The sequence below is a fragment of the Varibaculum cambriense genome, assembly GCF_022133705.1.
In the GTDB taxonomy this organism is placed as follows: domain Bacteria; phylum Actinomycetota; class Actinomycetes; order Actinomycetales; family Actinomycetaceae; genus Varibaculum; species Varibaculum cambriense_A.
Window position 1 is genome coordinate 1 of the sequence record NZ_JAKNHJ010000013.1, and the last position, 57,671, is coordinate 57,671.

52 protein-coding genes, 1 other RNA gene and 2 pseudogenes (1 of these 55 running past the window's edge) are annotated in these 57,671 nt (G+C 52.3%); 21 read left to right on the top strand and 34 right to left on the bottom strand.

The annotated features are described in order from the left end of the window. Positions 1–146: 146 nt before the first annotated feature. A complete protein-coding gene (locus L0M99_RS06900) occupies positions 147–1,346 on the bottom strand; it encodes an HRDC domain-containing protein (RefSeq protein WP_238128168.1) in 1,200 nt (399 codons plus the stop codon). Further along, positions 1,343–1,918, bottom strand: coding sequence for a DUF3000 family protein (locus L0M99_RS06905; protein ID WP_238128169.1), 576 nt, complete (start codon positions 1,916–1,918; stop codon positions 1,343–1,345). The genes L0M99_RS06900 and L0M99_RS06905 overlap by 4 nt, the downstream gene beginning before the upstream one ends. Positions 1,919–2,137: 219 nt before the next feature. On the opposite strand from L0M99_RS06905, the gene L0M99_RS06910 reads away from it, so the two are divergent. After that, positions 2,138–3,481, top strand: a complete 1,344-nt coding sequence (locus L0M99_RS06910) for a carboxylate--amine ligase (RefSeq protein WP_238128170.1) — start codon at positions 2,138–2,140, stop codon at positions 3,479–3,481. 72 nt (positions 3,482–3,553) lie between these two features. Here L0M99_RS06910 and treZ read toward each other — a convergent pair whose 3' ends face one another. The 3 genes from treZ to glgX are packed head-to-tail and all read right to left on the bottom strand — an operon-like array spanning position 3,554 to position 10,029. After that, positions 3,554–5,353 carry a malto-oligosyltrehalose trehalohydrolase gene (gene treZ, locus L0M99_RS06915; protein WP_238128171.1) on the bottom strand — a complete coding sequence of 600 codons (1,800 nt, stop codon included), beginning with the start codon at positions 5,351–5,353 and terminating at the stop codon, positions 3,554–3,556. Next, a complete protein-coding gene (treY, locus tag L0M99_RS06920; protein WP_238128172.1) occupies positions 5,354–7,873 on the bottom strand; it encodes a malto-oligosyltrehalose synthase in 2,520 nt (839 codons plus the stop codon). An 11-nt stretch (positions 7,874–7,884) separates the two neighbouring features. Then, positions 7,885–10,029: a glycogen debranching protein GlgX gene (gene glgX, locus L0M99_RS06925; RefSeq protein ID WP_238128173.1), complete on the bottom strand. Its 2,145-nt coding sequence runs from the start codon at positions 10,027–10,029 to the stop codon at positions 7,885–7,887. 266 nt (positions 10,030–10,295) lie between these two features. Between glgX and L0M99_RS06930 the strand changes: the two genes are divergently transcribed. From L0M99_RS06930 to L0M99_RS06945, 4 genes are all read left to right on the top strand, one after another. Beyond that, entirely contained in the window at positions 10,296–10,484 is a 189-nt protein-coding gene (locus tag L0M99_RS06930) for a hypothetical protein (protein ID WP_038108911.1), read from the top strand. Next, positions 10,477–10,872, top strand: coding sequence for a hypothetical protein (locus L0M99_RS06935; protein WP_238128174.1), 396 nt, complete (start codon positions 10,477–10,479; stop codon positions 10,870–10,872). Before L0M99_RS06930 ends, L0M99_RS06935 begins: the two co-directional genes overlap by 8 nt. Before the next feature lie 156 nt (positions 10,873–11,028). Beyond that, a complete protein-coding gene (locus L0M99_RS06940; RefSeq protein ID WP_238128175.1) occupies positions 11,029–12,183 on the top strand; it encodes a pyridoxal phosphate-dependent aminotransferase in 1,155 nt (384 codons plus the stop codon). Between the two features lie 328 nt (positions 12,184–12,511). Then, complete coding sequence (locus tag L0M99_RS06945; RefSeq protein ID WP_238128176.1) at positions 12,512–12,886, top strand: sigma factor-like helix-turn-helix DNA-binding protein; 375 nt, start codon at positions 12,512–12,514, stop codon at positions 12,884–12,886. Positions 12,887–12,997: 111 nt separating this feature from the next. Here L0M99_RS06945 and L0M99_RS06950 read toward each other — a convergent pair whose 3' ends face one another. Beyond that, positions 12,998–13,279 carry a hypothetical protein gene (locus L0M99_RS06950; RefSeq protein WP_238128177.1) on the bottom strand — a complete coding sequence of 94 codons (282 nt, stop codon included), beginning with the start codon at positions 13,277–13,279 and terminating at the stop codon, positions 12,998–13,000. Between the two features lie 354 nt (positions 13,280–13,633). Between L0M99_RS06950 and L0M99_RS06955 the strand changes: the two genes are divergently transcribed. From L0M99_RS06955 to L0M99_RS06965, 3 genes and pseudogenes are all read left to right on the top strand, one after another. Then, entirely contained in the window at positions 13,634–15,460 is a 1,827-nt protein-coding gene (locus tag L0M99_RS06955; protein WP_238128178.1) for an InlB B-repeat-containing protein, read from the top strand. A 177-nt stretch (positions 15,461–15,637) separates the two neighbouring features. Further along, a pseudogene (locus tag L0M99_RS06960) lies at positions 15,638–16,033 on the top strand (SAM-dependent methyltransferase); the annotation flags it as partial. Positions 16,034–16,066: 33 nt separating this feature from the next. Beyond that, a complete protein-coding gene (locus L0M99_RS06965) occupies positions 16,067–16,408 on the top strand; it encodes a cupin domain-containing protein (protein ID WP_238128180.1) in 342 nt (113 codons plus the stop codon). Positions 16,409–17,017: 609 nt separating this feature from the next. On the opposite strand, the gene L0M99_RS06970 is transcribed toward L0M99_RS06965, so the two are convergent. Both L0M99_RS06970 and L0M99_RS10000 read right to left on the bottom strand, forming a co-directional pair. Then, on the bottom strand, positions 17,018–17,440 hold the full coding sequence (locus L0M99_RS06970; protein ID WP_278619708.1) for a low molecular weight phosphatase family protein: 423 nt from the start codon (positions 17,438–17,440) through the stop codon (positions 17,018–17,020). Positions 17,441–17,488: 48 nt separating this feature from the next. After that, positions 17,489–17,764: pseudogene (locus tag L0M99_RS10000) on the bottom strand (ArsR/SmtB family transcription factor); the annotation flags it as partial. A gap of 91 nt (positions 17,765–17,855) precedes the next feature. On the opposite strand from L0M99_RS10000, the gene arsD reads away from it, so the two are divergent. Together arsD and arsA are read left to right on the top strand one after the other, a co-directional pair. Beyond that, entirely contained in the window at positions 17,856–18,224 is a 369-nt protein-coding gene (arsD, locus tag L0M99_RS06975) for an arsenite efflux transporter metallochaperone ArsD (protein WP_238128182.1), read from the top strand. Beyond that, on the top strand, positions 18,224–19,990 hold the full coding sequence (arsA, locus tag L0M99_RS06980; RefSeq protein ID WP_238128183.1) for an arsenical pump-driving ATPase: 1,767 nt from the start codon (positions 18,224–18,226) through the stop codon (positions 19,988–19,990). Before arsD ends, arsA begins: the two co-directional genes overlap by 1 nt. A 497-nt stretch (positions 19,991–20,487) precedes the next feature. On the opposite strand, the gene ssrA is transcribed toward arsA, so the two are convergent. From ssrA to L0M99_RS07010, 6 genes are all read right to left on the bottom strand, one after another. Then, positions 20,488–20,866, bottom strand: a transfer-messenger RNA (tmRNA) gene (gene ssrA, locus L0M99_RS06985). Positions 20,867–21,005: 139 nt separating this feature from the next. After that, positions 21,006–21,866, bottom strand: coding sequence for a sulfite exporter TauE/SafE family protein (locus tag L0M99_RS06990; RefSeq protein WP_238128184.1), 861 nt, complete (start codon positions 21,864–21,866; stop codon positions 21,006–21,008). 12 nt (positions 21,867–21,878) lie between these two features. After that, the gene (locus tag L0M99_RS06995; protein WP_238128185.1) at positions 21,879–23,228 is read right to left on the bottom strand and encodes an anaerobic sulfatase maturase; all 1,350 of its coding nucleotides are present in this window, start codon (positions 23,226–23,228) and stop codon (positions 21,879–21,881) included. After that, positions 23,221–24,351, bottom strand: a complete 1,131-nt coding sequence (locus L0M99_RS07000; RefSeq protein WP_238128186.1) for an ROK family transcriptional regulator — start codon at positions 24,349–24,351, stop codon at positions 23,221–23,223. The genes L0M99_RS06995 and L0M99_RS07000 overlap by 8 nt, the downstream gene beginning before the upstream one ends. A gap of 31 nt (positions 24,352–24,382) precedes the next feature. Continuing rightward, positions 24,383–25,921, bottom strand: coding sequence for a sulfatase-like hydrolase/transferase (locus L0M99_RS07005; RefSeq protein WP_238128187.1), 1,539 nt, complete (start codon positions 25,919–25,921; stop codon positions 24,383–24,385). Position 25,922: 1 nt separating this feature from the next. Further along, positions 25,923–27,380, bottom strand: a complete 1,458-nt coding sequence (locus L0M99_RS07010) for a sugar porter family MFS transporter (protein ID WP_238128188.1) — start codon at positions 27,378–27,380, stop codon at positions 25,923–25,925. Between the two features lie 631 nt (positions 27,381–28,011). Here L0M99_RS07010 and L0M99_RS07015 point away from each other — a divergent pair. Beyond that, entirely contained in the window at positions 28,012–28,317 is a 306-nt protein-coding gene (locus L0M99_RS07015) for a DUF3039 domain-containing protein (protein WP_024058671.1), read from the top strand. On the opposite strand, the gene L0M99_RS07020 is transcribed toward L0M99_RS07015, so the two are convergent. Then, positions 28,314–29,705: a nicotinate phosphoribosyltransferase gene (locus tag L0M99_RS07020; RefSeq protein ID WP_238128189.1), complete on the bottom strand. Its 1,392-nt coding sequence runs from the start codon at positions 29,703–29,705 to the stop codon at positions 28,314–28,316. The genes L0M99_RS07015 and L0M99_RS07020 overlap by 4 nt on opposite strands. A 142-nt stretch (positions 29,706–29,847) precedes the next feature. On the opposite strand from L0M99_RS07020, the gene L0M99_RS07025 reads away from it, so the two are divergent. The 4 genes from L0M99_RS07025 to L0M99_RS07040 are packed head-to-tail and all read left to right on the top strand — an operon-like array spanning position 29,848 to position 32,342. Beyond that, complete coding sequence (locus L0M99_RS07025; RefSeq protein ID WP_024058673.1) at positions 29,848–30,144, top strand: ATP-dependent Clp protease adaptor ClpS; 297 nt, start codon at positions 29,848–29,850, stop codon at positions 30,142–30,144. Then, positions 30,141–30,734 carry a DUF2017 family protein gene (locus L0M99_RS07030; protein ID WP_024058674.1) on the top strand — a complete coding sequence of 198 codons (594 nt, stop codon included), beginning with the start codon at positions 30,141–30,143 and terminating at the stop codon, positions 30,732–30,734. The genes L0M99_RS07025 and L0M99_RS07030 overlap by 4 nt, the downstream gene beginning before the upstream one ends. A 10-nt stretch (positions 30,735–30,744) precedes the next feature. After that, positions 30,745–31,560 carry a glutamate racemase gene (gene murI / locus L0M99_RS07035; protein WP_238128190.1) on the top strand — a complete coding sequence of 272 codons (816 nt, stop codon included), beginning with the start codon at positions 30,745–30,747 and terminating at the stop codon, positions 31,558–31,560. Beyond that, entirely contained in the window at positions 31,557–32,342 is a 786-nt protein-coding gene (locus L0M99_RS07040) for an MBL fold metallo-hydrolase (protein ID WP_238128191.1), read from the top strand. Before murI ends, L0M99_RS07040 begins: the two co-directional genes overlap by 4 nt. 23 nt (positions 32,343–32,365) lie before the next feature. Here L0M99_RS07040 and rdgB read toward each other — a convergent pair whose 3' ends face one another. Then, positions 32,366–33,025: an RdgB/HAM1 family non-canonical purine NTP pyrophosphatase gene (rdgB, locus tag L0M99_RS07045; protein WP_238128192.1), complete on the bottom strand. Its 660-nt coding sequence runs from the start codon at positions 33,023–33,025 to the stop codon at positions 32,366–32,368. After that, positions 33,022–33,756, bottom strand: coding sequence for a ribonuclease PH (gene rph, locus L0M99_RS07050; protein WP_278613111.1), 735 nt, complete (start codon positions 33,754–33,756; stop codon positions 33,022–33,024). Before rph ends, rdgB begins: the two co-directional genes overlap by 4 nt. A gap of 271 nt (positions 33,757–34,027) precedes the next feature. Here rph and nudC point away from each other — a divergent pair, with 271 nt between their 5' ends. Then, positions 34,028–35,047 carry an NAD(+) diphosphatase gene (gene nudC, locus L0M99_RS07055; RefSeq protein WP_238128193.1) on the top strand — a complete coding sequence of 340 codons (1,020 nt, stop codon included), beginning with the start codon at positions 34,028–34,030 and terminating at the stop codon, positions 35,045–35,047. After that, entirely contained in the window at positions 34,995–37,103 is a 2,109-nt protein-coding gene (locus L0M99_RS07060; protein ID WP_238128194.1) for a UvrD-helicase domain-containing protein, read from the top strand. The genes nudC and L0M99_RS07060 overlap by 53 nt, the downstream gene beginning before the upstream one ends. Here L0M99_RS07060 and L0M99_RS07065 read toward each other — a convergent pair. Beyond that, positions 37,100–38,041: a ThiF family adenylyltransferase gene (locus tag L0M99_RS07065; RefSeq protein ID WP_238128195.1), complete on the bottom strand. Its 942-nt coding sequence runs from the start codon at positions 38,039–38,041 to the stop codon at positions 37,100–37,102. The two genes, L0M99_RS07060 and L0M99_RS07065, sit on opposite strands and share 4 nt — an antisense overlap. 74 nt (positions 38,042–38,115) lie before the next feature. Next, positions 38,116–39,741: a zinc-dependent metalloprotease gene (locus tag L0M99_RS07070; RefSeq protein WP_238128196.1), complete on the bottom strand. Its 1,626-nt coding sequence runs from the start codon at positions 39,739–39,741 to the stop codon at positions 38,116–38,118. Between the two features lie 124 nt (positions 39,742–39,865). Here L0M99_RS07070 and L0M99_RS09935 point away from each other — a divergent pair, with 124 nt between their 5' ends. Then, entirely contained in the window at positions 39,866–40,957 is a 1,092-nt protein-coding gene (locus L0M99_RS09935) for a YlbL family protein (RefSeq protein ID WP_238128197.1), read from the top strand. Here L0M99_RS09935 and L0M99_RS07080 read toward each other — a convergent pair. Then, a complete protein-coding gene (locus tag L0M99_RS07080; protein WP_238128198.1) occupies positions 40,926–41,531 on the bottom strand; it encodes a PPA1309 family protein in 606 nt (201 codons plus the stop codon). The genes L0M99_RS09935 and L0M99_RS07080 overlap by 32 nt on opposite strands. A 118-nt stretch (positions 41,532–41,649) precedes the next feature. On the opposite strand from L0M99_RS07080, the gene L0M99_RS07085 reads away from it, so the two are divergent. Next, a complete protein-coding gene (locus tag L0M99_RS07085) occupies positions 41,650–44,760 on the top strand; it encodes a UPF0182 family protein (protein ID WP_278613106.1) in 3,111 nt (1,036 codons plus the stop codon). Between the two features lie 134 nt (positions 44,761–44,894). Here the strand turns inward: L0M99_RS07085 and ilvA are convergent, their stop codons facing one another. Beyond that, the gene (gene ilvA, locus L0M99_RS07090) at positions 44,895–46,142 is read right to left on the bottom strand and encodes a threonine ammonia-lyase IlvA (protein WP_238128199.1); all 1,248 of its coding nucleotides are present in this window, start codon (positions 46,140–46,142) and stop codon (positions 44,895–44,897) included. Positions 46,143–46,247: 105 nt separating this feature from the next. Between ilvA and orn the strand changes: the two genes are divergently transcribed. Together orn and L0M99_RS07100 are read left to right on the top strand one after the other, a co-directional pair. Then, complete coding sequence (orn, locus tag L0M99_RS07095; protein ID WP_238128200.1) at positions 46,248–46,874, top strand: oligoribonuclease; 627 nt, start codon at positions 46,248–46,250, stop codon at positions 46,872–46,874. A gap of 196 nt (positions 46,875–47,070) precedes the next feature. Next, positions 47,071–47,895, top strand: coding sequence for a tyrosine-type recombinase/integrase (locus L0M99_RS07100; protein WP_238128201.1), 825 nt, complete (start codon positions 47,071–47,073; stop codon positions 47,893–47,895). Here the strand turns inward: L0M99_RS07100 and L0M99_RS07105 are convergent. The 13 genes from L0M99_RS07105 to L0M99_RS07165 form a co-directional block, all read right to left on the bottom strand. Next, entirely contained in the window at positions 47,879–48,103 is a 225-nt protein-coding gene (locus L0M99_RS07105; protein WP_238128202.1) for a helix-turn-helix transcriptional regulator, read from the bottom strand. The genes L0M99_RS07100 and L0M99_RS07105 overlap by 17 nt on opposite strands. Positions 48,104–48,474: 371 nt before the next feature. After that, positions 48,475–48,822: a hypothetical protein gene (locus L0M99_RS07110; protein ID WP_238128203.1), complete on the bottom strand. Its 348-nt coding sequence runs from the start codon at positions 48,820–48,822 to the stop codon at positions 48,475–48,477. Next, positions 48,794–49,033 carry a phage holin gene (locus tag L0M99_RS07115; RefSeq protein ID WP_238128204.1) on the bottom strand — a complete coding sequence of 80 codons (240 nt, stop codon included), beginning with the start codon at positions 49,031–49,033 and terminating at the stop codon, positions 48,794–48,796. Before L0M99_RS07115 ends, L0M99_RS07110 begins: the two co-directional genes overlap by 29 nt. A gap of 3 nt (positions 49,034–49,036) precedes the next feature. After that, entirely contained in the window at positions 49,037–49,852 is an 816-nt protein-coding gene (locus tag L0M99_RS07120) for an N-acetylmuramoyl-L-alanine amidase (protein WP_238128205.1), read from the bottom strand. Positions 49,853–49,867: 15 nt separating this feature from the next. Beyond that, positions 49,868–50,320, bottom strand: a complete 453-nt coding sequence (locus L0M99_RS07125) for a hypothetical protein (RefSeq protein ID WP_238128206.1) — start codon at positions 50,318–50,320, stop codon at positions 49,868–49,870. Continuing rightward, positions 50,304–52,172 carry a hypothetical protein gene (locus L0M99_RS07130; RefSeq protein WP_238128207.1) on the bottom strand — a complete coding sequence of 623 codons (1,869 nt, stop codon included), beginning with the start codon at positions 52,170–52,172 and terminating at the stop codon, positions 50,304–50,306. Before L0M99_RS07130 ends, L0M99_RS07125 begins: the two co-directional genes overlap by 17 nt. Beyond that, entirely contained in the window at positions 52,169–54,379 is a 2,211-nt protein-coding gene (locus tag L0M99_RS07135) for a phage tail protein (RefSeq protein ID WP_238128208.1), read from the bottom strand. The genes L0M99_RS07130 and L0M99_RS07135 overlap by 4 nt, the downstream gene beginning before the upstream one ends. A gap of 88 nt (positions 54,380–54,467) precedes the next feature. Further along, positions 54,468–54,785 carry a hypothetical protein gene (locus L0M99_RS07140; protein ID WP_238128209.1) on the bottom strand — a complete coding sequence of 106 codons (318 nt, stop codon included), beginning with the start codon at positions 54,783–54,785 and terminating at the stop codon, positions 54,468–54,470. Beyond that, entirely contained in the window at positions 54,782–55,231 is a 450-nt protein-coding gene (locus L0M99_RS07145; protein ID WP_238128210.1) for a hypothetical protein, read from the bottom strand. The genes L0M99_RS07140 and L0M99_RS07145 overlap by 4 nt, the downstream gene beginning before the upstream one ends. Beyond that, positions 55,232–55,675, bottom strand: a complete 444-nt coding sequence (locus tag L0M99_RS07150; RefSeq protein ID WP_238128211.1) for a hypothetical protein — start codon at positions 55,673–55,675, stop codon at positions 55,232–55,234. It abuts the gene before it with no gap. 12 nt (positions 55,676–55,687) lie between these two features. Further along, positions 55,688–56,056: a hypothetical protein gene (locus L0M99_RS07155; RefSeq protein WP_238128212.1), complete on the bottom strand. Its 369-nt coding sequence runs from the start codon at positions 56,054–56,056 to the stop codon at positions 55,688–55,690. Further along, complete coding sequence (locus L0M99_RS07160; RefSeq protein ID WP_022865519.1) at positions 56,053–56,364, bottom strand: hypothetical protein; 312 nt, start codon at positions 56,362–56,364, stop codon at positions 56,053–56,055. The genes L0M99_RS07155 and L0M99_RS07160 overlap by 4 nt, the downstream gene beginning before the upstream one ends. 2 nt (positions 56,365–56,366) lie before the next feature. Continuing rightward, a protein-coding gene (locus L0M99_RS07165) for an HK97 family phage prohead protease (protein ID WP_238128213.1) crosses the window boundary here: on the bottom strand, positions 56,367–57,671 show its 3' portion. Its footprint extends 249 nt past the window's final position; the window shows 1,305 of its 1,554 coding nt (coding positions 250–1,554); the start codon falls outside the window, past its right edge; its stop codon occupies positions 56,367–56,369.

Genomic DNA, 57,671 nt, shown 5'->3' on the forward strand with positions numbered 1-57,671 from the left:
CTACGCCCCAACGAGCGCGGGAGAGTAAGAAACCACCACAACCATTTTAAAAAGGCAGGGTATAGAAACCAAGATTGGTTTTTGTACCCTGCCTTTCTATCTTTCATTAGCTAAGTTATTAACTTATATATTGCGAAAATCAAAGGCTAGCGTTTTGTCCAAGCAGAGCATAGCTGCTCGAAACGAGATTCGAAATGCGCTATTTGCCAGTCCCGGGCAGCTGCAGTTTCTAACAGATTTTGCAGATCTTTACCCGGTTCCCAATAGGCCGCTACCTGCCGGATAGCGCTAGGAGAAAGTGCCAATTCTGCCCAGATCTGATTTTCCTGTGCCCAGGTAGATACGTCCTCTTTAAGCAGGCGGTAAAGCTCAGCACGCGCCGGATCAATTTTTTCCCAAGTTGCTAGCGAAGATATTTCATGAAGTTTTCGCGGGGGTTCTCTCCCCGGTAATTGCTCTTTTCCCAGATCGCGTACCTTTTTTATAGCCTGCCGCCAGCGCCGGGCATGACGGCGTAGTTGCCGGCGCTTCATAAACGGACGTCGTGATAACTCTTGGTAGGAAGTAGGAGCTTGTAAGACTAAGTCCACCAGGTCGCGGTTAGGTAGCACCCGATGGGGTGCTAAATCAGCTTCACGTGCGATTTCATCGCGCTTATTGTAAAGCTCCCGCAGCAAGCCGAGCTGGCGAGGAGAACGGGCTTTACCAGCACCTTTCAAATGCCGCCAAGGTTCGCTACCACGCGGACGATGGTAGTTGGCTAATGTATAGGAAAACTCTTGTTCAGCCCAAGATAGACGCCCTGCGGCCTTCAAGTGCTCTTTTAACGCTAAGGCGAGCTCCACCAAGTACTCCACATCCAGGGCCGCGTAATCGAGCCATGATTGTTTGAGGGGACGCAATGACCAGTTTTCCCGAGTATGGTTCTTAGCTAGTTTTACCCCTAGCACTTCCTCGGTAACTGCCCCCAGTCCCACGTGTTCATACCCCAATAGTTTCGCTGCGATCTGAGTATCGAATAGACGCGGTGCTACTAAACCTGCCCACTCCATACATTCCAGGTCTTCTTTGGCGGCGTGCAGCACCCAGGTACTGTTTTTGCAGACAGCGCTAAAATCCGATAAATCTGGCAATGCCAGAGGATCAAGTAAAACCAGGGGAGCGGACTGACCTTTTGCCTGGATTAAATAGGCCTTGTCCAGGTAACGGATTCCGCTGGCGCGTTCAGTATCAAAAGCCACGTACTGCCCGGGGGCGCGGTATTCTCGCAAGCACTCCCGGTATTGCTGCTGGTTATCAGTTAGGGGAACCGATCCCAGCCGGGGACGGTAAAGAGTTTCGCTCATACCAGCTTTACCTGCCCTAGGCGAGATATTCCAGCGCTAACTTCCACCGAATAACCCGACATCATCGCTAATAACCGCGATATCGCGGCCGCGTGGGGCGCCAAGTTATTTTCTAGAGGTGTCCAGGAGGCACGCAATTCCATTTCTGCCGATTCAGAGCGTTTTTTTAACTCGCCAAAACTGGCGGAATGGGAGCGGCTAACTGACCCGGCAGCCTGGAAAAAACTGGCATCTGCCTGGGTTAAGAAATCGGTAAACCATGACCAACAAACCTGGTCAGCCAGCGGTTCAGTGACTAAATCTACATCTACATGCGCACCAAGCATCGTAACTAGCCGAAATCGTCCCTGCCACCCGGGTTGTTCCTGGGGGTCATAAAGAATCACTAGCCGCCCCGACCCGCCACTATGAGGAATGGTCTCCAAAGATTCACAATCCATACGGATAGCGGCAGCAAAAGGCGCAATTCCTTGCGGCGCCGAAATCTCACTGACCGTAACATGAGAATCATAGGGGGCTTCCCGCAAGGTGAGCAGAGCATCGGTAAACTCTGCAGGTGTCTTTTGATTCACCATTTCAGCGTAGGCAGGAAACCTCTCCTAAACTCACTGCCACGCCGATAATCAGCCGACCTAGCTGTAAACATACCAATTATCCGGTTGGGAAAATGATTTCTTGATCAGATATTGTGATGGGATAAGCAACGCTTCTTGGCAATAAGATTCGGGTGGCCTCCGGGGCAATGAGTAAGATTTGATAGCATTGAGTGGCTCAAATCTTAGGGAGGCACTGTGGCAGGAAAACAGGATATAGGGTTTCAACCGGTTATCCCAGGAACCGATATCGGAGCTTATGCTTTGGCGCGTTCATTTCACGAGAAATGGAAGGTGAAACCAACGTTGCTCACGCTGCAAGTTCTGGGGCCAATAATGGCATCTGGCATTATTGATACTCGCTTAGTCGAGCCCAATGCCCTGCCCAATCCAGACTCGGAAATGCCGCTTATAGAAGGTTTGATTGCTATCGGACCGCAGCTGCAAAAAGAGTATCCAGGAAAAAAGCTGCTGCTGATTGCCAATATGGACTCCAATGTGCGCGATATTATGCGCCGCGAGGAAGAGCTGCGGAAATATTACGCGTTTGCCTTCCCCTCCCTAAAGATTATTGAAGATACCTCCGATAAAGCAAAGTTTCCGCTGTTGGCTGCCGAGCATGGTTTGAATGTTCCGCAAACTTTAGAAATTGATTTTTCCGGTTCGCTAGAGGACGAACTAGCTAAACTTGAGCAGGTAAATCAGCCTTTCCCTTGGATTATTAAACCGGCTACCAGCGCCGGTTACGAGCGTCTTAAATGGCCGGGTAAAGCGAAAGTCTATACGGTTTCCAATAAAGAAGAAGCCCAAACCTTACTCGCTAATCTCTATCAACATACTCATAACAATCCGCATGCCCGCCGCTTCGTACTGCAGCCCCGGGTGGAGGGCAACGACAGCTTTAATCTCTCGGTGACTGCCTACGTTGATCAAAACTTACGGGTAACTATGTTGGGATCAGCCCAAGTGTTACTGGAGGATCATTCTCCTACTGCCCTCGGTAACCCAGTGGCGATGATTACCGAACCCTATCCCCGCCTCTATGAGCAGGTAAGTAGCTTCCTGAAGGGAGTGGGGTGGCACGGCTTCGCCAACTTTGACTTTAAGGTAGATTCGCGCACGGGGATTGCCTATTGCTTCGAAGTAAATCCCCGTATTGGACGGAACTCCTATTACAACACCTCTGCCGGAATGAATCCCATGAGGTTTTTTGTCGAGGACGTCGTGGAGGGGAAAGCGATAGCCCCGCAACGTTTAGGAAAGCGAGTCTACTATTCGATTCTGCCCAAACGGCTAGTGCTGCGGTATGTAGATAAACAGATGGGCAAGAAAATTAAGGCTCTTTACCGCCTAAAGAAAAATCATGATCCCTTGTTCTACCCGGCGGATTTCGGTTTTAGTCTGCGCGGTCTCAAACGATTCGCTTACGTGATGATTGCCCGGGAAAATCACTGGAGAAAGTATCACCGTAATTACCCGGTAGCTAAGTTCCGTCAGGGGGAAACTCGCTCCCTCGATACTGCTGCCTTAACCCAGCCCTAGCCACCTGGCTTGGTCGGCCAGACCGCTGAAGAATCCCTACGAGCCTCCCAAAGGCAAGGCCGTGACAAGGCGCTAACCAACGATTAGCAGGGTGTCTTCACCTAGGATTTCCGCGGGCGGATTCTCCAGTTTCCCGTTAGTGAACGATATATAGTCACCTTGCGGCAGCTGCGCGAGTAAATCGATGATATCAGCACAGCTGTGATGCAGGTTTACTATTACCTGAGCCTGCTTTGTCTTTAATACCAGTAGCTGCTGCTGACGCTGAAGGGAGATAAAATCAGCAAACACGCCCTCGCGACGCAGCGCGATCAAGTGTCGATACCAGGCGAGCATCTTTTTATGCTCGACCTCAGAAAGCTCCTGCCAGAGCAGCTTGGAGTTAAGGAAAGTAGAAAGAGCTTGAGGGGAAGGAACTTCCACTTCGCCATCATAAATTTTCTCCCAATCATGGGAGGCGAACTCGCGTTTTCTACCCTCATCTACGGCTTTGCCAATTCCCTCATCTGCATAGTCGGTGAAGAATTGGAAACGAGAACGGCTGCCCCATTCTTCCCCTTGGAAAAGCATCGGCGTAAACGGAGAGGCTAGAATCAAAGCTGCTTGACCAGCCAGTAACCCGGGGGAGAGCTTTTCGCTAGGGCGATCCCCTAAAGCGCGGTTACCTACCTGGTCGTGGTTGGAAGCAAATCCAAAGAAACGGTTTCGTTCCATATCTTCTGGAACTGGAGCCCCCCAGTTCTTGCCCCGGAAACTAGAGTAAGTACCGTTATGGTAAAACACCTGCGAATATATTTTGCTTAGCGCCGCAGGATCAGCAAAATCTTCGTAGTAGCCTTGGGTTTCTTTGGTGAAAGCTACGTGAATACCGTGGTGGATATCGTCATCCCATTGTCCATCCATTCCGTATCCGCCCTCATCAACTGCGGTGACCATGCGGGCATCGTTGAGATCAGATTCTGCCACTAGAGTTAGCGGTCTGTCCAACTCCTCCGAAAGGTTGTGAACTTCTTGGGAAAGTTCCGCTAAAAGATGCAGCTTGGAATCATCTTGGATTTCATGAACCGCATCTAGGCGTAGACCGTCAAACCCATAGTCAGCCAGCAAAGCCACAGCCGCCCCAATTAAGAAATCTCTAACTGGGCCGGAATCGGAACCATCTAGGTTATAGCCATCGCCCCAGGGTGTCTCGTGGCGGCTAGAAAAATAAGGAGCAAACTGACTTAAATAGTTTCCGGAAGAACCCAAATGATTCAATACCAGGTCTTGGGCAACTGCGATTCCCAGGTTGTGTGCCTCATCGATAAAAGCCACCAGATCTTCCGGGGTGCCGTAGGGATTGAAGAGGGCGTAAAGGCCAACCCCGTCATAACCCCAACCGCGCTGGCCTGGGAAAACCGCTATTGGCATCAGTTCGATGACCTCGACTCCCAAATCTGCGAGATAGGGGAGTTTTTCTATGGCTGCTCGCAGGGTTCCTTGGGCGGTGAAAGTTCCGATATGTAGCTCGTACCAGACCTTACCTAGAAGTTTTCCATCGGGTTGCCAGCTAGAGGAGTGTTGGATAGCGGAAATATCGGCAGTCTGTACCCAAAGTTCACTACCGGGAACATACCTGCGCGCCCGGGGGTCAGGGAACGGCCCCTTTCCGTCTACTTCAAAAGCATAGGTAGTGCCGTTGGGTAGCGGACGCGGAGCGAGCCACCAGGAACCATATTGTACCATCGGGGTTTTTCGCGGTCTTTCTGGTGATCCTACCAGCAGATTTATCTGTTTTTTGTCCGGTGCCCACAGCGGTACTCGTCCGCATCCGGGTTTAAGCTCCCAAGGTGGCAAGCCTTCAAAATCTAGATCCGAAGGAGTTAAATCCATCTATTCCACCCGCTCCAGTATCCGCGCCCCCCGCTTAAATAGCAGCTCTTCCAAGCTTTGCATTCCTCCGGGGAAAACTTCATTCGAACAAATATCTTTCCAGGATCCTTCCGGGAGCACCACGGTATGCTCGGGGCGGAAATCTCCCTGATATCGGGAGAGCACCCCGGAAAGACGACGGGCAAGAGTGACAACTTGGGGGCCCGCTTCTTCGGTTCCGCGCGCAAAAGCTACCGCGTAACCAGTAGAGAGGGCGAGTGCCTCATAGGTAGCGGTAGCAGATACGAAGCACTCGGGGCGGCGGCGCCGTAGCCGTAAGATTGCTGCCGTAACATTGAGCTTCAAATCATCTAGGTTTGAGCCTGCCGCGTGATCTAAGCCTTCTTGATCCAGATGGGAAAGTCTTTTAGCTAGCGCAGTGAAATCAACGGGTCGGCGATTATCAGGATCCACCAACGATGTTTGGGTGATTTCTGAACCTTGATAAACGTCAGCTACCCCAGGCATGGTTAGTTGTAAAGCCTTATTAGCTACGATGGTGTAGCGAGTAGCTTGCTCGGTTTCGCCGTGCCAGCGAGAAACAATATCAGCTACCTTGGGGTCGCATAGAATCTGGTCGGCATAATCAAGGAGCTCGTTTTCACGGGTCTCATCCGGAGCAGTCCAGGTAGTCCAAGATTTTTGTTCCCTAATCGCTTTTACTAAATATTGGCGCAGCCGCTTAGAAGAGATCGGTCCATTATTATCCCAAGTGCCGATCAGGGTTTGCCACAGCATATTCTCGCTGCGTCCATCCAGGTCATTAGGACGGTAAGGCTGAGTTACATCTCGCAGGTCGGAAACAATTTGTGCCCAAAGCGTCGGGTACTGGCTGATAATTGCCAGACGCATACGCACATCCTCGCAACGTTTAGTGTCGTGCGTAGAGTTAGTGGTCATGGTAGCTGGCCAGTTAGTTTGAATATCGCGCGCGAATAGATGCAGATTATCGGCAGAAATCCCGAAAGCTTGCGGGTTAGAACCTACTTCATTTAGGCACAGCAGGTGAGTCCAGCGATAGAAAGTAGTGTCTTCTACTCCTTTGGCCATGACTGCTCCGCAGACCTGTTGGAAACGCACCAAGAATTCTTGCCGATCCAGGTCGCTTACTTTCAAAGCCGCAGATCCCGTTTCATCTCCAAGCACCAGGGCAACTACCACCGCCATGGTGTCAGCATGTTCGGTATTCAGGTAGCGTAGTGCTCGCTTAGCCGCTGCCGTTACGATTTCTCGCGATAATGCGGGGGCAGGATTCCCTACCGTCACATAGGCGCGGTAGCAAGGCATTTCGATAATCAGTTCCCGCAAACAATCAACCAGGGAACGGAAGGTGTAATCTCGCAAACGGAAATCATTTTGACAGATCTTCCATACTAACTGTCCGATACGGCGGACTTCCGCTGCCAGGGAGGTATCGATAATCTGGGCTTTGGCTTCGCGCTGCATTTGCGGATAGGACGAGGGCGAATCTGCCGTCAAAGTCTGCATTAGGGTTCCTAGCGGCAAAGATGCGCGAGGGTCGACCTGTAGGGCGGTTAGCCGCCAGGAAGTGTCGTACCCGGTAGTGCCAGCAATTGGCCAGTCACTAGGTAAGCGTTCGGCGTCCTCGAGAATCTTTTCTGCCGCGATCCAAGCACCCCCGGTGGCCTCAGAGAGCCAGTGGAAATAGCCGGCCGGGTCGGCTAGTCCGTCGGGATGATCCACCCGGAAGGCATCGATGTAGCCGGCGTTGAACAGTTCCAGGAGTAAGGCGTGGGTAGAGTCAAATACGTCGCGTTCTTCTACCCGCAGTGCCGCTAGGGTGTCGACGTCGAAGAACCGGCGATAGTTGAGCTCTTCATCAGCTACTTTCCAATGCGCTAAGCGGTAGTGTTGCCGTTCTACCAGTACTTCTAATGGTAGAGATTCAGTGCCCTCCGTCACCGGGAAATAGTGGTCATAGTAGCGCAGAATCCACTGCTCGCCCCGTTCGGGCTCCGTAGGAATTACCATCTGCTCTAGTTTGAGCTCTTGGTCAGCTAAAACTTGCCCGATTCGTTTTCCGAGGACGGGCATCAGAATCGGTTGATCAATATCGATATCGAACCAGTGAGCATAGGGGGATTCCTTCCCCCTCTTGAGCACCGACCACATCGGGCGGTTAATCCAGACTGGAGTCGGTACCGCCATATGGTTAGGAACCAGGTCGACAACCAGTCCCAATCCTTCCTGGTGGGCGGCATCGGCGAGTTCTTCAAACTGGGTACGCCCACCCAATTCTTTAGAAATATGGGTGTGGTCTACTACGTCATAGCCATGCATCGATCCGGGGACCGCTTGCAAAATGGGGGAGAGGAATAGATCGGTGATTCCCAGGTTCCGCCAGTATCCCAGGTGTTCGCGGGCATCTTTAAAGGTAAAATCTTCACTCAGCTGCAGGCGATAAGTGCTGATAGGAAGATGTTTTCCCTGAGTGGGCAGGTGGGGATGCTGACTGTTCATCGAGGTTCTCCTTATTCCTCCACTACTTCGCGGATAAGTACCACTACCGAGCGGTCTAGCAGCTCGAGTTGGTCATTAGCTCCATATTCGATTTCCTCTTCAGTATCGCTGCCGGGAAGGTCTTCCATAGTAGAGATCGCGACTTTCCAGCCGGAGCCGTGCCCTTCCGGTATCTGGAAGGTGCAAGGCTCCGGGTCGGCGTTAAATAGCAACAGGAAAGAGTCATCAACAATGCGTTGTCCGCGCGAATCAGGCTCGCGAATCGCTTCCCCGTTTAAGAAAATCATCAGGGAGCGTGCTTCTTCATTGTTCCAGGCTTCTTCGGTCATCTTTTGTCCATTGGGAGCAAACCAGTTGATCTCGCCCAGATCGGATTGCCCGCCGCGCGAGGGAGCCCCGGCAAAGAAACGGCGGCGATGGAATACCGGATGGTCATTTCGGAACTTAATCAGGTGTTTGGTGAACTCTAGGAGTTTATTTCGATAGTCGTCCTCATCAGCATCCTCGAAGGACCAATCCATCCAAGAGAGTTCATTGTCTTGGCAATAGGTATTGTTGTTTCCCTTTTGGCTGCGGGCAATCTCGTCTCCCATAGGCAGCATCGGTACCCCTTGGGAGAGGAATAGGGTAGTCAGGAAGTTACGGTGCTGACGCGCCCGAAGTTTATTAATTTCCGGGTCATCGGTGGGACCTTCCACCCCGCAGTTCCAGGAGCGGTTATGGGATTCCCCGTCGCCTCCGCCCTCGCCGTTAGCCTCGTTATGTTTCTCGTTATAGGAAACCAGGTCGTGCATCGTAAAGCCATCATGGGCGGTTACGAAGTTGATAGAGGCATTCGGGCGGCGTCCACTTTGTTCATATAAATCGGCGCTGCCACAGAAACGGGAGGCGAACTCAGGTAGTGTGGCATAGTTGCCGCGCCAAAAATCGCGAACCGTGTCGCGGTATTTTCCGTTCCATTCGCTCCACATGGAGGGGAAACCCCCAACCTGGTAGCCGCCATCTCCTACGTCCCAAGGTTCGGCGATTAGCTTTAGCTGGGAAAGCACCGGATCTTGGTGGATAATATCGAAAAATGCCGACAGCTTGTCCACATCGTGCAGCTCGCGTGCCAAGGTAGAGGCAAGGTCGAAGCGGAAACCATCTACGTGCATCTCGATTGCCCAATAGCGCAGGGAATCCATAATCAGTTGCAGCACTGCTGGCGAACGCATGAGCAGTGAGTTTCCGGTTCCAGTGGTATCAAAATAGTGTTCTTTATCGTCCTCTACCAGGCGATAGTAGGAGGCGTTATCTAGCCCCTTGAAAGACAAGGTTGGCCCCATATGGTTGCCTTCGGCGGTGTGGTTATAGACCACGTCCAGGATTACTTCGATCCCCGCCTGGTGGAGGTTTTTCACCATTTGCTTGAACTCTTGAACCTGTCCATCAACCACATCTTGCGAACGATACTGGGCGTGGGGAGCAAAAAACCCGATGGTGTTATATCCCCAATAGTTTGACAGGCCACGTTCTTGCAAGGTGGAGTCATTAACGAACTGGTGTACGGGCATCAGTTCAATAGCATTTATCCCCAGTTCTTTCAGGTATTCGATGGTCACCGGGTTGGCGATCCCCGCATAGGTGCCGCGTTCTTTTTCCGGAATCTGTTCATTAAGCTTGGTGAAGCCTTTTACGTGCGCCTCGTAAATGACGAGTTTATGTAGGTCGTGTCCGGGTGGGCGGTCATTTCCCCAATCAAAATAGGGCGTAGTTACCACCGAAACCGCCATATCGGGTAAGGAATCATCGTGGTTAGGCTGGCTGGGGTCGTTCCAGTCATAGGAATAGAGTGATTGCTTGGCTCCCACGGTGCCATCGGTGGCCTTCGCATAAGGATCCAGGAGGAACTTGTTGACATCACAGCGGTGTCCTTGTTCCGGATCGTAAGGGCCTTCTACCCGGAAACCATAACGCTGCTCATCTCGCAGTCCCGGAATATAGCAATGCCACACATGGTGGTCGACTTCGCGGAGCTCAATGCGCTCTTCGCTACCATCTTCTGCAATTAAACAAAGATAGACTTTAGTTGCGACCTCGCTAAATACTGCAAAGTTTACCCCGGCACCGTCATAGGTAGCGCCGAGTGGATACGGTTTCCCTGGCCAAATTTCCATACATCTAGGTTGTCACAAAACGCGCCATTTGGCAGTCAGTCGCGCCTATTAACTCATCCTGGGGTAATTCCCACATTCCGGCATCCTTCTGTCTACGATGGAAAACCGCCGCATTTACTCCGGATTTACACCGAGCTTTATCCACCGCAAGGAGCAGTTTTCGCCCGTCCTAGTGTTAGAGGTAGTTGAGCAAACGGTTACGGATTCACAGAAAACATTTGTTAAGTGTGCTTTATTTGTTTAGTTTAACTAACTATACTTAGTGCTTGAAGCGTCGGGATTTGGAGAAGCAGCTAAAGAAAATAGCCAGTGAGCGCGGCGAATCCCTGGTCGTAAAAGAGGGTGGTTCTCACTCGAAAGTATTTATCGGTGAGCAAATGATAACGGTTCCCCGTCACCGTGAAATATCGGAAATGACCGCTAAGGCAATCATTAAGGAGGCAGAGAATGGGTAACAACAAAGAAATTCAAGCCCGGGCCGTAAGAGATGGAAAATGGTGGGCAGTATTTGTTGAAATTGACGGGAAAGAACATGCCACCCAAGGGAAAACCTTGAAAGAAGCTCAATTTATGGCGGAAGATTTGGTTCGTATCTGGGCAGAGGCTCTAGAACGTCCAGAACTTTCGAAAATTCCGGTGAAAATAACTATTGATGGGAAAATAGGGGAAGAAGTAGCTGAAATTCAAGAGAGTCAGGCGGCTGCAGCTCAGATTGCCGCCAGATTGAAGCGCACCCAAAAGACTTTGGTGGATTCCATGCGGGCAGAGGGAATCAAGGTTGCTGATATCGCGCAATTACTGGGAATCACTAAAGGAAGAGTTTCCCAAATTTCTCGCTCGTGAATCAGCGCTTCATTTTGTCCACCAACAGTAATGGGTAAGGGGCGCGCGCTGTTTAGAGGATGGCAACTTTCCGAATTTTTTATATTTCCAGGCGGGTAAAAGCGGAAACTTTAGCGGCGATGCGGGGGAGGCATTCGCCGGCATAGAGTAGGAGTGATGCATTTTTCACGGCGAGTTAGCCTTTCTGAGCCCAACGCCATTACCTTGGCGGCTGGGAAACGGCGCGCCCAGGGGCAGCAGCTGATAAACATCTCTGACTCGAACCCCACTCGTCATGGGCTGGGCAATACAGAGCATCCCTACCAAGCTGATCCGCGTGGGTCAGGCGCCGCGCGTCGCGCCCTCGCCGATTTCCTTTCCCAGCGGGATCAGCGCGAGGTTGCCCCCGATAACCTATATCTGCTCAGTTCCACTTCGCAAGGCTACAGTTGGCTGATGAAACTGCTATGTGATCCCGGTGATGCGGTTCTGGCTCCAACGCCGGGATATCCGCTAATAGAGGCCTTAGCTAACTTAGAAAATGTGCAGGTAGCGTCCTATAGTTTTGCTTGGTTAGGGCGGAAGTGGGAACTGGATCCGCTGTCGCTGCCGGCTGCTGGTGTTTCCCCGCGTCCGCGAGCCCTAGTGGTTATAAATCCGGGGAACCCCACCGGCGCCTATTTGGATGGGGGAGAGCAACAGCTGGTGCAGGAATATTGCGCCGAAAAAAATCTGCCCCTGATCGCGGATGAAGTGTTTTATGACTTCCCCTTGTCAGCAGCCCCCGAATCTCGCGCCCGCCTGGCCGGCTGCGGTCAAATCCTCACTTTCGCCCTCGACGGGTTATCGAAAAATCTATGCGCGCCGGGGGTGAAGATTGCTTGGCTGGAGGTATCGGGCCCGGAGTCGCAAGTAGCGGAGGCGAAAGCGTATTTAGATATCATCGCGGATGCGTTTTTGCCGTTCAGTGATATTTTGGCCGCGCAGTTGCCGGACTTCTTGGAGGAAATTCCGTCTCAGTCGGCGCGAACTCGCGAGCGTTGCGCTGCCAACTTGGACACCTTGCAAAGTTTGGTAGGGGAGGATCCAGTTAGTCCGGTAACGGTGATGTCCCCGCAGGGAGGCTGGAACGTTCTCTTGCGCTTCCCTTCCCATATTGACGAGGACGAGCTCGTCGAAAACCTCTTGAAAGACTATGGAATCTACTGCCAGCCCGGCTACTTCTTTGACTTACCCTTCAGCGGTACCATCAGCCTGTCACTACTGCTACAGCCAGATTCTTTCCGCAAAAATGCCGCCAAAGTTTTACGTACCATCACAGCCTTGAGCTAGGGGATATTGTTCGGGAAGTTATTGGCAAGTATTGCTTCAGCTGCTGCAATCCATATTGCCAAATTGGTGAATATACCGTAAGAGCGTGTTTGTATATAGGGGTTTACGATTGTTGTTTATACCCATATACTTTAACTGTGAAGCGCAGGGATTTACTCAAGTGACTAGACAAAATAGCCAAAGCAAAGGGGCTAGATCTAGTCGCTAGCGAAGGAGGGAATCATACGCGCGTCAGTATCGGGAAATGGGCAAGCGTTATTCCTCGGCACCGGGAAGTAAACGAGATGCTGGCTAAGGCAATAATCAGGAACACAGAAAGGGGAGCGGAATGAATATCGAGGCACAAGCTATCCGTGACGGTAAATGGTGGATTGCTTTTTTCGAGATCGATGGTCGCCAGCATGGTACCCAGGCAAAAAGCTTGAAACGCCTGGAATATATGGTTAAGGACGCGGCCGCCCTCCTGACTGAGAAAAGTCCCGATAGTTTTAGCGTGACTATTTGCTTAAAAGATTCCCGCCTCGCAGGGCTGGTAGCCGGCTATTCTGCTGCTAGTGCGGCAGAGGCGGCGGCTAGCAAAGAGCTTGCTTCTGCTTCCCGGGAAGCGGTCAGCGTGATGCGCGGGAAAAATATGTCTATGGAGGATATCGGAACTCTCCTGGGGATAACCAAAGGTAGGGTATCTCAATTAGCAAAAACTTGACCCGGGAAAATGCCGCTAAAGTTTTGCGTACCGTGACTGCCTTGAGCTAGGGGGGTAGTCGGTTCTCGTCCTCCTCCCGGCGGTTGGGGGAGTGTCTTGATTAGTTTGCTTTTACTTGAATGCTTCTAGAGCTGCTGGTTCCAGATCGCCACCAGCAACCCATTCCCTAACTGTTTCCTTAATTTCTTCAGATAAAGATACGTTGTAGTAAGAAGCCCAATCGAGTGCTAACTCGATATTGATGCCATCATGACGCTCATTTTCTAGTAAATCATTCACTACAGATACAAGCCCCACCTCAGAGATATCAGCCAGGATGGCCTCCCACAAGTCTTCAGAATATTGCATGTTATAAATAGTCCCTGTTGAGGTAGCAGATTTCTGTATGGACATGTATGCTACCCTACCGCGCCAGCCCTCACGGGGTTCGATTCCCCGCGGCTCCATTCGATTCCCGGGCTCAAAATAAATAGAGACCCCAGGGTAAACCTGAGACCTGCATATATTGCTGCCAGCAACACTTCGTGTTACGCACTATTTCGTCGTCCTTACTAATGAAAAAGCCTTCGGGCTTTTTCACCTTTCGGACTTCTGATAGTTACTTTCACTCTCATCTCGATACAACGCGATATTTGGGTGCGGAGTTAATATTTTGGGTTAAAACGAGAATAATTCTGATAAACTCCGACCCGTAGTATATCCCCAATTCCAATACTAAGAAGGTGCTTTACCATGAAAGGTCTAAGGTTGGCTGCTTCAAATGTGGCAGCAGTTTGCGCTGTATTTGCGCTTGTATTGCCCGGAGGGGTTGCGTTAGCTGCTGATCCACCAGCGGCAGGTAACGAGGTCCCCAACGGTCCCGATTCTCCCATTGTAAGTTATAAGGGAAATAAGGTTGATACGTTCAATTTTCCGTTCACTGAACAGACGAAGGCAGTTGTCCTTCCTGACGGTCAGAACGGGTGGGGCTGGGACCCGGCTACAGCAACTCTGACACTGCGTAATTACGATAATTCGAAAGTTGTAGCTTCCCAAGACGATAAGTTAGCCAGCAATCCCAAAGATCAGAACGCACGCACGCGAGTCGTACTCTTTGAAACCAAAAAGAAAGTAACCGTCAAATTTGAAGGGACTAACCACCTCGCAACCAATTTTGGTAGTGGCGTTACTGCGGAATCCGCGGTGTTCATGTTAAAAAATAGCGGCGAACATGACGCGGGTGGACTTGAGCTTGTTGGTGATGACGATGCTTCGTTGACGCTGGAAACTCGCGCAACAAATGCTACTTCTGTTACAAATGTCATTCATTTCTACAGTGCCCAGGCAAAGAACTCGCCGCTGGTGTTCAAGTCTGGTTCCGTGAATATGAAAATGTCTACCACAGAAAGTGCGTGCGCTGCTGCTTCCAAAGATCACAAGATTCCTGGCGAGTTCCTGCGCCATACGAATGATGTTCAGATTCTCGGGAACGCGAGTCTAACCCAGACGATTAATTCCACCTGTAAGGATAAGACGGCCTACAAAGCGCTTTTAGCAGGGAACGTTAAAGGCAGTGAGAGTCGCGTATTGTTTGATACGACCAAGCCGGTGACTCTCGCCACGACTGGCAATTCATATTCCATGAACGAATGGTCATGGGTTGACCGTAAAGCGTATCCAGTCCACTGTGACTACTCGGGTAAGGCTCCTGTGAATTTTACGGAAGGCGGAGTTCCTGGATGCTTGCCCCGTTCGACTAATGAAAATGTTCTAATTGGTAGTATCTCTCCAGTTAATCTGCGTTACCAGAATCCTTTACCTGATGAAGAAAACCCTGGATCGTATCTAAAACTTGGGCAGTTCTTAAACGAGGATTCGAGTTCTAAAAATACAATCGTTCCAACTGAGTCCATGCCGATTGCTGTCGGCCAGGTATTCCCGATTACGGTCACCAACGGTGTGGCCTCGCATGGAAAGTTTGCGATCAACAAAGCATTCACGGACGACAAGACAGCTATCGCTGCTGACGCGGATGTGACTGTTAAGGCCGATACTGCTCCCGCGGGTCAGACATTCGACAAGTGGGTGGCCACAGATAACACCTCTCTGCCCGCTGGCCTTGACGAGAGTGCTGAGCAGACTACATTCTCCATGCCGGCCAGCGCGGTGGCTCTTAAAGCTACGTATAAGCCGCTCCCAGCTCCCGCGTGGAATGATTCTAAGGTCACTCCTGGAAACGACGTGAATATCCCGAATACCGGCGGTCCGGTTCAGAAGGGAACAATGGTGAGCACCGATGGCCCTGGAAAGGCAGAGTTGAATAAGGATGGTTCAATCACAGTGACGGCTGATCCGAAAGCGAAGGCAGGCGACACTATCACTGTGACAGTGAAGGATGCTCAAGGAAATACCGTTGATACAATTGCCGTCAAGGTCTACCAGGATCAGCGCGAAAATAATACTAAGACCCAGCCGAAGACCGGTAAAAACCTGCCAAAAACTGGTACGAGCATGGGGGCTCTTGGCCTAGCTTCTGCTGTTCTAATTCCCGCTGGGATGGGGCTCGTTTTAGCGCGCCGCCGTAGGCAGAATTGATGGTAGTCAACCGGCTTTCTAGCCAAACATAGCCTAGAGCTTGAGGGGAAGATTCTTTTAGGGTCTTCCCCTCAAGCTTCCTAGGCTATGTGGTTAAACTAGGGATCGGTTATGTAGTTAGTTGTATATCTACCCGGATAGTCTTTCTGACCCGACGTCTACAGGTTTAGTTAATTAGAGGCACTTCGTCTGCTCAAACCCGGCGGTTATTACGCCATCCACGAGCTAGGGCTCACCCCAAATAATATTGACCCAGAGTTGGCTGATGGGTTACGCAAGCAATTAGCCCGGACGATTCGAGTTAACGCGCGCCCGCTGACCGAGAGTGAATGGCGTGCGGTACTCACGAATGCAGGTTTTGAGGTGGAATGGATAGGTTTTGCGCCGATGGCATTACTATCGCCCAGGCGTAACCTGACTGATGAAGGCATATTGGGGGTTGCCCGGATTATCCGTAACCTGATCCGGGATAAAGACCTACGAGCCCGGGTCCTTCAGATGCGATCCACTTTTAATAAATACCGCGACCACCTGAACGGAATCGCTATAGTAGCTAAGAAGCCATCCAAGTAATTTATCTCCTTAATCACCTGAAAGGTAACCGTTATGAGCGCTGAAACTCCAGCATCCCCAGCCCTAGGCTTTATTAACAATCTAGCTAATGAAATCGAATACGCGTCAGGCTCAACTGTCTCAAAAACTTTGCTGCGCGCTGAGGGCGTCAACGTCGTGCTATTTTCCTTCGATGCCGGCGAGGAGCTTTCCGAGCACACGGCTGCGATGCCGGTGCTTGTAGAAACCCTGGAAGGTGAGCTTGAAATCACTGCCGACGGTAAAACCGTAACCCTACTACCTGGTGGGTTAGTACATTTCACTACCCGATTGCCGCATGCTGTTAAAGCCATCAAGCCATCAAAAATGGTGCTGTACATGCTGGCAAGACCTTAAACTCAAAGGAACGGCTAGTTAAAAGAGAAATCACACGGTTTAGTTTTATCTTTTTGGCCGGGAAGCGCCCCGCATATACAAGCTGCACCATAAGCGTGCAAAGGAGTTATCGCTGAGGCAAGGGTATAAGAAAGTATCCGCCCAGCAAGATAGCGTCCAAATATACGAGCCGTAACGAGAGCGTGGGGGCAGTTTTTACCGAAGGGTAGGCCTCAGGCACATCACCTCGGCGACCTCAGCAGAGCCAAGCGAGCTTCACGAGTAAAACCTGCAAATCAGCCCTGACAATCCAAAACCCTGCGGCCAGCAATATAAAAATAGAACGCTCATTTGTATCAAAAGGAGCGTCCTAATGGTGCTTAATCCCTGACGGGATTAAGCACCATTTCGTCGTCCTTACTAATGAAAAAGCCCGAAGGCTTTTTCATCGTTCGGACTTCTCATAGTTACTTAGATGTTCATTTTGATACCAGGCTCTGGTCGGGGTCAAAACCAGGCTGGGTGGGTGCAAATTCCGAGTGTTGGGTTCATTCCAATGGTTTGGCTATTCACCGTCGTTTTCCGAGTGATGATGTTTCGGCATTGCTGGGGATGTGAAGCGATATTTCGTTAAGAGATTCGGGTCAATAACTCTTTTACGCGCTTGGTAATCTCGTCGCGGATTTCGCGTACGACCTCTACGGGTTTCCCCGACGGATCAGCCACCTCCCAGTCTTCATAGTGGGTTCCGGGGAAAATTGGGCATGATTCGCCACATCCCATCGTGATTACCCAATCTGCCATCTTCACTTTCGCCGGATCAAGTTTTTCTGGCTGCGCAAACGGCTCTAATCCTATTTCGGCGAGGGCGTCGCGCACCTCGGGATGTACTTCTTCGGCCGGTTCGGTGCCCGCACTCATGATGGTCACGTCAGAGCTGGCTAGTTTTTGCGCAATGGCAGCTGCCATTTGTGAGCGACCAGCGTTTTGTCTGCAGGCAAAAAGGATTCTGGTTTCGGTGGCTCCCTTTCGGCTTGTGGGTTGTTGAGGCATGTGTTTAGCGACAACGTCAAGGAGTCGAGTATCAAAATCCGGGGCGATCGAATAGTAGGCCCACTTACCCTGCTGTTCGCGGCCTAATATGCCAGCATTTACCAGCCTGGTGAGATGGTGCGAAATGGTTGACCGACTGATATTGAAAACCTCAGGAAATGAGCATGCGCACACCGGGTTCGGTGAACAGCGGTATATGAACAGAGCCAGTTGCAGCCGCGTGACATCACTAAGTGCCGCAAAAATGTTTGCCGCTTCCTGGCATTGACCTTCGCCGGCGATTGCAGGTGCGGGGCAGCAATTTGGAGCGTGTTGGCTGTTCATATAGGAACTCTATCACACGTTTCGACGTCCATCGAAACGTGTGATAGAGTTTGTGTCGATTCGACAATCATCGAAATGTAAGGAGTTAACTGTGCGTCAAATCGATATCTATGAACCGGCTTTGTGTTGTTCTTCTGGAGTCTGCGGAACCGACGTAGATCAGGCTCTCGTTGATTTCAACGCGGCGCTGACCGCCCTGGATAAAGAGGGTATTACCGTAACCCGGCATAATTTGGCTTCTGCCCCTACTGATTTTGCGGCTTGCGAACCGGTTCGCGCCTATATGGAGGTAGCTGGCACAGACGGCCTACCAGTTACTGTGGTTGATGGCACTATCGTCGCGACTGGTTCCTATCCCAAAGCCGATCAGCTCCGACAATTCGCGGGGGCATCCCTGGAGGGAAAGACAACTTTGCCCGTAGTTGAGTCTGATTGTTGTGGCGGAAGTGGGTGCTGCTAATGTCCCTTCCTGAACTGAGCACCAAGTTTGCGTTTTTCACCGGTAAAGGCGGAGTCGGAAAGACTACGGTTGCTTGCTCTTTAGCTACCCGCGCGGCAGGTGAAGGCAAGCGAGTGCTGCTAGTATCCACTGATCCAGCCTCGAATATTGGGCAGGTATTCGGCCGTGAGATCGGATCGGGCGGAGCAGAGCTAACCGACCTGGTGCCCGGCGCTATTGGTTTTGATGCGGTAGAGATTGATCCGGAGGCAGAAGCGGAGCGGTATCGCGAGTCTATCCTGGGGCCGGTTCGCGGCCTGCTGCCACCCGAGGTGCTAGCAACAACCGAAGAAACCTTGTCTGGTTCCTGCACGGTTGAAGTCGCAAGTTTTAATCGATTCGTCGACTATCTAACCAACGAAGACATTACTAGCCACTATGACCACATCATTTTCGATACCGCCCCGACCGGACACACCCTGCGGTTACTGTCCTTACCCGGTGATTGGTCTAGTTTCATTGATAAAGGAGCGGGTGACGCCTCGTGTCTGGGGCCGATGTCGGGGTTAGAGAAGAACCGGCAAACCTATCACGAGGCGGTAGCAGCTCTATCTGACCCGGCACAAACTTCACTGGTGCTGGTGGCCAGGGCGCAAATCTCGACCCTGCAAGAAGCTAACCGTTCCACCGGTGAACTACTTGAGATGGGAATTAAACCCGCACTGTTGGTGATCAACGGTATTCTGCCAGTGAGCGCCGCTACCGATCAGCTGTCGGAGTCTATTTATGCCCGGGAACAGGCACTACTAGATGGCCTTGCCACGAATACGCAGCTGAGCGCGATCAATAGTGTTCCAACGGTATGGATCGAGTTGAACGCTAACCCGGTGATGGGGGTAGACGGCCTGTTACATCTGGGCGAGGCTGACGGCGACGCAACTTCGAGCGCGGATCCCACACTAGAGCCGAGCCCTGCGCAGTCCAATTCCGAGCTGCACGTCGGTTTATCCCATCTGGTGGATGAGCTAGCAGAGGGAAAACCGAAACTCGTCTTGTGTATGGGCAAAGGTGGGGTTGGCAAAACCACCGTGGCGCAAATGCTGGCATTGGAGCTCGCTAAGCGCGGCAAGCCAGTGCATCTGTCCACCACGGATCCCGCGAATCACCTCGATGTTTCCCTCGAAGATCGCATCAAAGATTTGACGGTGTCATCAATCGATCCTGACGCGGTGACGGCTAGCTACCGTGAAGAAGTGCTCGCCACCAAAGGCGCTTCTCTCGATGCCGACGGGTACGCACAGTTGGAGGAAGACCTGCGCTCCCCATGCACGGAAGAAGTGGCCGTTTTCAAAGCATTTTCTGAGGTCGTAGCAACGGTCCAAAACCAGTGGGTCGTCCTCGATACCGCCCCCACCGGGCACACCCTGCTATTACTGGACGCCACTGGATCCTACCACCGCGAACTCATGCGCCAATCCGGACGTGACGATTCCGCGACCACGCTCCAACACCTGCAAGATAGGGAAGTGACCCGGCCAATCCTCGTGACGCTGCCAGAAACCACGCCAGTGCTCGAGGCACAATCCCTCGCCGCCGACCTGTCGCGAGCAGGTATTGAGCCGTGGGCATGGGTGATCAACCAGTCACTCCCAGCAACCGAAACGTCATCGCCGTTCCTGCTACGACGAGCCAATGCGCAACAGGAGATAATTAATTCGGTCGCTGATCAGGCAGGGGTACAAGTGGTTCAACTGCCCGTCATGCTCGACCATGAACTACGTGAATAGCGATTTAGCGGAGCTAAGTCGTATAGGTCGCCTCGTCTCGTCTGCCAGTTTTAAATGGTTGGACAGACGAGGTGGCCGTTTTTATTCTGAGACTTGAAAGGCTTGAATCCTTGATATTGCAACCAGGCGATATGCACGGCTCATCCCGATCCTCACCCCACTAAGCCCTCACGGGTTCGATTCCCGGGCTCAAAATATATGCAGGCCCCAGGATAAACCTGTGACCTGCATTCATAGTGCTAGCAACACTTCGTGTTGCGCACCGTTTCCTCACCCTCACTAATACGAAAACCCGAACGGTTTTCGCACCGTTCGGGTTCGTCATTGTGCTAGTAATCCCTGACGGGATTACGCACCATTTCGTCGTCCTCACTAATGAAAAAGCTCGAAGCTTTTTCGCCGTTCGGACTCATCGTGCTTGCAACACTTCGTGTTGCGCACAACTTCCTCCGCTTCACTAATGAAGAAACAAGTTTCTTCACCGTTCATCGTCGTCGTTGTGGAGCCGCGGGGAATCGAACCCCGGTCCAACTGGTACTCCTGCATTCTTCTCCGTGCGCAGTCTGCCTGAACTTTTTCTCAGCCTGAATCTACTTGGCAAACTAGAGATTCTATAGGCTCAGTCACTGTAAAGTGTCGCTGCAATCCCATTGACGAAAACTGCAGCCAGTGGCTCCTGAAAAACGACGCCAGGAACCGAGGTAGAAGCACCCCCGGAGCTGACGGACTTTTAAAGGCTCTGCTTAAGCAGCTAGAGCGAAGTCAGTGCGGTTATGTTTAGCACTTATTGTTTTGTGAAGGACGTTAGCGAGATGACTCCACATTCTCGGCACGCTTCTCTACAACCAATACCAGCTGTCGAAACCGATCGACCCCTATTAAATTAATAAACACCCAACTTGAATTGTTAAACACCCAGTGTGAATGCTCTGACCATTATTTCCATAAACCGTTTGTTAGTCAAGAGAAATATGCCACGAAAAATGAAAATACCCAACCGGAATCCTGACTGATTTTACGCCCCTAATAACGTGGCGCTCAGCGTATAAACAGCTACTAGCAGCAGTAATAAGGCGAATAGGAATGTTAAAGTAGTGGATTTGGTTTTCCGGGTTAAGCTAGCGCCGATCGGACCTCCAATCATTGAGGCGAAGGCGAATGGCAGTACGCTTAGGTAATCAATCTGGATTGCGGTACCCATTCTGGCAGCTAATCCTGCCAGGGAAGCAATCACCATCACCAATAGGGAAGTGGCAGATGCCTCTTTCATGTCGAAATGCATTATCAAAGTGAGGGCAGGTACTACCGCAAATCCTCCTCCTACCCCGAAAAATCCGGTTAAAACCCCGATCAGAACGGCTGCGATAGTAATAGTAATCCAGTGGTGTAGGTGAGACTTGGAGCTGGGGGAGTTTTCATTTCCTTGGGGAGGGCGATTACAAACTTGGTTATGTCCATCCAGATTAGGAGATTTCTTTTGCTGCTTCCTTCCGGTCGCATTCCCACCGGCCGCATTTTTTTCTTTAGCTGCCTTGCGGAACATTAATCCGGCAACTATGACAAGCAATCCTGAAAACAGATACATTAACAGATTTGGTGATACCAGAGAGTTTAGGAACGACCCGATAAAAGAACCCGTAATTGAAAGCGCCCCAAATACTACCCCTTGTTTCCAGTGCACTTCTTTACGTCTGCCTATCAGGGCTATTAGGGAGGTCGCGCCCACGATTAGCAGCGAACCAGCGGCGGCATTATGGGGAGATTGTCCCAGCAGATAAACCAGTATGGGAACCGAGAGGATTCCTCCTCCTGCCCCAAGTAGACCGACGATAATGCCTACGCAGATTCCAACTATTATCGGCAAAAGTAGGCTCATTGTCTTCTTCCTTTAATCAATGATTCTTTCCATAATATCTGCTGCTGGTTTACCGCTAGCTACTAGCGCAGCCATCTGCTGCAAGGTAGGGAAAATATTGCGATAAAAATAGTGGTAACCAGGACATAAATAGTTTTGAGGCGGATCCAAAGGTCTGGAGTCCTCCAAGGGAAATGGATTTCGCCCACCAGTGGCCGATTTGGCTGCTTCCAGCGGTGATAGCTGTTTACTGTTTGTGGTGATAAAGCGATCCTTTGGGCAGCCCCCATAACAAAGTCGCAGGTATGGACAGTGTAGGCATTTTTGGCTGAGGTGACTCTTTTTCTTAGCGAATTCTTTAGCGCGTTCAGTATTAGCTAGGTCGAAAAAGTCTTTATCGCGCAGGTTTCCCAGTTTCCAATCTGGTTCTACCCAATGGTCACAAGCATAAACATCGCCGTTAAACTCCAAGGCGAAGTTGTTTCCACAGATTGGAGCATGTACGCAGTTGCTTATTTGTCCGAACATTGCGGCGAGAGCTGCGTCAAAATCTTGGACGAATACTTTTCCCACATCGTGACGTATCCATTCGTTGAATACCTCCAGCAGAAACACTCCATATTTTTCTGGCTCTACACTACGGGAAGTAACTGCCTGACCATGTTGCCTATAGAGTAACCCTACCTTTTCGTTTGATAGATTACGGTCTTTTCTTGATCTCCAACCGGCTTCTGCCTGGGCTAAATCTTTGTCATTAACTCTTTCAACTATGGGAATGAATTGGATAAAATCTGCCCCTAAAGAATCACGAAAATACCGGTAAACTTCCTGGCCATGATCTTGGTTAGCGTGATGTATGGTGCATAAAATATTGCATTTGACTCCGTAGTTCTGGAGGTGTTCCCAGCCTTTTAACACCATTTTTTGGGTGGGGCGACCAGCTCGGTTGACTCGATAAGTGTCATGATATTCTTCTGGTCCGTCAAGGGAGATTCCCACCAGGAAATCGTTATCGAACAAAAACCTTGCCCATTCAGCGTTTATTAGAGTGCCATTGGTTTGCAGGGCGTGTTTAACTACTTGATCAGGGCGTCGGTATTTGTCACAAAGTTTTAGAGCTAATTTATAAAAATCTAGACCCCGTAACGTGGGTTCTCCGCCTTGCCACAGCATAGTTACGATTCCATCAGGCTGGGCTTGCAGGAAACGCTGAATATACAGTTCGAGAGTCGCTTCGCTCATTGTTTGCTGCCGTGCGTTGTACAGCAGCTCTTTAGAAAGGAAAAAACAATACTTACAGTCCAGGTTACAGGCAGCTCCGGTCGGTTTGGTGACCACTGCAAATGGTAATTGTCGGTTGGAAGGTGTCTGGGTGTTACTCATAGATTTTACCTATTGACTCTTCTCGTCTTCTTACAGCCAACTCGTTATAAACCGCTGCAACTGCCCCTAAGGCAACGTCACTATCGGCGAGCTTGGCGGTTACTATTTTGGGATTATGAAATAGGCGGGGAGCTACTGCTGCTGCTATTTGCTTCGACAGAGCCGGGAAGGTGTCTATGAGTTCTCCCCCTAGAACAATGGTTTTCGGATTATACAAGAGGGCTGCATATTCGATTCCTTGAGCAAGATAGGTTAGTGCGCGTTGAAGAATATCTCCCGTTTCGAGGTCGCCTGCCTGGGCTTTTTGAGCAAACTCGGTAAGGTTGCTAACTTTAGCTAAGCTGCACAGGGCGGGTACGCTAGTGAACTGTTCTAGGCATCCGGTGCGTCCACAATAGCAGCGTAAATCTTGCCCCGCGGCAGGGAGATGGCCCAGTTCACCTACGATTACTGGCGATCCGGTGGTGGCACTATCTACCGTAAAGCAGCAGCTGACTCCGCCGGATATACGTATGTATAGTTGCCTGTCCCCTTGGGGAGGCTGTGTTGATCGCGATTCGCCTAACCCCGACATTTCTACTACGTTTTTAGTGACTGTCAGGCATTGCCAAAACTTGGATACTGTTTGCTCTACGCTATTGGTTAGGTGGGGGGAGATAGGCTCGGGGATACCTACTCCCACTCCAGATAGTGAAGTTAAATCAAGGTCTTTTAGATGTGCGTTATCACTGATTAACTGACAAATACTGGCTAGAGGTTCGGTCCAGTCAGAAAAAGAGCAGTAATCTTTACTAGATTTATCGAGCACATTTCCGGCGCGATCCATAATGAGCGCAGTGGCGTTATTACGGGCAATGTTGATACCGATTGCGTAGCCGGTTTTTTCCCGTAAATATAGGGTCTCACTTGGGCGGCCGCGAGGACGTAAAGGTGTTTCGTCCTCTGTTACTCCGGTAACACTGGTAATGCTATTAGTGCTAAAGAGCCTGGCGAGAGCGCGGCTTAGAGTTGGTCGCGATACTTTTAACGCTCTAGCTAGCTCCCTGCGAGAAGTGGGTGCTTGGCTTAGGTGCTTGACGATTCGGTTTTCTAATTCAAACGGATCGCTTAGCCGCGTTCTCATCCAGGCTCCTTTCCAGTGTATTTATTTACTATTAATCAGTTAATACTTCGTCAAGGTCGGACCGAGCGGTGTTGACCAAGGGAATATCGAAATCAGTCATTGCCGCCATCCACTTTGCAAAAGAATGGTCGCCACGTTCTCGTAGTTGTTTATAGAGTTCAGTGGCTAATTCTTTACGGATTTCATCGTAAACTGGCACGGTATAGACATTATTCATCTCTGCTGGATCTACCCGCAGGTCGTACAACTCGTTGATAGATTCATGATTCATTACCAGTTTGAAATCGTTAGTGCGCAGCATTCTTTGTTGCAGCGGGAAATGGTGCCCATGGAACTCACACACGATATTTTCGCGCCAGTTCGGAACTTCATTTCCTCGGGTTAAGTCCACAATTGAACGTCCGTCCTCGACTAGGTTTTCTGGAAGTCCTGCTATTTCCATGACGGTAGCCGGTAAGTCGATCAGCGAAATAAATTTGTCGCTGCGTCCTACTTTGGATACCCCGGGAATATGTGCGATAAAGGGAACGTTGTAAATGTCATCGTACATTGCTGGCCCTTTGTCGTTCATGCGGTGCGAACCGGTAAATTCACCGTGATCAGCACAAAAGAACAGGGCGGTGTCATCTAGTACTCCGAGTTCGCGTGCGACCTGCATTATTCTGCCAATCTCGTAATCAATCATGGCCACATATCCCCAATATACGGCGATCAATTTCTTCCACTGTTCATTAGTGAAACTTGAGGTAGACCAGTAGGTTGCATAATTTTGTTGAATTGGCGGCTTCCCAAATAGGGTGTCCCCGAAGTTTTCTGGTAACTCCACGTTGTCTGGGTCAATCAGGTCGAACCATTTATCGGGTAAGAAATAGGGTAGGTGGGGGCCGTAATAATGGACGTCCAAGCAGAAAGGTTTACCGCTTTGTTTCCAGTCTTTTGCGTATTCGCGTAGTTTCTCTATTGCCCGGTCGGTCAAGAAACGCTCAAAAGTTGCTTCTTCAGGTTGGTCGAGGCGGGCGGCGATAATATGTCCTGGTCTGCCCCCTGGTAGCTCTCCACGCCACAAATCATGGGCTTTTACCGGGGGAAGATTGTTCTCTTTGAGCCAGGCGACATATTTTTCGTTCGCAACTGGGTTTTCAGCTCCCCAATAAGTGTCGTCATCGGCTCCGAATTTGTCAGGCAGATTGTATCCGCAGTGGTATTTGCCCACTATACCTACGTTGTAGCCGTGATTTCGTAGTTCTTGTGTATAAGTCCAGCTATCTAAGGGAATGTCAGTGTTGTAAGCGATATTCCATTCTGGATTGGCTAGCACCTGGTGTTTTAGGGGAAGCTTTCCAGTCATTAGGGAGGCTCTGGCGGGGGTGCAGATCGCGGTTGGGGTGAAACAGTTTGTGAAAGCAAAACCGTTTTCACCTAATTGGTCGATATTTGGAGTTTTAGCATGGGGATTCCCTAGGCAACCAATGGTGTCGACTCGGTGCTGATCGGTCATTAGCACCAGTACATTACGTACATTATCTGGGATAACTCGCGTTTTAGCGGTGCTATTTTCGGAAGTAGTCATTTTAGATTCCCATCTCCTCAAGTTGTTTTCCAGATGTCTCTTGGACAAATTTTCCGGTGAAGATAACGGCTAGCACACCGAAGACAAAGAAAATCCAGTACACGCCAGCCGGAGACCAGGCAACTAGGAAGGGGAAGAAGAAAACCACTAGGAAGTTGACTAAGAAATCTGCACCGCTGGCTAGAGACATTGCGCCTCCCCGTATCTCGTTGGGGAACATTTCTCCCATCAATATTGAGAATATAGGGCCCCAAGAGGAAGTGAATCCTAAGAGGAAAAGGCAGAGGGCACCCACTGCTATCCAGCCGAGGATGGGTTGGCTAGCAACATCGGCGCTCCCATCCGGGCCGGCGGGGGCGATTGTGAATACTAGAGCCACCAACCCTAAGGCAACGAATATCATGGTGCCGCCAATCATTAGCATTCGTTTGCGTCCCACTTTGTCTACCAGGAAAATGCCGGTAAGTACCCCCACGATTTTGAAGAAAGTTAGGAGAGTGGTTTGTTGGAATGCCATTTCTTCGCTAAACCCTACAGTTTCAAAGAGCTTGTTGGAGTAGAAGAAGATACCATTTGTTCCGGTGAGCTGTTGGAAAGCCGCAATCGCCATAGCAACAAAAACCAGAGGACGCCATTTAGAGGACATAATTTCTTTAATTGTGAGCTTGCGATTTCCGCTTTGTCCAAAAGACGCGCGAATCTGGGCAATCTTTGCCTGCGGATCTGCCTCTGCTGACACTTTAGCCAAGGTAATAGCTGCTTGTTCGTCTTTGCCTACCGATACTAAGAAGCGAGGAGATTCTGGGATTAGTGCCGTTAAAATAACAAATGCAATTGCTGGTATCAACAGGCATAAAAACATCCACTGCCAGGCCTTTAGCCCGAACGCCATTACCGCGAGGGAGCCTTGTTCGCCGGCAATAGCTAAAATGGCGCTATTAATCCAAGCGGCTAGGAATAGCCCCAAAATAATAGCTAATTGGCGGAAACCGATTAAGCGTCCTCGAATTTCGGTGGGAGAAATCTCAGCCACATAGCCGGGAGCTACTGTGGTCGCTGCCCCGAAGCCGATTCCTCCAATCACTCGACAAAAGATTAAGAAAAAGTATCCTCCCTGAACTCCCAGCAGGGGACTGAAAGCACCGAAAACAGCTTCAAATAGCAGAAAAGGCCCTACTAGTTGTAGAGCTTTTTTGCGTCCAATTCTGTCGGAGATTCTTCCAGCGAATACCGCGCCTATTAGACCTCCGATAATCCCAGCTGAACCAGCTAAACCTTGGGCGATAGTTCCTAGCTTGAAATCTCCAGCGACTGCTTTGATAGCTCCGTTTAGTACCATTCCTTCGAAACCGTAAAAGAATGGGCCTAGGGTGGCAATGAGGGCGATGATGGTGGCAGTTCGTCGGGCTTTTTTAACTTTTTCGGATGGCAACTCTGCCACCGGGGTTGAAGTGCTCATGTTCCTCTTCCTTGAAGTTGAGAGTCAGATCCGTTGCTCGGTTAAGCAAGTCTGCGGTTTTCTGACCCACTTTCTATTAAAAAAGCGGAAAAATATGCTCAATTTGATGGACAAAAAGAATTTAGTGAGTTACGTCACTGCGGGTGTCTATTGTATTAATATGAGCTATCAGTATCCGCGGCGGACTACCAGAGCCAGATGAGCAATACAGTCAATTTGAACTGTCCCAGATTTTCCCATCTCCTCAAACGGAACAAAACCTGGGATAGTCCAATACCGGCTTAGCCACGTGCGGTGATGCTGCATACCAGCTCGCGAGCCGTTCCTAGGGAATCTGCTTGAACGCATCATCGGGAACACACTCCTGCGAGCGCGCCAAGTAGCCCTGAGATATGCCTAGCAATTTGAGCCATGTCCTCGCCCACGAAGCCCTTGAAGCGTGCAAACCCTTTGAAACTGTAATAGCCCGGAGCTAGTACTCAAAAAACGTCAGGAGCTGAGCCTTACCCGTTCTTTGCTTAAAAATCTGAAAGAATCTTTCGCAGTCAGCAAATAATCCCTCTATGCCTGCCCTAAATCCAAAGCTACCGACATTTTTCTGCCGCGAGTAGTTAAGATTGAGGGTATGGAAATGCGTAACGGTTTATCGGATCCAGATAGCGGACAGACCGAGGGTGGGGTAGGAGTACTTCAGCGCCCGGAAACTTCCAGGCAAGAGCCCGGGGACAAAGACCGTTACGCACATTATGTGTCGGCGCATCGCCTGGCTACCTCCCGACTTACCGGGCAGCCGGTGGTTGCCCTCTGCGGTAAGGTCTGGGTTCCCACCCGGGAGGTGCGAAACCATCCGATCTGTCCGCGTTGCGTAGAGATCAAAAAAGAGATGGATGCCTCCGGTGGACCCGACTGGCCATTTCGCGGTCCCGGCTCCCGCTAGGCACGCGGATCTGCGCTGGTGGGAGCCTCTACTTCGTCCTGGCGCTCAGTTAAATCAATAATCTCGGTGGGGATAGCCGCTTCTCCAGCCGACAGCCTCCATCCCTGATAGGGCAGTTCGTTACGTGCCTTTATGTGATGATCCTGAGCATCCTGTAGCGCCTGTTTACCCATATAACTCCGGTTAGGCTCCCCAGCAGTAACCAGGTCTACCAGTAGCGGGCGGGCGTTGCGACGCGCGAACTCGGCCTCAGCCTGCTCGGCGTTATCAGCGACCACTACCAATTCGGTGCTGGCGTATCCGTCCTCACCGCGGGCACGCCCCGCAAACTTGCGTCCTCCCAAAGTGGATTTAGAGGTCGAACGCTTGGCAACATCGTGAATGGAGCCGTCTTCATTGACCCGCTGTACCAGTTTGTAAACCAAAGCGGCTGTGGGGATACCAGAGCCAGTTACCATCTTGGTACCCACCCCATAAGAATCAACCGGCGCCGCCCCAAGAGCGGCAATCGCATATTCATCCAGATCATTGGTGACTGTGATCTGGGTGCTTTGCGCATCCAAAGAGTCCAGTAGCGCCCTCACCTTGAATGCTTCCGCCACCAGGTCTCCGGAGTCTAGGCGGACGCATCCCAGTTCCCCGCCGGCTTCCCGCGCTAGTTTAACCCCGCGTTTAACTGCGCGCGGAACATCATAGGTATCCACCAAGAGAGTGGTGCCGGGCCCCAGATTGGCCAGCTGTGCGCGGAAGGCGTCCTCTTCGGAGTCGTGAATCAAAGTAAAAGAGTGGGCGGCGGTTCCGATGGTGGGAATCCCATAGCGCTTGCCGGCTTCCAGGCAGGAAGTCCCCCTGAAACCAGCAATATAGGAGGCGCGGGCGGCTGAAACTGCGCTGCGTTCATGGGTGCGCCTCGCTCCCATATCTACGCAGGGGCGCCCATGAGCGGCGATAGTCATTCGCGAGGCCGCGCTAGCTACCGCGCAGTCATGATTTAGGATCGAAAGTAATAGGGTCTCTAATAAAACGCACTCCGCAAAGGTGCCCTCTACCTGCATTAGGGGAGAGGACTCGAAGTAGCATTCCCCTTCGGTATAACCGCGAATATTTCCCTGGAACCGGTAGGATTTTAGGTAATCCAGGCAATCATCGGAAACTATTTTTTCCCGCGACAAATAGTCGATCTCTTCACTTGAAAACTCAAAACGTTCCAGAGCTTCAATAATGCGGGCATTGCCAGCCATCACTCCAAAGCGACGTGCCGAAGGTAGACGCCGACCGAACAGCTCAAAAATAGCGCCGCGATTCCAGGTTCCGGATTGCAAGGCAGCATCTACCATGGTCAGTTCGTACATATCGGTTAACAAAGAAGTGGTCACTGAAGAACTCATGGTTTTAGCATACTCACAAACCAGTAATAATCCAGTTTTCGCCTTATGGGCGAAAACGCGGTTCTGAGCTCATTGTGGCTGCAGAAATAAAAATATTTTTCAAAACCCCCCATTCCCTGCGACTTCCTAATAGTCTGGACGTATGGTTAATGATCTGGTATCTGACCCGGGTACTCCACCGTATTCGGACAGAACTCGCCTAAAGCAGTGGCGGGTTACTATCTTCCGGGATCCAGTTAACCAGCCGCGATACGTAGAAAGAGTATTAGCTCACCAGTTTTCAATGCCGCGGGAAAAAGCCAAGCGCACCCGGCTAGAAATTTTTAATCAGGGACAAACGGAAGTTGCCGCGGGCACTCGCGAAAGAATGGAAGCTCTAGTGCAGGCGTTGCACGGTTATGGTTTGCGCGCCACCTTGGGCGGACCGGATCAACAATGAATACCTTTCGTCCCGTTCCCGGAGGGTGGGAATGCCCGATGGGGGCAGTTGAACGGGACTTGTTCCTGCAAGCCATTTGCGAAGTGCGCACCCTACTCGATCCGCCGGTATTGCCTTTTGAAATCACCACGATGTTAGGGGAGGGCGAAGAAGAAACCCCCGACAGCAATGTGCATCTTGAAAACGCCTCTTTGGATCGGTTACTCCCGCCCGGATCCGCCGATGAAGCAACCGCACAAACTATGCGTGACTTGACCGATTCGCAGTTACGTACCCAGAAAGCTGAGCGCCTGGATCGCCTCTACTCTTTGCTTTCATCACAAACCGGCCCGGTGATCGTGATCGAAAATGGGCAAGAGTGGGATTGGCTTAGCGGAACCAACGATGTGCGTCTGGCCATATCTGGCAAACTTAAACTGGGTGATAGCGACGAAGGATCACAGCACGATTCTTTCGAATCTTCGCAGGTAACGCCGAAATCAAGGGATGAAAAATTTGAAGAAGTCCTGGTGTCATCCTTTTATGAATGGCTCTCTGGGTGGCAAGATTCACTGTTGCAGGCGATAGATTGCTGGCCGCGGCCTAGCTAGGCTATTTTTTGTGACTAATGAAGCCGCTATTGGTATTTTTGACTCCGGAGTTGGGGGACTAACGGTCGCGCGTGCAGTTCTGAATGTGCTGCCGCGCGAAGAGATTCGTTACGTGGGGGATACTGCCCACACTCCATACGGGGAAAAAGACCTGGAAACTGTGCGGGGCTATTCCCTGTCTATTATGGATTCCCTGGTGGAATCTGGGGTAAAAATGCTGGTAATTGCCTGTAATACTGCCTCGTGTGCGGTGTTAGATCAGGCGAGGACTCGATACCAAGAAGAGCAGGGAATTCCAGTAGTCGAAGTGGTGCAGCCCGCAGTTGAACACGCGGTCACCCGTTCCCGTAACGGCAAGATCGGAGTCATCGGCACCCGAGCAACCATTGAATCCGGGGTGTATCAGAGGAAGCTTTCAAAAATGGGGGCGGAGGTTTTCACCCAAGCCTGCCCGCGTTTCGTTGAATTCGCAGAGGAAGGGATCACCGCCTCTCAGGAACTATTTGACGTTACTGAAGAGTATCTAACTCCGCTCAAAGAAGCAGGAGTAGATACTTTAGTTCTCGGTTGTACCCATTATCCGCTGTTAGAAGGACCAATCTCCTATTTCATGGGAGAGAACGTCTCCTTGATTTCTTCATCCTCAGCAGCTGCCAGAAAAGTTTATGGCGAACTGGTGGAAGAAAAAATGTTGCGCTCTTTTGGGGCACAAAAAGCAGATCACCACTTTATCTGCACCGAAACTAAAGAGAGTTTTATCGCCCTTGCTTCCCGAATAATGGGGGCTGATTTTAACGGAATTAAACAGGAGGAGATCACCAAATGATCCTGACAGTGGTGGGGGTAACCGGTTCCATGTCTGGCCCGGCCTCCCCGGCATCCTGCTATCTTTTACAGGCAGAAGGAACTGACTCTCTCGGTCTACCCCACACCTATTCGGTAGTTTTTGATTTAGGTCCCGGCTCTTTCGGGCAGATTTGGAACTACACGGATCCGACAAAACTGGACGCGGTGGTACTCTCTCACCTGCATGCGGATCACTGCTCAGATATAGTATCGATGCAGGTGCACCGGCGTTGGCATCCTAGGGGGGAGCTAGGGCCGATTCCCGTGTATGCCCCCAAGGGGGTAAAGGATCGAGTTCGTGGCCTAGATGGATTTAGTCCCCGCGACGACTTCAGCTCAGAATTCGAATTTCACCATATTAAGCAGGGACGAGAATTTAATGTTGGCCCCTTGCAGATAAAGCCTTTCGCGGCTTGGCACTCGGTTCCTGCTTTTTCCTTCCGGGTAACCGGTCCTGGTAAGAACGGTCAGGCGGTTTTCACTTATTCGGGAGATTCTGACGAGTGCGACACCTTGGTACAAGCCGCCACCAACTCGGATCTATTCCTATCTGAATGCGGTTTTACCCGGGAAGATGAGATTCGCGGTATCCATATGTCAGGGGATCGTGCCGGCCGGGTGGCTCAAAACTCCGGAACCAGCAAGCTGGTGCTCACCCATATTCAGCCCTGGACAGACCCAGAAGTGCCGTTAAAGGAAGCAAAAACAACCTGGCGCGGAGAGCTCGAAATTGCTCGTTCCGGGATGCGTTTCGAGCTTTAGGATCCCCTATAGGGCATATCTAGCTAGGGTCGTGCTTGAGCAGGGGTTACGTTTCCTCCTAGCTCAATAGTGGCAGCGATCGTGGGGGCGAGGGCGCGGAAGGCTTTGCCCCGATGCGACAGCGCATTCTTTTCCCTCGGACTTAGTTCGGCATTGGAGCGCTGCTGCCCTTCGGCTATAAAAATCGGGTCATAGCCAAATCCGCCTTCACCGCGCGGTGCGGTAAGCAACTTTCCAGGCATTTTCCCGAGGCAATGTCGCTCTAAACCAGCCGGTGAGACTAGCACTGCCGCACACACAAAACTGGCGCCGCGATTTGCTTCAGGCACGTCCGCCAGTTGGTTGAGCAGTAACTCTAGGTTCGCTTGGTCATCCCCATGATGCCCGCACCAGCGTGCCGAGAATATTCCGGGAGCACCCCCTAAAATATCTACGCATAGTCCCGAGTCATCCGCAACTGTCGGCAAGCCGGTTCGCTGCGCCACTAGGCGGGCTTTTATCAGTGCGTTTTCAGTGAAACTTACCCCGTCCTCTACCGGTTCTTCGATCCCCAGCCCCTCGGCTCCCACAATCATTTCCGGAGAAAAACCGGGGATTAACGGGCAAAGAATCTCGGCAAGTTCGCGCACCTTATGGGGATTATGGGTGGCGAGGATCAGCCGCGCGCCGGGAGGTATTTTCACGATAGCGCCTCTGTTTGGATGCGGGAAATCTCATGGATTCCTTTATCAGCCAGGTCCAAAAGCTGATTAAACTGAGAACGATCGAAAGCTTCGCCCTCGGCAGTTCCTTGGATCTCGACGAACTTTCCCGAGCCAGTCGCCACGATATTCATATCTACGTCCGCGCGCGAATCCTCTTCATAGGGGAGATCGAGCAGTGCATTTCCCTCGATAAAACCAACCGACACCGCGCATAGCGAATCGGATAGCACCTTGCCGGGACGGATCCATCCTTTTTCTTGACCCACTTTGATGGCATCCACCAAAGCCACATAAGCGCCGGTAATCGAAGTAGTGCGAGTGCCACCATCAGCCGATAACACGTCACAGTCCAGCACAATTGTGTTTTCCCCTAGGGCGCTCATATCTACTATGGCACGCAGAGAACGGCCAATTAAACGAGAAATCTCATGGGTGCGGCCTCCAATTTTTCCCCGTACCGATTCGCGTCCTGACCGGGTAGAAGTAGCGCGCGGCAGCATCGCATACTCAGCAGTCACCCATCCCAGGCCAGAGTCTTGCCGCCATCGCGGCACCCCTTGGGTCAGGGAAGCATTGCAGAGGACGCGGGTATTTCCGCAGTCAATTAGCACGGAGCCTTCGGCCTGTTTTGCCCAGCCACGGGTAATTGTTAGCGGTCGCATCTGGTCAAAAGCGCGTCCATCGGCGCGTACAAACTTTTCTATACTCACGTTTCCGATTATAGATGACTGCGGTTTTTGTCGGCATTTGTACTCAGGTGCGGCACCTCCGCTATATTTTTGCGCATGGCTTAGATGCCAGGGGAGGAAAATGCGGCAAGTTTCAACTTTCCGGGCAATGTTTTCGATGGACAGAAGCAATTAGCAGCCTTCTCGGAGGTGCTTATTTTAGGTGCGCCGTAATAAACTGCCGGAAACTTTGAAGCGCTATTTCCGCATCCTCCAGATGCCGCAGGCCTGTAAAACGGATAGGTTAGTGGTTATGAATAGTCCTGCTCTTTCGCGTTATCGCATCGATCTGGATACGGGTTGTCGTCAGTTCGTGCATGTACCCAGCCTACTGCGAGAGGGCGCGACGGAAGTTTTTGCGGTCTCCGATCGGCGTCGGGTTCTCTTGCCGCTAAGCGACGGAGTCAGTGTAGGCCCGGAAATAGTGGCCTCCCGCTTCCACGTTTCCGCTCCTTTCGGGACGGGAAGCCTCTACCGTCTTTCTAGCGGTGAGCGGCAGTTTTTAGGACAAATACAGTCCTGGGACGAACGTTACCAAACAGGCAAAGCTTGGTACCTGGGCAGAAGCGGTGCCACCAGCCGAGTTGCCCTGTTTATTAATGACCATGAACTGGCAGGACTTGCTGAACACACGGAAACATCTCTACGACTAATTCCCTTGCGCCAAGTGGGAGCCTTTTTAAACGGTCAAGATGCTGCCATTGCTACCCACGCGACTTGTCTGGGACTGTGGCACTTAGATACCAACTATTGCTCGCGTTGCGCCACCCGGCTTGAAATCGCGGCCGCCGGTTGGGAACTTCACTGTCCCCGGTGCGGTGAAATTATTTATCCCCGTCAAGACCCTTCCGTAATCGTTGCCATAAATGATGAGGCCGACCGGTTGCTGCTGGCACACAACTCGGCATGGGAGGCTAACTTCTATTCGGTTATTGCCGGCTATGTAGAAGCCGGGGAATCTTTAGAGGGCGCAGTTCACCGGGAAGTTGGGGAAGAAGTGGGACTGGAAGTCGATGAAGTTCGCTATCTAACCTCTCAACCGTGGCCTTACCCGCGTTCGTTGATGTTGGGGTTTTCTGCTCGCTCACGCATCCCCTATTTTATTTTGGATGAAACCGAGATCGATCGCGCGTTGTGGGTAACTCGCGCAGAATTCATGGAGTTAGTGGCCAGTAGGCAAATCAGTCCTCCCGGGCCGTCCACAATCGCCTCCAACTTGATTGAAAACTGGTTGGGCTCACCAATTGTTCGTCCCCAAGACAACTACCTATAAGCTGATTGACGTGGAGCAGGCAGAAGAACTCTTAAAACATTTAGACCCTGATCAGGCAAAAGCTGCCCGGGCTTTGCGCGGCCCAGTATGTATTAGGGCGGGTGCGGGCACCGGTAAAACTCGAGCGATTACCTATCGTATCGCCTATGGGGTGCGAACCGGGGTCTATAACCCCTATTCGGTTTTAGCCGTGACTTTCACGGTGCGGGCAGCCGCAGAAATGGGGGCACGTTTGCGGCTACTAGGAGTGCAGGGCGTGCAAGCGCGCACTTTCCACTCGGCGGCTTTGCGCCAGCTCAGGTATTTTTGGCCCACTGCCATCGGTGGGCAGTTACCAAAACTAATAGAGAATAAATCTTCACTGGTAGGCGCGGTAGCTGCCCGGCTGGGGCTCCCTAAAGAGCGGGCGGCAGTGCGTGATTATTGCGCAGCGATCGAAATGGCCGCGGTGAGTATGGTCAGTCCTGAAGAATATGGAAAATGGATAAAAAGTACCGGGACGCAGCCACCGGCGGGGATTTCCACTTACGATATGGCTGATATTTTGCGCGGATATAGTGAGGCCAAAAGAGAGCGATCCGTTATAGATTTTGAAGACGTACTGGCTTTGACCAGTGGAATGATTGAGGAACGCCCTGATATTGCCCAGCAGATCCGCTCCCAATATCGCTTCTTCGTGGTCGATGAGTATCAGGACATTTCACCCCTGCAAAAACACCTGTTAGAGCTGTGGCTGGGAGAGTCGAACCGTGATCTTTGTGTAGTGGGGGATGCTGCCCAAACCATTTATTCTTTTGCCGGTGCCACTCCGGAATATTTAGTGAACTTTGCCCAGGAATATCCCGGTGCCCATACGGTTACGCTTTCTCGAGATTACCGCTCGACTCCGCAGATTGTATCCTTGGCGAACGGACTGGTTAATCGAGATAAGCAAACCAAAAAACAGGCAGTAAAGCTCATCTCGATGCGCGATTCTGGTAGTGCGGTACACTTCGGTCGCTATCCAGATGATGAGGCAGAGGCGGCAGCCATTGCAAAAATGATTAAGGAACGAATCGAAGCGGGCATTCCTGCTAGCGATATTGCGGTTCTGTTTCGTACCAATGCCCAATCCAGCATGTTTGAAGCAGCTTTGGCGCATAGAGATGTGAAATATTGTGTGCGCGGCGCAGAAGGATTCTTTAAACGCCCCGAAGTTTCCGCCCTCCTAAAACAGGCAAGTGTGATTGCCCGCCGCGGGGCGCAAGGCAACCTCGGAGAAATCGTGGCGGAATTAGCTCGACCTCTCGGGTGGACGCAGCAGGCTCCTGAGGCTCAGGGGGCAATCCTTGATCGTTGGGAGGCGTTAAATACTCTGGTCGCGCAGGCGCAGCTCAAAGAGGCAGCGGGATTATCGCTGGCCTCCCTGGTACAGGAATGGCAGGAACTTGCCCAGGCGCAGCTTGACCCTTCTGGCGGGGGAGTCACCTTGGCGTCTATTCATTCCGCCAAAGGCCTAGAGTGGAAAACTGTTTTCCTGGCGGGAGCCAGCGAGGGGCTGCTGCCGATCACCCAAGCGAAATCAGGAAAAGAACTGGCAGAAGAACGCCGCCTGTCCTATGTAGCGGTAACTAGGGCGCGCGATGAACTATATGTTAGTTACGCGGAAAAACGTTCTCTAGACCGTAAGGCTACCCGCGCCTGTTCCCGGTTTTTCTCTCCAGTGTGGCCGCGGGAAGAAACCGCGATGAAAACCGTGCGTACCCCCAGCACGCGCAAAGATACTAAGCGATTCTTAAATGAGGCCAGTCAGGAAGAGCAAGAACGCTTTGAACGTTTGCGCCAGTGGAGATTACTAGTCTCGCAAGGACAGGGGAAACCGGCTTATACCGTGTTTTCGGATACCACTTTGCGTGATATTGCCATTGCCAAGCCGCAAACCCTAAAACAGTTGTCACTGCTTAGAGGGATCGGTCCGGTCAAATTAGAACAGTTCGGGGCGGCCGTTTTAAGAATTTTACGAGGGACGAATCCCGACCAGGTTGCTCACCAGCAGCTGCAAAATCTGTCTGACTAGTCCCGCACGCAACCGCACTGGGGGTGGGGTTGCCATTGTCTAACCTGAGGCAGAGGATCGGCGAGATTGAAAATCCAAGATGCTCCGGTTAGAGATAGCGGCAGCCCAGATAGATAGTTCAAGATTTCTCGCACCGCAAAAGCGCTGGCATATTCGGATAGAGCAGTGTCGGCCATTACCGGGCCAGCGCAGGCTAATTGGGCAGCTATCCGCGGCCACTCCGGATCGATATCTCGTTTGGCCAAATGCTGACATTGTAGGCAACAGGTAGTCCCGGGAATAAACAAAGGGCCAACTTCAATCTCGGTTTCCCGTTTGATAATCGGCAAGTGGGGGACTCCTCTGTTAATGCAGGCCTTCGCCCAGGCGGGATTAGTAAGGTAGGAACTGATGGCAACTTCAATGGTTACCGCTTTATTAGGCAGCTGCTTGTTAACTCCCAAGACTAAGGGAGCCACATCTTGACGCATAGCTCCTAAATAGTCATCTTTATAAACGCAAAGATCACGGGTTTTTACCTTGCTTTGATCGCGAAGAATCAGCGAATGAATCCCGCAAGCTACCAGTTTTCGAGTCAGGGTAATTCCTAAAGGTCCCAGGCCGCTGACTCCCACTAATGCCTGCTTGCGGCTCTTGATCGTGCTATCTGAGCCGTAGAGGTGGAAGGCGCAAGCACAATCACCATCTGGCACCTGATGCTTGGCAACGAGACCTCCATCTTTAAGTATTTGTAGAATGTCCTTGATTTCCTGCTTGTTTTCTGGAAAGCGGCGGTCTAAATGGGAGTTGTACCAACTTTGTTTCTCAAAAAGCCACTTGAGAATGGCGATATGCACCGGGCTGAGTCCCTTAACTAAGAAGCTATTACGTCCTCCAGTGCCAAATTGTGCCTGACCGCCGGAACGAAGCAGCATTACCGAGCCGTTAATCAATCTCATGCTTCCAGCATTCCAGAAGGAAAAAGGGCGACGCTAGAGTGGGTTAAAAACTGTGGATATTTTATTATTAAACTCTATTTAGCTGTGCCTGCCGATGGGGAATCGTTTTCATCATCCCTATCTGTGCGGCCAGAATCCTCATCATTTTGATCCCCAGCGGATCCCTTTGATTCGTTTTCTGAGGCGTGATTGCCGCCTACCAGTTGATCGCCCTGGGAATCCACCTCGGGGGTTAGCCCTTGTGCCCATCCCAACGTACCAGAAAGTAAAGAATCTAAATCTTGATCTACCTGGTCTTTTTCTGGTTCCTCCCCGCTTTGGCTCATGAAGCTCTCGGGATCGGTTAGATCTGGCAGAGTTGGAATCATATCTGGATGGGACCAAACTTGATCGCGCTGGCGCATTCCTTGTTCATTTAGCAACCGTGACCACAGTGAGGCCGCTTGCCGGGAGTACTTAGGTCTCAGCTCCATTCCGATAAGCGGTTTTAAGACTTTCTCGATCGGGGAGGTAGTTGCACGCCGCCTGCGCAGCAATTCCCGTAACTGGATGACGTGGGCAAGGTTAGGCATACAGGCTCGCGTGGAGACCTCGTCAACCCACCCTTCAATCAGTGCCAAGACGGTCTGCAAATCCTCCATAGCTTGCCGCTGGGTTGCGGTTTCTTCAGATGCAAAAATATCTACCGACAGACCCAGCCCCAAATTGGCGGGATCAAAGTTCCCCAATGGGAGGCCGATTAAGCCTTCTTGCTCTCCCATTTGTTCTTGCAGGCGATCTTGTAAATCCCGCACTGACCGGTCGATAGCTTCCGGATCGATCCGAATTTCTTGCGCATACCGGGCAAGCAGCCGCGACAACTTGTGGCGTAGCCAGGGAACAGAATGGAAAAGGCGCGCATGGGCGGCCTCGCGTACCGCCAGATATTGGCCGACCTCTTCCTCGGTAATCTCTAAATCCTGGGCAAAACTCGTGATATTTACCGGCACCAGTCCCATGATTTTTTCCTTCGCCAAGGGAATGCCGATATCGGTAGAGCCAAAAGCAACTTGCGCTATCTGTCCCATGGCTTGTCCAATCTGGACTGCAAATAACCCGGCTGCCAGGTTCTTTAGCAGTGAATCGGGATCCATAGGACCGATAATTTGTCCGATCCCCGGAATCGCTGCCGAAGCTTTCATCTCTTCTGGGTCGATTCCTTGCCGCTCAAATTGTTCCGCAATGGCCTCGGTAAAGGCGCGTACCACATTGGCAATCACCGGTTCGGTCAGGCGCTGCCAAGCGGGGACAGTGGCTTGAATCCATTCTCGAGGCGTCCACGCTACCCGTTCACTAGCGGTCGGGCTCAAGGTAGTGGCCGTGTCTAGCCATAAGTCTGCAACCGACAGCTGTTCGCGTACCTTCTGCGCCTGAGCTGCGCTAGTGGGAGTAAAACTGGGGAGACGGGAAGCTGCTACTTCCACCGCCGCATCCCAATTCACGGCTTCTTTGCGAGGGGCAAAGAAATGTTTCAGCTGGCTTGCCCCGAAGCTGGATCCGCCGGGGAAAGGAAAGGGCATCGCGGTGCCGGCGAGCTTTTCGGGGTCGATTCCATTTGCTTGAAGCTGCTGGAAAGCGTCCTCAGCGGCTTCTTCTCCCAGCATTTTCTTGAGGATTTGGAACCATTCTGGTCTCTGCTCCTGGCCATTAGCTTCGCTCAAGTGCTGCCCACCCCCTAAAATAGACTACGTTCTTAAGATTATCGGTATTGTGAGTTGGGGACTAGGCACGCGAGAGAGTTTCGCCTTGGGCAAAGCCGATTTTAAACTTCGGGAAGGAGGAAGAGTGAAGAGTAAACGCTCTGATAAGTCGCGCCGGCAAGGACGCATTGGAAAAGCCATGATGGCGCTGTCGGTTATCGGATTCTTGATTCTTGGCGTTGTCGTTCGCGCGCCCTACGTAATTGAATCTCCCGGCCCAACTTTCAACGTTCTTGGCACTCAGTCTGGCCACGGGCAAATCATTAAAGTTGCAGGCGCTAAAACCTATCCCACCAAAGGACAGTTACGGATGGTAACCGTTTCCCTGCGCGGAGGGCCAGGAACCCACGTTACCTATGCGGAAGTCCTGCTGGCGAAAATGCGATCAGACAGCGAAGTGTTACCCGAATCTGCGGTTTATCCCGCGGGGGCAACTGCCAAACAAGTACAGCAGGTTTCTCAGGCACAAATGGAAGATTCCCAACTGAGCGCAAAAGTAGCGGCGCTTAGCGAGTTAGGCTACCAAGTTCCAGCCAAGTTTAAAGTTACCGGAGTGGGGGAGGACTCCGATTTTCAGGGTAAACTTAAAGAGAACGATATTTTGCAGGAGGTTACCTTTCGCGGGAAGACTCAGGCATTGAATCAAGCGAGTATGCTTTTCGATATTTTGGAGGACGCAGCGCCGGGAACTACCCTCGAGTTCAAGGTTCAGCGTGCGGGGAAGAATCTCTCGATTAGTGGGAAAACCCGCAAACCTACCGATGGTCGCAATGGTTCCCAACTAGGTATCTATCTAGATCCCCAAGCAAAACTGCCGGTAGATATTAAAATCGCTCTCCAGGAAGTGGGAGGTCCCTCAGCGGGAACTATGTTTGCGCTGGGAATAATTGACCGGATGACCGCTAAGTCTTTGACCGGCGGCAAAGAGATTTCTGGTACCGGCGCGATTGCCTATGGGGGACAGGTGCTGGCAATTTCGGGAATTCCCCAAAAAATGGCAGGCGCTAAAGAGGACGGTGCTCACTGGTTTTTGTTGCCGCAAGCCAATTGCGATCAGGTAAAACCGATAGCAGGAATCCGGGCGGTACCGGTACAAGATCTACAGCAGGCACGGGAGGTTAGCGAGCAAATCGCAGCCAATAATTTTAAGAATCTGCCGCGCTGCCCGGCTGGCTAACTAGCTGCGCTAGTTCGGCATCACTAACTAACATCGCTTTTAATACTTCCAGCAGTTCCGGAACGATGTTATCGCCTTGTGCCACCATGTCGTCACTGTCTTCGCTGCGTGCCCTAGAAGCGCACCAGGTATTTCCATCGCGGGTAGCGGCGGCTACGATCCGCACATCTTGGCGGCTAGGATGCGCTAGTAAGAACTTCTCCCGCTCCTTCGGGTCTTGAGGCGCTTCGGCATCGGCTTGGGGGGAAACCAAAAAACGTTCCATCGCGACAGCCACTCCCGCCACGTCCTCGCCAAAAACTAGATGCCCGAGAGTATCCATTAGATCTGCAGGAAGGTGGTCTTGAAGAACCGCGGTTAAATGCTGCGGATTTTCAGATAGGGCGGCTCGTAGTTGCTTAGCCTGAGCCCCATCCATTTCCGCCTCTAGTTGCGGAAAAATATCCTTGGTGGGTACCAGGGCAAAGAGGCTCGGAGATTGATCCCATCCCAGCTGAGCTACATCTTTTTCTAGGGAGGAAACCGCTAAGCGCAGGGATAGTTGCGCGGAAGATAGATCCGATGAAGTGTCCATGTTGCTATGTTGCCATCTTAGCCAAGGTAGCGGCTAGTCCACTTTCCTGGGGTGAGTAATAACCGCAAACGTGAAAGAATGCGTTAAGGAAAATGTTGAGCAGAACCCGGAGGGGCTCGTGAGTAACGATTTATTTGGAAATCTTGGCTTCAGTGGCGGCAAAGGCGGTGGCTTTCCCGGCTTTCCCGGTGGATTTGGAGCCGGTAAAGACGGCGGAAACGGTCGCGGCGGCTCTGGAAGAGCCGGTGGCAATGGAAATAGGCCATTACCGAAAATAAAGTTCAAAAAACCGGGGCCTCTTGGTATCGCTATTGGCGTAATCGTAGCGCTAGTGGTGTTACTGCTGGTGGCTTCGGCCGTGTGGACCGAGGTTTTGTGGTTCCGCCAAACTGGATATTTGCGGGTACTGCTTACCCAGTGGATTGCCGCTGGAGGAATGTTTATAGTGGCTTTCCTGATTGCATGGGCAATTTTGGCAGTCAACTTGCATGTTGCCTACCGTAACCGTCCGGAAATGGGAACCATCGCTTCATCTATTCGATCATATCGTTCCACTATTACCCGCCATCACCGCGGTATTTTCTTAGGAATTCCGGCCTTGATTGCCCTATTCCTGGCAACCGGGATGGCTGCTAGTTGGCGGCAAGTGCTGGTGGCGTTCACCGGCGGTTCTTTCGGGAAGAAAGATCCGCAATTCGGTTTTGATATTTCTTTCTTTGTGTTCCGTTTACCGTTGATCGATATGGCGGTCACCTTTTTGCTGACTCTGCTAGGTGTTTCGCTAGTTGCCTGTCTGATTTGTTACTACCTATTGGGGGCAATGACGGTAACTCCCAAAGCTAAAGCTACTCGCGGTGCCCGTATTCATATGGGTGTTTTGCTGGCGATCTCTTCGGTGATGGTGGGGATAACTTATGTCATCGACCGCTGGACTATGGTTTATGGGCAAAACTCGCCGACCGATGGAGCTATGTATACCGATGTGCATGCGATTATTCCGGCACGTACGATTTTGGCAGTTATCGCTTTGATTGTGGCGGCACTGTTTGTGTTCGCCGCCTTCAGGGGTGGCTGGTATCTGCCGGCCGCGGGCATTGCAGTAACCGTGGTATCTGCCCTGGTGATTGGGGCGGGATATCCGTTTATTATCCAACAGTTCCGGGTTCGCCCCAACGAGCGGGAGCTGGAAAGCCAATATATCGACCGTAATATCAAAGCCACTTTGGATGCCTTCGGGATGAAGGATCTGGATTTGATTTCCTACGACCAGGTCACCAATGAAACCAGCGCTAACCAGCTGCGTCAGGATGCTGACTCTACTCAGCAGATCCGGCTTTTAGATCCGGAAATTATTTCCCCGGCGGTACGGCAGATGAAACAGTCGCGCCCTTACTACTCTTTCCCAGATCAGTTTGCGGTTGACCGTTACAACTTCCCGGATAAAGACGGAAAAATGGAAAAGCGTGACACCGTGATTGCGGTACGCGATATTAACTTGAACGGGTTGGCGCAGTCTCAACGCAACTGGGTAAATGACCACACGGTTTACACTCACGGTTTCGGGGTAGTAGCCGCCTACGGTAACCAGGTGACCTCCGAAGGGTTGCCTTCCTATTGGGAATCCTCGCTCTCCGATAAAGAGTCAGGGGATATCGGTGATTACGAGAAACGGATCTACTTCTCGCAAGCCTCTCCCGAATACTCAATTGTAGGCGCGCCTAAGGGGGCGGATCCTAAAGAGTTGGATTACCAAGACGCAAAGAATAATAAACAGGTTTACACCACTTTCGATGGTGACGGCGGGCCTCAGGTTGGAAACTTCCTAAATAAGGTGCTCTATGCATTGAAATTCCGCTCAACAGATCTGTTCTTCTCTGACCAGATCAACAGCGAATCGCAGATTCTTTATGACCGGGATCCGGCTACGCGGGTGGCCAAAGTTGCCCCCTACCTCACTTTGGATTCTCGGGCATATCCTGCGATCGTGAATATGGATGGCAAGAAAGGCGAGAAGAAACGGCTGGTGTGGATTGTGGATGCCTACACCACCACTGATTCTTATCCGTATTCTCAGCATATTAACCTCACGGATGCCACCGCCGATACGGCGACTGCGAGAACTGCCCAGTTCGCGGTGCAAAATAACGTGAATTACATGCGTAACTCGGTAAAGGCTGTGGTGGATGCCTATGACGGTTCGGTACAGCTATATCAGTGGGATAAAGAAGATCCGATCCTGAAAGCGTGGCAAAAGATTTATCCCGGTCAGATTAAGCCGCTATCGGAGATTAGCGGGGATTTGATGAGTCACTTGCGTTACCCGGAGGATTACTTCAAAGCCCAGCGCTCTTTGCTAGCTAACTATCACGTCACCAATCCTTCAGAGTTCTACACCGGTGGTGACCAGTGGAAACTATCTGAAGACCCCACGGCAACTTCTCGTGAGCTGGAGGGCTCTGGCAAACTGCAGCCGCCCTATTACCTAACGATGAAGATGCCCACCGGTAAAAACACCGATCAGGGGAGTGCCGAGTTCTCCCTGACTTCCGTGTTTATCCCGGGTGGTGAAGGCCGGCGCGCCGCCATGGCGGGCTTCCTTGCTGTCGATTCTGAAACCGGCAACGAGAAAGGCAAGGTGCGCGAAGGCTACGGCAAGATGCGGCTTTTGGCTTTGCCTTCCGACACTACCGTTCCCGGCCCCGGGCAGGTACAAAACACCTTCAACTCCGATCCGGAAGTTAACCGGGAACTGAACTTGCAGGATCAGCAAGGTTCTAGAGTTATCCGCGGCAACCTGCTGACTTTGCCAGTAGGGGGCGGTCTGCTCTATGTGCAGCCGGTCTATGTGCAATCCACCGGTACCACCCAGTATCCGCAGCTAAGAAGCGTATTGGTTGGCTTCGGTGACAAAGTCGGGTTCGCGCCTACCTTGAAAGAAGCCCTAGATCAGGTATTCGGGGGAGATTCTGGAGCGGTTACTGCCTCCAATGACGGTAATAAGAAAGCTCCGGCAGCGAAAGGTAAAGCGGGAGAAGCAACTGCTAAAGCTCCCAGTGCGCAAGAGAAGCTGAACACGGCGTTGCAAGATGCCAAGAAGGCGATGGCGGAAGCAGATAGCGCCATGAAAGCTGGGGACTGGACGAAGTACGGCGAAGCCCAAAAGTCTCTGAATGACGCGATTTCGCGGGCAGTCTCGGCTCAAGATGAGGGTGTCAAGACCGCGAAGTAACCGCGAGCAGCACTAGCGCCATAGCTTAGGGGGCTAGGTCGCCAGGTAAAATGGCAGCCTAGCCCCCTAAGTATTGGTCTAAGTCGCTCGCAGTCGCGCTTAGTTAGCGGCAGCTACCTCATGCTAGTTTCCTCCTACACCAAAATCTTGAAGATCTGGGAGGAAGGATCGATCTCTTGCACCTGCAAAGGAGAGGCCGCCATGCGTCGGCGCAGCCCCTTAATATCACTGGGATCTGGAAGTTCAATCCCGACCAGCGCCGGACCGGTATCCCGATTGTTCTTCTTGGTGTACTGGAAATAAATGATGTCCTCACCGTCACTGAGCACGTCATTTAGGAATGAGCGCAAAGCCCCCGGTTCCTGGTTGAAAGTCACCAGGAAATAGTGGCGTAGACCTTCGTAACGCCCGGAACGCTCGGTTACTTCCGCATATCGCGACAGGTCATTATTACCGCCAGAGACCAGGCAAACCACCGAGCCATTGGGGATTTGGGGCAAGAAGTTGCGTGCCGCTGCTGACGCTAAGGCTCCGGCAGGTTCGGCAATAACGCCCTCGGAATGGTAGAGGTCGAGCATCTCGGTACAAACCGCGCCCTCAGGCACCACCACAATGTCATCGACTAAATCCCGCACTACCTGGTAGGTCAAATCTCCGGCTCTACCCACGGCGGTGCCATCTACGAAAGAATCTACCCGATCTAGGGAAACCGGATTTCCGGCTTCAAGAGCCGCTTTCATTGAGGCTGCCCCTTGAGATTCCACTCCCACAATCCGGATACCCGGGCGGTGGGCTTTGAGCCAAGTTGCCATTCCAGCGATCAAACCGCCGCCTCCCACCGGAATCAAAATCATATCGGTATCTTCTGGCAGCTGGGAATCCAAATCCACTGCAATACTGCCCTGACCAGCAATTGTATAGGGGTCATCGTAGGGGTGCACATATACTTTGCCCCCATCTTTAGCTGCGGCTGCCGCCACCCGGTTAGCTTCATCAAAGTCCCCGGCCACGATCACCGGCTCTACCCATTTGCCCCCGATAGTGGCAATCCGTTTGCGTTTTTGCCGCGGAGTGGAGGCCGGCAAGAAAATCGTGCCTTGTATTCCCAAATGTGCACAGGCATAGGCAACTCCTTGGGCATGGTTACCAGCCGAAGCGCAAACTACCCCGGCCGCCCGCTCATCCTCATCCATAGCTGCCATGCGCACATAGGCGCCCCGCACTTTAAAGGAGCGGCAAATCTGCAAATCTTCGCGCTTTAGATAAACCGGACGCCCGACTTCTTCGCTTAAACGCTCGCTCTTTTGCAGCGGAGTTTTCGTAGCTACCTTGGCTAGTACTCCGGCAGCCACCTCTATATCTCTCGCAGTAACTGTGCTCATCATCCCTCCTATAATCGATCGTTAATAACCTATCGAGATTTACTTAGCCCGTGCCGTTAGCTTTCGCTATCTGGCATCAAAGTCTGGATGGATTAGGCTAAAGGTATGACTAATAACCTGAAAGATCCTTTAGTGTGGATCGATTGCGAAATGACCGGACTCGATTTAGAGAAAGATTGCCTGATAGAAGTGGCAGTGATTATCACCGATGGGCAAACTAATATCGTGGACGAGGGGATCGATCTGCTGATTAAGCCGACAACTGCTGCCTTAGAAAATATGGGGGATTTTGTGCGCGACATGCACACTAAGTCTGGTTTGCTAGCGGAATTAGAAACTCCGGCGGCGCTAGACCTAGCAGATGCCGAGAAACAGGTTTTGGACTATATTAAGCATTTCGTGCCCGGAAAGGGACAGGCATTGTTAGCGGGGAATTCGGTAGGCACCGATAAACAGTTCCTGGAAAAAGAAATGCCACAGGTAATCTCCCATTTACATTACCGGCTAGTGGATGTTTCTTCGGTAAAAGAACTGGCGAAACGCTGGTATCCGCGCGCTTTTTATCATGCACCTGAAAAACATGGGGGACACCGCGCCCTCGCCGATATTCGCGAATCCATCCAGGAGCTGCGTTATTATCGCCAGGTGCTTTGGCCGACCGGAGAAGGCCCGTCCAGTGAAGAATGTGAAGCGGCAGCGAAAGAGGTATTAGCCCAGGGACTGGGCGCCTAGTCGGCTGAGAGCAAAAGCCTCAGATACTGCAGGTTTCTAAGCTTCACAAATCAGGGATTTACACCAGGGTCACAGGTAGGCCGGGCTTACCCTGGCTTTGGCGCCCCCGACAGGAATCGAACCTGCAACCTCGGGATTACAGGCTTGGCATGAGATGGGTTAACACTTTTTTCTAAGCCAGTGGGTAAATTGGCCAATGATTGGATTGGAGCCAGTACCGGCCGGATGGGAGCCGGAATTACAGGATTTTATAAAGTTTCTAGTTTCTGAGGGGCGTCCTGCTACTACCCGGGATTTGCGTTTTAGGTGGGTTAGGCGGTTTGCCCGCTGGGTCGATATGCCGCCGTGGCAGGTCGATCTAGGCGCGGCGGTTGCTTGGTCAGCTGCTCACGACTGGGCGCCTAATACGCGCCGGTCTGCTCACCAAGCGGTGAAGGCTTTCTATTCTTGGGCGGTGCTTGCCGGGCGGGTCAAGGTTTCCCCGGTGGAAGATTTGCCAGCAGGAAAAAAATTCAAAGCGATTAAGCGCCCGGCAACCCTGGCAGAGGTGGAGCAAGCGCGCGCGGTAGCCTGCGAGCGTGTAGGGATGATGATCCGCTTAGCCAGTGAGGCAGGGCTAAGGCGTGGTGAGGTGGCACGGGTACACGCCCGGGATGTCGTGGCTGATCTTTTGGGATCTTCTCTTATTGTGCACGGCAAGGGCGGTAAAGATCGGCAAGTGCCAATTACTGAGAGTCTAGCGGCTGCGATTAAGGCAGGAGCAGCAGGCGGCTATCTTTTCCCGGGTGCAGACGCCGGCCATCTCGCACCGGCTACAGTAGGCGCCCTGGTGTCTAGGGTGTTGCCGGCGGGGGTTTCTATGCATGATCTTAGGCGCGGCTTTGCTACCCGTGCTTATCAGGCTACCGGCGATCTTTTGAGCGTGCAGGAGTTGCTTGGCCATGCATCTCCGGAAACTACGCTTGCTTATGTGACGGTTGCGCCCGCTCGTTTGCGGGCGGCGGTTATGGCTGCTGCTTAACGGTGCCTTTGGGGCGCCCGGCTTTGCCGGGGCGGGTTTGCTGCCAGTTATCCACGGTTTCGGGTAGCCACCCGTATTTAATGGCTTTTCCTGCTCCAATGGCAGCATCAGGGGCGGGGAATGTTCCGCGCGTGATGTGGCTTTTTATGGTGTGAGGGGATAGCCCGAAACGCCGGGCTATCCCGTTCACGGTTAAATAATTAATCATCGCGCTTGTTTTGGCGGTATAAGGCGATAACGCCAGCGAGAGCCGCTAGGGATACTAGCAGCTGTAATATCTGCAAAACCATGATGTAACCCTCCTAGAGTAAGAGAAAGTCCCCCCTCCTTTCGGAGGGGGTAACCTTTCATTTACTTTTTGTGCTTGTCCCACCAGGTGAGCCAGGCTACAATAGCAATTGAAAGGTTAATCAATATGCTAATGATTTGAACCCATAGCATATTAACTCCTTTCTCTCTCATCCCCCGGCCTGCCCGGGGGATATTCTTTCGGTTTCCCTCAAGAACACTTCTATTATATACACATATCCAGCAATTACGCAAGCTGGAAGCTACATTAATTTAATTGTGTATGTCACATTATCTAAGAAGGTTTATCGTGCTTACGGCATCGCGGTTCTCCTTTATGTCTTTGTCGTGACGCTCTAGGGTGGCGTTTATGTGTCGGTGTTCGCGGTCCATGTCGCGCCGGATTTCTCCAACTTGATGGCCTACGGAGGCTACCGACTCCGTGAGCGCGTCCACCTTGTCGATTAGAGAGGTTCCGTGATCCGGGTTCATTTCTTGCCGGAAAGCCTCCCTAGTTTTAGAGGCGTGGTAGGCGGCGATAGTTCCGGGAATAGAGGCAATCGCGGTTATTAGCGCGGCCATACCGGCTAGGTCTTGCCACCAAGCCAGGCTAGCGGGCGCTGTGAGTGGGAAAATCAATGGTTAGACTCTCTTTCTTTAGCGGGGTGTGTGCTAGCGCGGTTGAGGTGCCTAGGATAGAGGCTGCCAGAGCAAGCCATAGCGGCGCGGCCTGCTCGTCTAGGACTCCATAGATGATTAGCAAGGGTACTAACGCGGTTATGATCCCATAGAGCCAGCCACGCACGGCGGGCGTTAACCAGCTAATACGCTCTTTAGAATGTTTACCCATGACTCACCCCAACAGCCGCTTATTTACTATCGCCTGGACCGCTGCATAATTAGCGCCTAACCGGCGGCGCCGTTCTTGCCCGTTGCCGTACTTGCCGGCGATCACGGCGCTAGCGAGCGCTTCAAGATCCACCCTAGGGGCGGGCTTAGATTTCCCGGTTAGCCGCTTGTTTACGATTGTCTGCACCGCTTGATAATTAGCGCCTAGGGCGCGCCGCCGGGCTTCACCGTTGCCGTACTTGCCGGCGATTACCGCGCTAGCCAGCGCTTCGAGGTCTACGCCTTTAGTGGCGGGCGCGGGCTTTGCGGTTTTATGGCCGGTCATAGTGTCGTACCAGTATTGTGCCCTGGCCATGTATTGGGCGCGCTGGGAGTGTGCTATTTGGCCGGGGCAATCGGTGTTAGCGAAATACTGATGTGGGAAGACGTTTTTTAGCCATTCCGGGCGTCCTAGCCCGTAGTTTTTGCAGAGCGCGGCCACCAGATGTGCCCCTGCCTCTAGGGTTGCGGGGCTGATAGTCCACGCCTTGGTATCGTTATTGGCGTGCTCGATCCCGATTGACGTCTGATTGGCTTTCCAGTTGCTAGCGTGCCATGCCGTGTTCCGATCCCAGACTAGTTGTCCGATTTTTCCGGATTCTTCTACCTGGTAGTGAGCGCTAGCCTGGCGGGTTTGCCACGTATCCCAGCAGCCCCTAGTGGTGAGGCGCCCGGAATTGTGGTGGACTAGGATCTTGTCGATTTTGTGGCCGCCTCTGCCTTTGGTGTAGTGCTTATTCATTATTAAATTGACGTCAGCGGTTAAGGTTTCGTAGTTCATTAGTGGGTTCCTTTTCTAGTGGTTTCCTTGTAGCCGGTTAGGGTCAGTAGCCATGGATACGAGCCGCCACCCGATAGTTTGAATAAAACTTTGGTCAGAATTGCCGCCCTGGTATACGCGCCCCTCAATAAAACCCGTTTCACGGTTATAGACGCAGGTCGATATTTGAGTAAAACCGCTGGATTCCAGACAAAAGATCTGGAATGTGAAACCCTCAGGCGCGCGATAAGGGGCTTGTAGCTTTATAGTACCGTTCCAGTTGTTGGAATAGTTAGCCGTTAGTTTCCACCCGCCCGGGTTCTTAATCGCCCCTGATAGCGGGTATTTCCGCCCATCGATGATGATAAAGGGGTCTTTGAGCCAGTCGTCGATGATGTTTACTGCGTCTTGGAATGTTTGGGGGGCGTCTCTGACGGGGTCGCCGCCGGTAGGGTAGGGGATAGAGAAGTTTTTAGTTGTTGCGGGCATCTTTATATCCTTCCTTTATTTTGGCTTTCGTGGTGAGCGCGGCGAAACGCGCCCATGGCAACGGTGTTTTGTCCCAGATGGCGGGGGCGGGGATTTCTTCCCATTTCAGGGCGTAGCCCGCGCCTCCTGGTCTGGTTAGGTTTAGGTTGATGATCCACCCGGATTTATGCGCGGTCAGGCTCCCGCCCTCAATGCAAAACCGTTCAATGTCGTGGGCGCCGGGTATCCATTGCGGCATTGAGTAAATAACTAGTTGCTGTCCGATCCTGTAGAGGATGTCTATTAGTTGCCCGCCGCTAGTGTCTCCAGATAGGCGGGCGGTGTCGATACTTACCCCGGTTATTTTCCAGTCGCCGCGCTCTACCCGGCGTAGCCAGCGTTGCCCGGTCTCGGTAGTATCTTCGGGGTTTTTTAGCCAGGTTTCGATTTTCAGGCCGGCCGGTCCGATATCGCCCGTTAGGGTTTTGGCGGTGTCGTAGGAGATTTGCCCGGTTTGGGGGTCGGTTTTTTCGATTGGGTAGCTAATCTCGCATTGGGTGGCGGCTACTTCTCCGTCTTTGGTAATGGTGACGCCTTCTAGGGGTATTTGGGAGCCGTCTACTATGAGGCAGTTTGTGGTGACTTTTTCGGTGGATACTACGCCGGCGGCGTCTAGGGTGATGTAGGAGATGGCGGGGCGGGTGTCTGCGTCTTCTAGGAAGATTCCCCAGTCTCCGCCCTCTGAGACTACCGGCCAGGCCGTGAGCGCCGCGCTGGTGGCGGCTTGGTTTATAAGGTCGAGGGCGGGGCGGGCGTCCACGTCTACCGACTGCAGCACCGGATTTATATCGGATTGGGTGAGCAGGGCTAGCGGGGTATAGCCTGCGGATATTAGATAATCGGCGGTTTGGTCTAGTACCCATTGGATACGCTCGGTTAGGGGTTCTGCTTGCCGGCGGGGCGCGGCGATTTTCGCGGCGTTTAAGGGGTGGAGGTGGTCGGAGGCGGTGATAGTGATCTCTGATTTGCTACCGGGTAGTCCTTTGATTTCTAGGGCGGTGATTACCCCGGAAAATACGTGTACGGATTGGGAGGCGTTGGAGGTCGGTCCCAGCTTTAGGGTTTTTCCTACCTGCCAGGCGCCCCATATCCTCCAGGCTGGGTTAGCCTCTAGGCTGTCCCAGGTTTCATTCTCTGGGTGGTCCATCCAGGTTACGGGCGGGGCGTATAGGTATAAGACTGGGTAGCCTTCCCCGGGCATAGGGGCTTCCCCCTGTATCTGCCAGGTAGCGGCGCCGGTGTTTTCTGGTTTTATTTCCGGGTCGGATTCCAGAACGGTTAGGTAGGTAGATTCTGGATTGAACGTGTTAGTGAGTTGCACGCTAGGGGCGGCGGGCGCATGTTGGGGGGCGGTTAAAGTAAACTCTACTGCTATTGAAGATCCGGGGTTGACTTTATCGGCTATATAGCGCCATTCTTGCGGGTTTCCGGTGTCCCAGGGTCCTGGCCCTATCCAGCAGGAGCCCGCTACAAAGTAATTGCCCACCCATTCGCTATAGCCTATCGGGGCGCCGTCTTCGAGGTAGGGGGTTATCCACCCGTCCTTGATCGCTTGGGTTTTCGCTATGGTGTGCGAGAGTACAAATGAGGAATCTAGTTCAACCGGGCTTCCGGGGCGGATCTTGTGAGCCTGCCTAGCGGCGGTGATATTTTCGCAGCGGATAACGGCTCGCATGGTGCCTATTTCGGGGTTATCTAACTGATTTTGCCGCCCGAAAGTGATTTCCGCGCCGTCTAAGACTCCCCACCCTTCCCGGCCTAACGCTTTTGCGCTGTGGGGTATCTCCCAATCCCCAATACTTAGCCAGGTCATGCGCTCACCCCGGGGGTAATAGTGATTTGACCGCGGCCACGCTCAAGGCCGGTTAGTAGCTGCTTGATTTGCCGGGCTACCGCTAGCGGGTCTAGGGCGCCGTTTACGGTGATGTTAATCGGGGCGGCCGCTACCGTGGCATCCCTGTTACCGGGGCGGATCCACCGGGCAAGTTTTATAGGCTTTATAGGTTTGGCGGTTGGGATTTCTACTAGGTCTTTAGAGGCTTTAGCAACTAGCGGGCTCATCTGGTCTAGGCCTTTGATGAAGCCTTGCCCGGTCTGTTTGCCTATGAGGGTAAAGACTTTGGAGGGGGAGGCGATTCCTAGGAAGTGTTTTATGGAGTTGATGGCTTTGTTCGCGATTTTTTTGCCGGCGTCCCAGATTGCAGACCCTAGGGAGCCTACCCCGTTTATGAAGCCGCGGATTAGGTCTTTTCCTGCTCCTACTAGGCGATGTCCTAGGTTTCCTACCGCCGCAACCGCCCGGCCGGGTAATCCTCTAACCACGCCCACCGCGCGGCCTACACCGGAAGATATGGCGCCGGTGATCCCGCGCCAGATGGAGACCGCCTTAGCGTGCACCCAATGCCAGCCAGCGCCCCAAAGGTTCTTTATAAGGGATACCCCGCCTGTGAAGAAGCTTTTTACCCGGTTCCAGCCGCCAGAGATAGCGCCGGTGATCCCGTTCCATACCGCGGTTACTAGGCCTATGATCCCAGCCCAGGCGTTATTCCATAGGGTACCGATTAAGGCTAGGGCTCCGGCTATAATGCCTTGTACGCGCTGGATGGATCCGGTTATGATCCCGCTGATTACTGTCCATACCCCGGAAACAATGCTTTTAAGGCCGTTCCATAGGGTGTTCCAGTCGCCGGTAAAGATCCCCTTAAATACTTGGAAGATGCCGGTTAGGATTTGCAGGGCGCCGCGGATAACGGAGCCTATAGCGGTAAATGTTCCGGTAACTATCGGTAGGAGCACGCTAAATATTGGCATTAGCGCGCCAATAATCGCGGCCGCTACGGGTTTTATGGCTTGGTAGAGGCCTTGCGCTTGCGTCCCGATATCTTGGAAGATTTTCCCGGCCGCTTTGAGGGCGGGGGAATCAAACGCTTTGCCCATGGCTCCGAGCCCGCCGGGACCGGATAGGTTTTTGATTAGCCCGGCTAGCCACCCTAGCGCCTGTCCCACAGTGTTAAACACCCCGGAAGCTAGCGGCTCTAACGCTAACTTGGCGTTGTTTTTGAGTAGCTGCCACGCTTCGGCAGCGTCGGCGGTTTCCTTGCCTACTCCTAGAATGGTATCCCCGCTACCTTGCGCGGCTTTGGCGATGGCGTCCATGTTGATCGCCCCGGATTTTAGGGCTCCGATAAATTGGGGGGCGCCGCGGGTTCCGAACAGTTTGGACGCTAGGTTTAGGGCGCCGGCTTCGTCTCCTTTCTTTAGCATGGTTCCCATTTCTCCGGTTACCCGCTTGAAGGCATCGGCGGGTTTTTCCCCGCTCTTAGATACCTCTAGGAGGGCTTTGCCCATAGATCCGAGCGTCTTGTTAGCGTCCAGGCCGCTCTTGTTTAGCAGGCCGGCCATGGCGGCGGATTCGTTGAAGCTAAAGCCGAGGGATTGCAGCGCCGGCGCGTTCTTACCGAGGATCCCGGACAGGTCGTTCATGGATATGCCGGTAGCCTGGGAGACTCTAAAGAGGGTGTCCATGCCGGCTTCTGTTTGTTTGCCGGTGATGTTGAAGCCGTTTAGCGCGCCGGTGGCTTTATTGATGTCTACCTCTTCGCCTAGGATCCGCCCGGCCTCTAAGAATTGGCTGGACACGGTTTCTAGGGTCTTACCAGTTAGCCCGGTGCGCGTGTTTACGTCTGCTAGGGATTTGCCGATCTTGTCAAAATCCGCTGGGACGGTGGCGGCTACGTTACGGGCGGATCCTTTAAGAGATTCGAACGCTTGCCCGCTGGCTCCGGTGCCTATCCGGATTGTGTCATACATCGAGTCGAACTCTTCCCCGATGTTGTACAGTCCTTTAGCGGCGGCTACTGCTGCTACCGGGATTGCCGCGATTCCGGCGGCTACTAGCGGACCGGCTTTGCCAAACTTGGAGGTGAATTTATTTAGGAAGCCGCCCGCGCCGTTTAGGGCTTTTTGGGCGCCGGTAGCGTCACCAACAATTTTTATTGCCATCACGGCGGGGCCGGCCATTATTCCTTATTCCTCCTGTAGTTCTGCGAGTTGGTTTAGGGCTTCATATAGGATCCCGGGGGGCGCGTCTAGCCACCCGGTAGGGCTGCTACCCGTTGCTAGGCATAGCGCCGCTATCGATTCCGTTAGGGTTGTGTTCTCGAAAGGTCACGCCTTGGCCGTCTTCTGATTCTTCAGCTGCAAGCAGGGAGTTTAGCCAGTCGTTAAACTCTGGGACGTTAGGTTCTTTGCGGCGTGCCATGGTCCAAGCGGCATATAGGGTGCCTTCGTAGGCCATTTCACTCATGTTCATTTCCCGGGAGGCGGCGTATCCTTCCGCGGCTACGATAGCGGCGGGAAGTAGGGGATAAGAGGCTTCCCGGCCTCCCTCATAAATAACGTTTAAATGCTTTACTTTTACGCTCATATCAGATTGGCTCCTTTGAGTTTTGCGGTTTTTTCTTTGATGATCTTTGCGTACATGGCTTGAATTTCCGGATCCATTTCCCTAGCGGCCTCCATGATGAAAGGCCGGCGCTCTACGGGGGCGGCAAAGGGTTTACGCCCCGATGATGGCGGCTCCGCTGTTAGAGACGGCCACATCTTCCGGCCCCAATGGATAACCCACGCGTACTTGACGCGGGCGTTGCCGGCTCTTACGGTGGCTTTGCGTTTCGCGCCGCCGCCTCTAATGGTGCCTTGTAGGGTGCCTTCTAGGGTGGGGGCTTTGGAGCGGGCGCGGCCGGCTACTTTTTGCGCTATCTCGGAGTTGAGGGCTTTGAAGTCTTCGAGGTCATCCCCGATCTTTCGTAGGGAATATCTCAGTTCGTCTAGCCCGGCGATTTCGACCGCGCCGCGCTCTTTCTTTCCCATCTATCCAGCAGGGTTAACGGTGGGATCGGCTGCTTCTTCTAGGGTTGGTTTACCCACGGTCGGGAAGCTAAAGCCGGTCGAGTTGGATTTTTTGACGTCCCCGCCGATTTCTACCGGCGCCACCTGACAACGCCCCTTAATGGTTAGGGCGCGCGCGTTATTCGGTTTAAAGACAAATTGCACTTCTTCGCCCATGTGATCGAAACACCATTTAGGGAGCGAGTCGGTTCCATAATCTTGCAGGATCTCACCCTCTAGGGAGCCGGTGAGTTCCCCGGGCTCGAGGTACTCCGAGCCGTCTAACATCGGGGTCGGGTCTTCGGTCTTGTATTCCGGTTTGTAAGTTAGTTTGGTGCATTGCCCGGCGAACTCGCGGGCGGCGCCGCCTTCATCCGGGGTAAACGTGAGTTTTCCAGGTCCTAGTTTGTCTGCTTTAACTGCCATGATTGTTTCTCCTTATATTTGGTAGCTGTTTGAATAAGTGATTTTGTAGGCCGCAAAATACCGGGTGGTACCGGGCGGGGTTACTCCTAGCGCATACGCAGAATCAAACCCAAGGGGTACTAGTGCCTCTATGCCGCTAGAGAGGGCGGCGCGGGCTTGGGTCTGGTCTTGTTCTGCTGCTATTAGCCAGATCTCAAAATCCGCGACAAGCTGGTTAAATGATTCTGGTTTTATGTTTGGCTCGGTAATGATCGCGGCGTTCTTGCCTGCAGCTAGCGCCGCATAACCGCTAGTTGGCTCGCTCGTGACTAGGTAAGAGTCTGGGAGCGCCCCGGCTAGGGCTTCCTGCTCGGATTCGATGATCTCTGCTAGTAGGCTCATGCGATTCCTACTCCTAGCCAGGGAGCCAGCAGGGCTCGGGCAGGGGTGAGCGGATCCAGAGCCGGGCGGGCAGGAGACGCCAATAAAGTGCCATCTCCGAAAGCTGCTAGATCCTGCTTGCCTACCCGCCTTTGCCACAGATTCCCGGCAACTTCTAAAATTGCTTGGTTTAGTACCGGTCCGGGTACCTGGCAGCGCCCGATATGTCGGTTAACCCGCTCGGTGGCAGCCTCTAGACAGGCGGATAGGTATTCGCTGTCAGAGGCCGCCGCCCCGGTAAACGCGCGCAGTTGGTTTACGTCTGCCATGTCTAGGCGCCGATCTTTACCGGCTTAATAAGATCCGGATGTTGACTAAAGATCGCGGCGTACCCGTAGACGGAAAACTGTTTAGTTAACGTGGTGATGTTTTCATCTTCCAGCCGTAGGGGTGCGCCGGGTAGTTCCGCCGTGGTTAGCGCGTCTTTGGAGTAGGCAACCATGTGATCGCCTTCCCACTTGGGAACGCGGCTAATAGTGATCTGTCCGATCTGAGCGCTAGGCAGGTTAAAGGTAATAGTTCCCTGGTGTTCTAGCGGGGCGCCTTGCAGCTGTAGGGCGCGCGGATCGCGTGGCAGGTTCTTTACCCACTTGAAAACGCTAGGCGATACTAGCAGGCCGTCCATGGAATAGGGGATGTCCTCATACACGTCCGTTAGGTCTAGTAGGAGGTCTTCCAGGTCCGCCACCGTGGCAGTAGTTCCCTTGGTAAGGGTGAGCACCGGGGTATTATCGGCGGCGAGCGCTTGGAACTTTTCCCGAACGTCCGCTTCAATGGTCGCGGCGTATTGATAGGCCAAGTCTTTGAAAATTTCATCCAAAATAACGGGGCTGGTGGTGCGCTCGATAGATTGGCGGGTGATGTTGTCTACCGCGCCTCCGTAGGTCGAGACAGTTGCAGATTGTACGGTCCATGTTGCGGGCAAACCGGTTACTAGCTTGTCTCCTTCTTTTGCCTGCTCGCCTACCTTGATAGTGGATGGCTCTGCTTTTAGCCCGTATTCCATGGTCATGCCAGTGGAGGGCAACGCAATAGTGGTAAATAAATTCTTGATTGGCTGCTTTGCCTCCATGCGCTTTTCAATATCGCCTAACCAGACTGGCAGGTTCACATAATCGGCGGTAGTTCCGGTAGCAGCCGCGCGGGCTAGCTGCTTTGCGTCGTCTTCGCCCTTTTTGTAGCCGGCTACAAACTCACCATAAGAGCGGTAATTGATCCCGGGGGTGGTAGGGGCGGGCTTGTCTGCTAGGGCTGCTAGGGAGCGCTCTAGGGCTTCCATACGCTCCAAAGTCTCAGCGGTTTCGGTTGTGGTTTCGTTTTCCATATCTTTTTCCTTTTCTTTTTCTTTTGGTTTGGGTTGTTTTTCTCGAACTTTTTCGATCTTCGCGGCCTCATAGGCGGGAAACTCCACGATGGAGAACTCCCGCGCCCGGACTTTCTTCCAGGTAATATGCGCTCCGTCTTCGCGGTCTTCTTGGTCGTATTCGATGCCCTCAAACCCGATAGAGCAGGAGGTGAGCACCCCGTCTTTTAAGAGTTGGTAGATTTCATTGCCGCGGGTGGTTTGGGAGATTAC

What these genes read in the sequence shown, in the direction of transcription:
- L0M99_RS06900 (WP_238128168.1), bottom strand. Translation starts at nt 1,346, where the DNA reads ATGAGCGAAACTCTTTACCGTCCCCGGCTGGGATCGGTTCCCCTAACT.
- treZ (WP_238128171.1), bottom strand. Translation starts at nt 5,353, where the DNA reads ATGGATTTAACTCCTTCGGATCTAGATTTTGAAGGCTTGCCACCTTGG.
- treY (WP_238128172.1), bottom strand. Translation starts at nt 7,873, where the DNA reads ATGAACAGTCAGCATCCCCACCTGCCCACTCAGGGAAAACATCTTCCT.
- glgX (WP_238128173.1), bottom strand. Translation starts at nt 10,029, where the DNA reads ATGGAAATTTGGCCAGGGAAACCGTATCCACTCGGCGCTACCTATGAC.
- L0M99_RS06935 (WP_238128174.1), top strand. Translation starts at nt 10,477, where the DNA reads ATGGGTAACAACAAAGAAATTCAAGCCCGGGCCGTAAGAGATGGAAAA.
- L0M99_RS06940 (WP_238128175.1), top strand. Translation starts at nt 11,029, where the DNA reads ATGCATTTTTCACGGCGAGTTAGCCTTTCTGAGCCCAACGCCATTACC.
- L0M99_RS06945 (WP_238128176.1), top strand. Translation starts at nt 12,512, where the DNA reads ATGAATATCGAGGCACAAGCTATCCGTGACGGTAAATGGTGGATTGCT.
- L0M99_RS06950 (WP_238128177.1), bottom strand. Translation starts at nt 13,279, where the DNA reads ATGTCCATACAGAAATCTGCTACCTCAACAGGGACTATTTATAACATG.
- L0M99_RS06965 (WP_238128180.1), top strand. Translation starts at nt 16,067, where the DNA reads ATGAGCGCTGAAACTCCAGCATCCCCAGCCCTAGGCTTTATTAACAAT.
- L0M99_RS06970 (WP_278619708.1), bottom strand. Translation starts at nt 17,440, where the DNA reads ATGCCTCAACAACCCACAAGCCGAAAGGGAGCCACCGAAACCAGAATC.
- arsA (WP_238128183.1), top strand. Translation starts at nt 18,224, where the DNA reads ATGTCCCTTCCTGAACTGAGCACCAAGTTTGCGTTTTTCACCGGTAAA.
- L0M99_RS06990 (WP_238128184.1), bottom strand. Translation starts at nt 21,866, where the DNA reads ATGAGCCTACTTTTGCCGATAATAGTTGGAATCTGCGTAGGCATTATC.
- L0M99_RS06995 (WP_238128185.1), bottom strand. Translation starts at nt 23,228, where the DNA reads ATGAGTAACACCCAGACACCTTCCAACCGACAATTACCATTTGCAGTG.
- L0M99_RS07000 (WP_238128186.1), bottom strand. Translation starts at nt 24,351, where the DNA reads ATGAGAACGCGGCTAAGCGATCCGTTTGAATTAGAAAACCGAATCGTC.
- L0M99_RS07005 (WP_238128187.1), bottom strand. Translation starts at nt 25,921, where the DNA reads ATGACTACTTCCGAAAATAGCACCGCTAAAACGCGAGTTATCCCAGAT.
- L0M99_RS07010 (WP_238128188.1), bottom strand. Translation starts at nt 27,380, where the DNA reads ATGAGCACTTCAACCCCGGTGGCAGAGTTGCCATCCGAAAAAGTTAAA.
- L0M99_RS07015 (WP_024058671.1), top strand. Translation starts at nt 28,012, where the DNA reads ATGCGTAACGGTTTATCGGATCCAGATAGCGGACAGACCGAGGGTGGG.
- L0M99_RS07020 (WP_238128189.1), bottom strand. Translation starts at nt 29,705, where the DNA reads ATGAGTTCTTCAGTGACCACTTCTTTGTTAACCGATATGTACGAACTG.
- L0M99_RS07025 (WP_024058673.1), top strand. Translation starts at nt 29,848, where the DNA reads ATGGTTAATGATCTGGTATCTGACCCGGGTACTCCACCGTATTCGGAC.
- L0M99_RS07030 (WP_024058674.1), top strand. Translation starts at nt 30,141, where the DNA reads ATGAATACCTTTCGTCCCGTTCCCGGAGGGTGGGAATGCCCGATGGGG.
- L0M99_RS07040 (WP_238128191.1), top strand. Translation starts at nt 31,557, where the DNA reads ATGATCCTGACAGTGGTGGGGGTAACCGGTTCCATGTCTGGCCCGGCC.
- nudC (WP_238128193.1), top strand. Translation starts at nt 34,028, where the DNA reads ATGAATAGTCCTGCTCTTTCGCGTTATCGCATCGATCTGGATACGGGT.
- L0M99_RS07065 (WP_238128195.1), bottom strand. Translation starts at nt 38,041, where the DNA reads ATGAGATTGATTAACGGCTCGGTAATGCTGCTTCGTTCCGGCGGTCAG.
- L0M99_RS07080 (WP_238128198.1), bottom strand. Translation starts at nt 41,531, where the DNA reads ATGGACACTTCATCGGATCTATCTTCCGCGCAACTATCCCTGCGCTTA.
- ilvA (WP_238128199.1), bottom strand. Translation starts at nt 46,142, where the DNA reads ATGAGCACAGTTACTGCGAGAGATATAGAGGTGGCTGCCGGAGTACTA.
- orn (WP_238128200.1), top strand. Translation starts at nt 46,248, where the DNA reads ATGACTAATAACCTGAAAGATCCTTTAGTGTGGATCGATTGCGAAATG.
- L0M99_RS07100 (WP_238128201.1), top strand. Translation starts at nt 47,071, where the DNA reads ATGATTGGATTGGAGCCAGTACCGGCCGGATGGGAGCCGGAATTACAG.
- L0M99_RS07105 (WP_238128202.1), bottom strand. Translation starts at nt 48,103, where the DNA reads ATGATTAATTATTTAACCGTGAACGGGATAGCCCGGCGTTTCGGGCTA.
- L0M99_RS07115 (WP_238128204.1), bottom strand. Translation starts at nt 49,033, where the DNA reads ATGGGTAAACATTCTAAAGAGCGTATTAGCTGGTTAACGCCCGCCGTG.
- L0M99_RS07120 (WP_238128205.1), bottom strand. Translation starts at nt 49,852, where the DNA reads ATGAACTACGAAACCTTAACCGCTGACGTCAATTTAATAATGAATAAG.
- L0M99_RS07125 (WP_238128206.1), bottom strand. Translation starts at nt 50,320, where the DNA reads ATGCCCGCAACAACTAAAAACTTCTCTATCCCCTACCCTACCGGCGGC.
- L0M99_RS07130 (WP_238128207.1), bottom strand. Translation starts at nt 52,172, where the DNA reads ATGACCTGGCTAAGTATTGGGGATTGGGAGATACCCCACAGCGCAAAA.
- L0M99_RS07135 (WP_238128208.1), bottom strand. Translation starts at nt 54,379, where the DNA reads ATGGCCGGCCCCGCCGTGATGGCAATAAAAATTGTTGGTGACGCTACC.
- L0M99_RS07140 (WP_238128209.1), bottom strand. Translation starts at nt 54,785, where the DNA reads ATGAGCGTAAAAGTAAAGCATTTAAACGTTATTTATGAGGGAGGCCGG.
- L0M99_RS07145 (WP_238128210.1), bottom strand. Translation starts at nt 55,231, where the DNA reads ATGGGAAAGAAAGAGCGCGGCGCGGTCGAAATCGCCGGGCTAGACGAA.
- L0M99_RS07150 (WP_238128211.1), bottom strand. Translation starts at nt 55,675, where the DNA reads ATGGCAGTTAAAGCAGACAAACTAGGACCTGGAAAACTCACGTTTACC.
- L0M99_RS07155 (WP_238128212.1), bottom strand. Translation starts at nt 56,056, where the DNA reads ATGAGCCTACTAGCAGAGATCATCGAATCCGAGCAGGAAGCCCTAGCC.
- L0M99_RS07160 (WP_022865519.1), bottom strand. Translation starts at nt 56,364, where the DNA reads ATGGCAGACGTAAACCAACTGCGCGCGTTTACCGGGGCGGCGGCCTCT.